Origin of the sequence: Klebsiella sp. HMSC16C06 (genome assembly GCF_001808325.1) — a bacterium.
Taxonomy (GTDB): domain Bacteria; phylum Pseudomonadota; class Gammaproteobacteria; order Enterobacterales; family Enterobacteriaceae; genus Klebsiella; species Klebsiella variicola.
Window position 1 is genome coordinate 81583 of sequence record NZ_KV793011.1, and the last position, 56199, is coordinate 137781.

54 protein-coding genes, 3 pseudogenes and 1 riboswitch (2 of these 58 cut by a window edge) are annotated in these 56199 nt (G+C 57.0%); of the genes and pseudogenes, 26 read left to right on the plus strand and 31 right to left on the minus strand.

Going from position 1 to position 56199, the window contains the following annotated elements:
- From rnd to HMPREF3142_RS17750, 5 genes are all read right to left on the minus strand, one after another.
- Positions 1 to 7: the beginning of a ribonuclease D gene (rnd, locus tag HMPREF3142_RS17730; RefSeq protein ID WP_176747620.1), read on the minus strand. 1109 nt of this gene lie to the left of the window's left edge; the window shows 7 of its 1116 coding nt (coding positions 1-7); the start codon lies at positions 5 to 7; its stop codon lies beyond the left edge, outside the window.
- A gap of 81 nt (positions 8 to 88) precedes the next feature.
- The gene (gene fadD, locus HMPREF3142_RS17735) at positions 89 to 1774 is read right to left on the minus strand and encodes a long-chain-fatty-acid--CoA ligase FadD (RefSeq protein WP_032701002.1); all 1686 of its coding nucleotides are present in this window, start codon (positions 1772 to 1774) and stop codon (positions 89 to 91) included.
- A 205-nt stretch (positions 1775 to 1979) separates the two neighbouring features.
- On the minus strand, positions 1980 to 2561 hold the full coding sequence (locus tag HMPREF3142_RS17740) for a Slp family lipoprotein (protein WP_070612263.1): 582 nt from the start codon (positions 2559 to 2561) through the stop codon (positions 1980 to 1982).
- A 38-nt stretch (positions 2562 to 2599) separates the two neighbouring features.
- Entirely contained in the window at positions 2600 to 3295 is a 696-nt protein-coding gene (gene tsaB / locus HMPREF3142_RS17745) for a tRNA (adenosine(37)-N6)-threonylcarbamoyltransferase complex dimerization subunit type 1 TsaB (RefSeq protein WP_023340395.1), read from the minus strand.
- 145 nt (positions 3296 to 3440) lie between these two features.
- Positions 3441 to 5351, minus strand: coding sequence for an ATP-dependent DNA helicase (locus HMPREF3142_RS17750; RefSeq protein WP_008804295.1), 1911 nt, complete (start codon positions 5349 to 5351; stop codon positions 3441 to 3443).
- 131 nt (positions 5352 to 5482) lie between these two features.
- Here HMPREF3142_RS17750 and HMPREF3142_RS17755 point away from each other — a divergent pair, with 131 nt between their 5' ends.
- On the plus strand, positions 5483 to 5827 hold the full coding sequence (locus HMPREF3142_RS17755) for a RidA family protein (protein WP_002910910.1): 345 nt from the start codon (positions 5483 to 5485) through the stop codon (positions 5825 to 5827).
- Here HMPREF3142_RS17755 and HMPREF3142_RS17760 read toward each other — a convergent pair whose 3' ends face one another.
- Positions 5828 to 6031: a YoaH family protein gene (locus HMPREF3142_RS17760; RefSeq protein ID WP_008804294.1), complete on the minus strand. Its 204-nt coding sequence runs from the start codon at positions 6029 to 6031 to the stop codon at positions 5828 to 5830. It lies immediately after the preceding gene.
- Positions 6032 to 6119: 88 nt separating this feature from the next.
- Between HMPREF3142_RS17760 and pabB the strand changes: the two are divergent.
- The 4 genes and pseudogenes from pabB (at position 6120) to HMPREF3142_RS17780 (ending at position 11338) form a co-directional block, all read left to right on the plus strand.
- Positions 6120 to 7475: pseudogene (pabB, locus tag HMPREF3142_RS17765) on the plus strand (aminodeoxychorismate synthase component 1).
- A 3-nt stretch (positions 7476 to 7478) separates the two neighbouring features.
- Complete coding sequence (locus tag HMPREF3142_RS17770; protein WP_008804292.1) at positions 7479 to 8057, plus strand: CoA pyrophosphatase; 579 nt, start codon at positions 7479 to 7481, stop codon at positions 8055 to 8057.
- 162 nt (positions 8058 to 8219) lie between these two features.
- A complete protein-coding gene (gene sdaA / locus HMPREF3142_RS17775; RefSeq protein ID WP_004151445.1) occupies positions 8220 to 9584 on the plus strand; it encodes an L-serine ammonia-lyase in 1365 nt (454 codons plus the stop codon).
- Between the two features lie 182 nt (positions 9585 to 9766).
- On the plus strand, positions 9767 to 11338 hold the full coding sequence (locus HMPREF3142_RS17780) for an EAL domain-containing protein (RefSeq protein ID WP_044613568.1): 1572 nt from the start codon (positions 9767 to 9769) through the stop codon (positions 11336 to 11338).
- A 33-nt stretch (positions 11339 to 11371) separates the two neighbouring features.
- Here HMPREF3142_RS17780 and yoaE read toward each other — a convergent pair whose 3' ends face one another.
- Positions 11372 to 12931, minus strand: a complete 1560-nt coding sequence (yoaE, locus tag HMPREF3142_RS17785; RefSeq protein ID WP_070612264.1) for a CNNM family cation transport protein YoaE — start codon at positions 12929 to 12931, stop codon at positions 11372 to 11374.
- A gap of 446 nt (positions 12932 to 13377) precedes the next feature.
- Here yoaE and manX point away from each other — a divergent pair, with 446 nt between their 5' ends.
- From manX to mntP, 5 genes are all read left to right on the plus strand, one after another.
- Positions 13378 to 14349, plus strand: a complete 972-nt coding sequence (gene manX, locus HMPREF3142_RS17790) for a PTS mannose transporter subunit IIAB (RefSeq protein WP_008804289.1) — start codon at positions 13378 to 13380, stop codon at positions 14347 to 14349.
- Positions 14350 to 14405: 56 nt separating this feature from the next.
- Positions 14406 to 15206, plus strand: coding sequence for a PTS mannose/fructose/sorbose transporter subunit IIC (locus HMPREF3142_RS17795; RefSeq protein ID WP_004203359.1), 801 nt, complete (start codon positions 14406 to 14408; stop codon positions 15204 to 15206).
- Positions 15207 to 15218: 12 nt separating this feature from the next.
- Positions 15219 to 16070 (plus strand): PTS mannose transporter subunit IID, encoded by an 852-nt coding sequence (locus tag HMPREF3142_RS17800; protein ID WP_004145526.1) that lies wholly within the window; start codon positions 15219 to 15221, stop codon positions 16068 to 16070.
- Between the two features lie 62 nt (positions 16071 to 16132).
- Positions 16133 to 16591, plus strand: coding sequence for a DUF986 family protein (locus HMPREF3142_RS17805; protein WP_008804288.1), 459 nt, complete (start codon positions 16133 to 16135; stop codon positions 16589 to 16591).
- A gap of 199 nt (positions 16592 to 16790) precedes the next feature.
- Positions 16791 to 16893, plus strand: a riboswitch (yybP-ykoY riboswitch).
- A gap of 117 nt (positions 16894 to 17010) precedes the next feature.
- Complete coding sequence (gene mntP / locus HMPREF3142_RS17810) at positions 17011 to 17577, plus strand: manganese efflux pump MntP (protein ID WP_008804287.1); 567 nt, start codon at positions 17011 to 17013, stop codon at positions 17575 to 17577.
- Positions 17578 to 17580: 3 nt separating this feature from the next.
- Here the strand turns inward: mntP and rlmA are convergent, their stop codons facing one another.
- The 7 genes and pseudogenes from rlmA to mgrB all read right to left on the minus strand — a co-directional run bounded on the left by rlmA (position 17581) and on the right by mgrB (position 21838).
- Positions 17581 to 18375, minus strand: coding sequence for a 23S rRNA (guanine(745)-N(1))-methyltransferase (rlmA, locus tag HMPREF3142_RS17815; RefSeq protein WP_016161382.1), 795 nt, complete (start codon positions 18373 to 18375; stop codon positions 17581 to 17583).
- Between the two features lie 60 nt (positions 18376 to 18435).
- Positions 18436 to 20184: a peptidoglycan glycosyltransferase FtsI gene (ftsI, locus tag HMPREF3142_RS17820; RefSeq protein WP_008804285.1), complete on the minus strand. Its 1749-nt coding sequence runs from the start codon at positions 20182 to 20184 to the stop codon at positions 18436 to 18438.
- 187 nt (positions 20185 to 20371) lie between these two features.
- A complete protein-coding gene (cspE, locus tag HMPREF3142_RS17825; RefSeq protein ID WP_001062678.1) occupies positions 20372 to 20581 on the minus strand; it encodes a transcription antiterminator/RNA stability regulator CspE in 210 nt (69 codons plus the stop codon).
- A gap of 85 nt (positions 20582 to 20666) precedes the next feature.
- Positions 20667 to 20738 (minus strand): annotated as a pseudogene (locus tag HMPREF3142_RS28195) (DUF2627 domain-containing protein); the annotation flags it as partial.
- A gap of 97 nt (positions 20739 to 20835) precedes the next feature.
- Entirely contained in the window at positions 20836 to 21045 is a 210-nt protein-coding gene (locus HMPREF3142_RS29505; RefSeq protein ID WP_153242727.1) for a hypothetical protein, read from the minus strand.
- A gap of 284 nt (positions 21046 to 21329) precedes the next feature.
- On the minus strand, positions 21330 to 21620 hold the full coding sequence (locus tag HMPREF3142_RS17830; protein ID WP_002911374.1) for a YebO family protein: 291 nt from the start codon (positions 21618 to 21620) through the stop codon (positions 21330 to 21332).
- Positions 21621 to 21694: 74 nt separating this feature from the next.
- Entirely contained in the window at positions 21695 to 21838 is a 144-nt protein-coding gene (gene mgrB, locus HMPREF3142_RS17835) for a PhoP/PhoQ regulatory lipoprotein MgrB (protein WP_002911375.1), read from the minus strand.
- A gap of 159 nt (positions 21839 to 21997) precedes the next feature.
- Here mgrB and HMPREF3142_RS17840 point away from each other — a divergent pair, with 159 nt between their 5' ends.
- Positions 21998 to 22237 (plus strand): YobH family protein, encoded by a 240-nt coding sequence (locus HMPREF3142_RS17840; RefSeq protein WP_070612265.1) that lies wholly within the window; start codon positions 21998 to 22000, stop codon positions 22235 to 22237.
- Between the two features lie 58 nt (positions 22238 to 22295).
- On the opposite strand, the gene kdgR is transcribed toward HMPREF3142_RS17840, so the two are convergent.
- Positions 22296 to 23087, minus strand: coding sequence for a DNA-binding transcriptional regulator KdgR (gene kdgR / locus HMPREF3142_RS17845; RefSeq protein ID WP_008804282.1), 792 nt, complete (start codon positions 23085 to 23087; stop codon positions 22296 to 22298).
- 177 nt (positions 23088 to 23264) lie between these two features.
- Here kdgR and HMPREF3142_RS17850 point away from each other — a divergent pair, with 177 nt between their 5' ends.
- Positions 23265 to 24635, plus strand: a complete 1371-nt coding sequence (locus HMPREF3142_RS17850; protein ID WP_012967757.1) for an MFS transporter — start codon at positions 23265 to 23267, stop codon at positions 24633 to 24635.
- Between the two features lie 69 nt (positions 24636 to 24704).
- Here the strand turns inward: HMPREF3142_RS17850 and htpX are convergent, their stop codons facing one another.
- The 4 genes and pseudogenes from htpX to HMPREF3142_RS17870 all read right to left on the minus strand — a co-directional run bounded on the left by htpX (position 24705) and on the right by HMPREF3142_RS17870 (position 29165).
- A complete protein-coding gene (htpX, locus tag HMPREF3142_RS17855; RefSeq protein ID WP_008804280.1) occupies positions 24705 to 25589 on the minus strand; it encodes a protease HtpX in 885 nt (294 codons plus the stop codon).
- Positions 25590 to 25824: 235 nt separating this feature from the next.
- Entirely contained in the window at positions 25825 to 27873 is a 2049-nt protein-coding gene (gene prc / locus HMPREF3142_RS17860) for a carboxy terminal-processing peptidase (protein ID WP_008804279.1), read from the minus strand.
- Positions 27874 to 27892: 19 nt separating this feature from the next.
- Positions 27893 to 28570: an RNA chaperone ProQ gene (gene proQ, locus HMPREF3142_RS17865; RefSeq protein ID WP_008804278.1), complete on the minus strand. Its 678-nt coding sequence runs from the start codon at positions 28568 to 28570 to the stop codon at positions 27893 to 27895.
- Positions 28571 to 28651: 81 nt separating this feature from the next.
- Positions 28652 to 29165 (minus strand): annotated as a pseudogene (locus HMPREF3142_RS17870) (GAF domain-containing protein).
- Between the two features lie 132 nt (positions 29166 to 29297).
- On the opposite strand from HMPREF3142_RS17870, the gene yebS reads away from it, so the two are divergent.
- From yebS to HMPREF3142_RS17895, 5 genes are all read left to right on the plus strand, one after another.
- Positions 29298 to 30581, plus strand: a complete 1284-nt coding sequence (gene yebS / locus HMPREF3142_RS17875) for a membrane integrity lipid transport subunit YebS (protein WP_008804276.1) — start codon at positions 29298 to 29300, stop codon at positions 30579 to 30581.
- Positions 30550 to 33183, plus strand: coding sequence for a PqiB family protein (locus HMPREF3142_RS17880; RefSeq protein WP_070612267.1), 2634 nt, complete (start codon positions 30550 to 30552; stop codon positions 33181 to 33183). The genes yebS and HMPREF3142_RS17880 overlap by 32 nt, the downstream gene beginning before the upstream one ends.
- Before the next feature lie 129 nt (positions 33184 to 33312).
- The gene (rsmF, locus tag HMPREF3142_RS17885) at positions 33313 to 34746 is read left to right on the plus strand and encodes a 16S rRNA (cytosine(1407)-C(5))-methyltransferase RsmF (RefSeq protein ID WP_008804274.1); all 1434 of its coding nucleotides are present in this window, start codon (positions 33313 to 33315) and stop codon (positions 34744 to 34746) included.
- Between the two features lie 115 nt (positions 34747 to 34861).
- The gene (locus tag HMPREF3142_RS17890) at positions 34862 to 35101 is read left to right on the plus strand and encodes a YebV family protein (protein ID WP_002911393.1); all 240 of its coding nucleotides are present in this window, start codon (positions 34862 to 34864) and stop codon (positions 35099 to 35101) included.
- A gap of 97 nt (positions 35102 to 35198) precedes the next feature.
- Entirely contained in the window at positions 35199 to 35390 is a 192-nt protein-coding gene (locus tag HMPREF3142_RS17895; RefSeq protein WP_002911395.1) for a YdfD/YebW family protein, read from the plus strand.
- Here HMPREF3142_RS17895 and pphA read toward each other — a convergent pair.
- On the minus strand, positions 35387 to 36040 hold the full coding sequence (gene pphA / locus HMPREF3142_RS17900; protein ID WP_008804273.1) for a protein-serine/threonine phosphatase: 654 nt from the start codon (positions 36038 to 36040) through the stop codon (positions 35387 to 35389). The two genes, HMPREF3142_RS17895 and pphA, sit on opposite strands and share 4 nt — an antisense overlap.
- Positions 36041 to 36196: 156 nt before the next feature.
- On the opposite strand from pphA, the gene HMPREF3142_RS17905 reads away from it, so the two are divergent.
- Positions 36197 to 37165: a VirK/YbjX family protein gene (locus HMPREF3142_RS17905; protein WP_162493241.1), complete on the plus strand. Its 969-nt coding sequence runs from the start codon at positions 36197 to 36199 to the stop codon at positions 37163 to 37165.
- 103 nt (positions 37166 to 37268) lie between these two features.
- On the plus strand, positions 37269 to 37412 hold the full coding sequence (locus HMPREF3142_RS29510) for an Ecr family regulatory small membrane protein (RefSeq protein WP_046621074.1): 144 nt from the start codon (positions 37269 to 37271) through the stop codon (positions 37410 to 37412).
- Positions 37413 to 38056: 644 nt separating this feature from the next.
- Here HMPREF3142_RS29510 and HMPREF3142_RS17915 read toward each other — a convergent pair.
- Genes HMPREF3142_RS17915 through yobA form a run of 3 tightly spaced genes read right to left on the minus strand, consistent with a single transcriptional unit; the run spans position 38057 to position 39659 of the window.
- Positions 38057 to 38395, minus strand: a complete 339-nt coding sequence (locus HMPREF3142_RS17915) for a YebY family protein (protein WP_070612268.1) — start codon at positions 38393 to 38395, stop codon at positions 38057 to 38059.
- A 16-nt stretch (positions 38396 to 38411) separates the two neighbouring features.
- Entirely contained in the window at positions 38412 to 39281 is an 870-nt protein-coding gene (gene copD, locus HMPREF3142_RS17920) for a copper homeostasis membrane protein CopD (RefSeq protein WP_012541262.1), read from the minus strand.
- Between the two features lie 3 nt (positions 39282 to 39284).
- Positions 39285 to 39659, minus strand: a complete 375-nt coding sequence (gene yobA, locus HMPREF3142_RS17925; RefSeq protein WP_012541261.1) for a CopC domain-containing protein YobA — start codon at positions 39657 to 39659, stop codon at positions 39285 to 39287.
- 113 nt (positions 39660 to 39772) lie between these two features.
- On the opposite strand from yobA, the gene HMPREF3142_RS17930 reads away from it, so the two are divergent.
- Together HMPREF3142_RS17930 and exoX are read left to right on the plus strand one after the other, a co-directional pair.
- A complete protein-coding gene (locus HMPREF3142_RS17930) occupies positions 39773 to 40003 on the plus strand; it encodes a DNA polymerase III subunit theta (RefSeq protein WP_012541260.1) in 231 nt (76 codons plus the stop codon).
- Between the two features lie 78 nt (positions 40004 to 40081).
- Complete coding sequence (exoX, locus tag HMPREF3142_RS17935; RefSeq protein ID WP_070612269.1) at positions 40082 to 40741, plus strand: exodeoxyribonuclease X; 660 nt, start codon at positions 40082 to 40084, stop codon at positions 40739 to 40741.
- 3 nt (positions 40742 to 40744) lie between these two features.
- Here exoX and ptrB read toward each other — a convergent pair whose 3' ends face one another.
- The 3 genes from ptrB to HMPREF3142_RS17950 all read right to left on the minus strand — a co-directional run bounded on the left by ptrB (position 40745) and on the right by HMPREF3142_RS17950 (position 44077).
- Positions 40745 to 42805, minus strand: coding sequence for an oligopeptidase B (ptrB, locus tag HMPREF3142_RS17940; protein ID WP_070612270.1), 2061 nt, complete (start codon positions 42803 to 42805; stop codon positions 40745 to 40747).
- A 120-nt stretch (positions 42806 to 42925) separates the two neighbouring features.
- Positions 42926 to 43588: a tellurite resistance TerB family protein gene (locus HMPREF3142_RS17945; protein WP_070612271.1), complete on the minus strand. Its 663-nt coding sequence runs from the start codon at positions 43586 to 43588 to the stop codon at positions 42926 to 42928.
- Between the two features lie 141 nt (positions 43589 to 43729).
- On the minus strand, positions 43730 to 44077 hold the full coding sequence (locus tag HMPREF3142_RS17950) for a YebG family protein (protein WP_012967680.1): 348 nt from the start codon (positions 44075 to 44077) through the stop codon (positions 43730 to 43732).
- Between the two features lie 135 nt (positions 44078 to 44212).
- Between HMPREF3142_RS17950 and purT the strand changes: the two genes are divergently transcribed.
- Positions 44213 to 45391 (plus strand): formate-dependent phosphoribosylglycinamide formyltransferase, encoded by a 1179-nt coding sequence (gene purT / locus HMPREF3142_RS17955; RefSeq protein WP_012541255.1) that lies wholly within the window; start codon positions 44213 to 44215, stop codon positions 45389 to 45391.
- 57 nt (positions 45392 to 45448) lie between these two features.
- On the opposite strand, the gene HMPREF3142_RS17960 is transcribed toward purT, so the two are convergent.
- The 4 genes from HMPREF3142_RS17960 to HMPREF3142_RS28215 all read right to left on the minus strand — a co-directional run bounded on the left by HMPREF3142_RS17960 (position 45449) and on the right by HMPREF3142_RS28215 (position 49798).
- Positions 45449 to 46090: a bifunctional 4-hydroxy-2-oxoglutarate aldolase/2-dehydro-3-deoxy-phosphogluconate aldolase gene (locus HMPREF3142_RS17960; protein WP_002911423.1), complete on the minus strand. Its 642-nt coding sequence runs from the start codon at positions 46088 to 46090 to the stop codon at positions 45449 to 45451.
- Between the two features lie 38 nt (positions 46091 to 46128).
- Positions 46129 to 47940 carry a phosphogluconate dehydratase gene (edd, locus tag HMPREF3142_RS17965; protein ID WP_008804261.1) on the minus strand — a complete coding sequence of 604 codons (1812 nt, stop codon included), beginning with the start codon at positions 47938 to 47940 and terminating at the stop codon, positions 46129 to 46131.
- Positions 47941 to 48162: 222 nt separating this feature from the next.
- On the minus strand, positions 48163 to 49638 hold the full coding sequence (gene zwf / locus HMPREF3142_RS17970) for a glucose-6-phosphate dehydrogenase (protein ID WP_008804260.1): 1476 nt from the start codon (positions 49636 to 49638) through the stop codon (positions 48163 to 48165).
- Positions 49639 to 49648: 10 nt separating this feature from the next.
- Positions 49649 to 49798, minus strand: a complete 150-nt coding sequence (locus tag HMPREF3142_RS28215; protein WP_004145554.1) for a hypothetical protein — start codon at positions 49796 to 49798, stop codon at positions 49649 to 49651.
- Between the two features lie 159 nt (positions 49799 to 49957).
- On the opposite strand from HMPREF3142_RS28215, the gene HMPREF3142_RS17975 reads away from it, so the two are divergent.
- Both HMPREF3142_RS17975 and pyk read left to right on the plus strand, forming a co-directional pair.
- Entirely contained in the window at positions 49958 to 50863 is a 906-nt protein-coding gene (locus tag HMPREF3142_RS17975; RefSeq protein ID WP_162493240.1) for a MurR/RpiR family transcriptional regulator, read from the plus strand.
- A 125-nt stretch (positions 50864 to 50988) separates the two neighbouring features.
- Positions 50989 to 52431: a pyruvate kinase gene (gene pyk, locus HMPREF3142_RS17980; RefSeq protein ID WP_002911440.1), complete on the plus strand. Its 1443-nt coding sequence runs from the start codon at positions 50989 to 50991 to the stop codon at positions 52429 to 52431.
- A 62-nt stretch (positions 52432 to 52493) separates the two neighbouring features.
- Here pyk and HMPREF3142_RS17985 read toward each other — a convergent pair whose 3' ends face one another.
- Positions 52494 to 53828, minus strand: coding sequence for a 2-hydroxycarboxylate transporter family protein (locus tag HMPREF3142_RS17985; protein WP_064171060.1), 1335 nt, complete (start codon positions 53826 to 53828; stop codon positions 52494 to 52496).
- 419 nt (positions 53829 to 54247) lie between these two features.
- Here HMPREF3142_RS17985 and HMPREF3142_RS17990 point away from each other — a divergent pair, with 419 nt between their 5' ends.
- Positions 54248 to 55195 (plus strand): AEC family transporter, encoded by a 948-nt coding sequence (locus HMPREF3142_RS17990; protein WP_064171059.1) that lies wholly within the window; start codon positions 54248 to 54250, stop codon positions 55193 to 55195.
- A 62-nt stretch (positions 55196 to 55257) separates the two neighbouring features.
- A protein-coding gene (locus tag HMPREF3142_RS17995; RefSeq protein ID WP_008804255.1) for an NAD-dependent malic enzyme crosses the window boundary here: on the plus strand, positions 55258 to 56199 show its 5' portion. The gene runs 744 nt beyond the window's last position; the window shows 942 of its 1686 coding nt (coding positions 1-942); the start codon lies at positions 55258 to 55260; its stop codon lies off the right edge, out of view.

The window sequence follows — 56199 nt, forward strand, 5'->3', positions numbered from 1 at the left end:
TGATCATCTGATAGTTCAAAGCATACTCTCTTAACTTGCGCCCATAAAAAACGCCGGCGTAGCCGGCGTCAGGCGACTCATTCGTTACTTAGCCTTTATTGTCCACTTTAGCGCGCGCTTCGTCACGCAGTTCTCGCCGCAAAATTTTCCCGACGTTGGATTTCGGCAGTTCGTCACGGAATTCCACCAGCTTCGGCACTTTGTAGCCGGTGAGATGGCGGCGGCAGAACGTAATCAGCGCCTCTTCGGTTAATGCGGCCTCTTTCTTGACCACGAAAATCTTCACCGCTTCACCGCTGCTGCCGGACGGCACGCCGATGGCCGCCACTTCGAGGACGCCGCTGTGCTGCATAACCACATCTTCGATTTCATTCGGATAGACGTTAAACCCCGACACCAGGATCATATCTTTTTTCCGGTCAACGATGCGCAGGAATCCCTCTTCATCCATCACCGCGATATCCCCGGTGTGCAACCAGCCGTCTTTGATAATCTCATCCGTCGCGTCAGGACGCTGCCAGTAGCCCAGCATCACCTGCGGCCCCTTGATACAGAGCTCGCCCGGCTGACCCGGCGCCACTTCGTTATCGTCGTCGTCCACCAGTTTGGCTTCTGTGGAAGGCACCGGCAGGCCAATGCTGCCGCTGTGGTAGTCGATGTCGTGCGGGTTGACGCTGACCAGCGGCGAACACTCGGTCAGGCCGTAGCCCTCCAGCAGATATTGTCCGGTCAGTTTTACCCAGCGCTCGGCCACCGCCTGCTGCACCGGCATCCCACCGCCGGCGGAGAGGTGCAGCGAGGAGAAATCAAGCTGCTGAAACTCTTTGTTGTTCAGCAAGGCGTTGAACAGGGTATTGACCCCGGTCATGGCGGTGAAAGGATATTTCGCCAGCTCCTTGACCAGCCCGGGAATGTCGCGTGGGTTGGTGATCAGCAAATTTTGCCCGCCCAGTTCGATAAACAGCAGGCAGTTCATGGTCAGGGCGAAAATGTGATACAGCGGCAGCGCGGTCACCACGAACTCTTTGCCGCGATGCAGCAGCGGGCCGTAGGTGGCATTGACCTGCTCGAGGTTCGCCAGCATGTTGCGGTGGGTCAGCATCGCCCCTTTGGCCACGCCGGTGGTGCCCCCGGTGTACTGCAGAAACGCCAGATCTTCCGCAACGATCTCCGGCTTCACGTACTGCATGCGGTAGCCATGCTGCAGCGCGCTGCGAAACGAGATGGCATCCGGCAGGTGGTACTTCGGCACCAGGCGCTTGATGTACTTGACCACGAAGTTCACCAGCGTGCCTTTGGCGGTGGAGAGCTGATCGCCCATGCGCGTCAGGATCACGTGCTTAACCTGAGTTTTCGCCACCACTTTTTCCAGGGTATGGGCAAAGTTGGAGACGATGACGATCGCCGCCGCGCCGCTGTCGTTGAGCTGATGCTCCAGTTCACGCGGGGTATATAAGGGGTTGACGTTAACCACGATCATCCCGGCGCGCAGGATGCCAAACAGGGCCACCGGATACTGCAGCAGGTTAGGCATCATCAGGGCCACGCGATCGCCCTTCTGCAGCCCTAACCCCTCCTGAAGGTAAGCGGCGAAGGCCCGGCTGCGCTCCTCCAGCTTACGGTAGGTCATCACTTCACCCATATTGATAAACGCCGGTTGGTCAGCGTAGCGGGTGGTGGCATGTTCAAACAATTCAACCAGGGATTGATAGCGGTCAGGGTTTATCTCCGCAGGAACATCTGCGGGATAACGGTTTAGCCAAACCTTTTTCACTGCATCACCTCTGAAATAGTTATTCGTCGTCATCACAGCCCCTGGCAAATACATTTTGTTAACATTATATTAACTCAGCGTACCAGTTTATTAATTAGGCAATGAGCAGGTTGCGAAGCGCGTCACTATTTTTTTTCTTATTCGACTGAAAACAAAGAAACAGCGGACCGGCCGCTGTTTCTTTGAACTAACATAAACAACAAAATCATTCGGTTACGACGTTTCTCACCTCAGCAGGGCCGGGGTTGTACCAGCCCCAGCCGCCATAGCCGTAACCCCAGGGGCGCGGACCCAGCATCCACGGATCGATGGGCTGCGGGGGCATCACCACCTGCTGCACCACGTTCCAGCGTTTGTAACCGATGGCGTTCATCAGCATAAATTTATACGGCGTGCTGCCCACTTTGCCGTCGACCACGCCGGCAATCGGCCCGACCACGGTGACCAGCTGGCCGCGGTAGTCGACCGGATCGAGGAAGCCGTTAACGTCGGCATAGATGCGCCCACGAGACGGTTCGCCCAGCACAGGCCGTGCGCCGCTGTCCAGCGGTACGGTGGCGATTTCTAAGCGGGTTTTACCCTGCTGGTTCTGCCCATTGACCACTTTGCCGCCAAAGCGTGCTTCCTGGCCAACGTACAGCTGCGGCGCGTTCATCACCCGCACTAAATCCTGCTGCGGCGTAGGGCTGGTGCCTTTGATGGCATCCGGCACTGACACGCAGCCGCTTAGCGCAACGACAACCGCCGCGGCTAACAGCCAGCGAACGCCCTGTTTTTGACCCGCCATGATGCGACTCCTTTTCTCAGTCTTCTTGTTACTGAGATTCACTCGCGGCCTGGAAGTTTCTTCCACGCCACCTCGTTTCGCAAATAAACCGGCTCCGCTTTCTCCACGGCCACGGTTTTCCCCGCCGCCAGCAGGTAACAGGCTAACGGCAGCATATCCTCCGCCGCCGGCAATTCAATTTCGCCGCTGCTTAAGGTCAGTCCGCTCGCTTTCGCCAGATCCGGCCACGCCTGCCAGCCGGTGCCGACGGTGGCCCATTCGCCGGAAAGCTGTGCCAGCCGTTCGGCTACCGCTTCCGGTTTGAGCACCGCTTCCGTCTCTTCGCCATGCCAGATGCCCTGCTCGTCGCGCTGGTACTCGGCCCAGTAGACTTCGCCCATCCGCGCGTCAATAGCCGCCAGCACGCGGGTGGCGCCAGTTTTGCGCCAGGCGCCCTGCGCCATGGTGGCCAGCGTCGAAACGCCGATCATTGGCAGCTCAGCGCCCAGCGCCAGCCCCTGAGCGATACCGATGCCGATGCGCACGCCGGTAAAGCTACCCGGACCGCGGCCAAAGGCCAGCGCGTCCAGCTCGGTCAGCGTGGCGCCGCTCTCGGTGAGGACCTCCTGCACCAGCGGCAGGATACGTTGGGTATGTTCGCGGGGACAAATTTCGAAATGAGCACTAAGGGTGCCATCATTCCACAGCGCCGCGGAGCAGGCCTCTGTGGCGGTATCGATAGCCAAAATTCGCATGGGTGGTCACGCTCTCGTTACATAGTTCAGGCCTTCAGGCAGCCTGTTTTCCGGCAAACGGCCAACCCGCCGCCATACCGCCCGAAGTCTATTGGGAACCGCTAATTAACAAAATGGCGCGCAGCTTAACACATTTTAGTGCGGATTACCTTGCCGGCGGCACGGCGAGGAAGCGCACCGCCCGGCGGATATCGCGGGTCCGCGGCGCGGGCGGCAGGCTGGCCAGGAACACCGCGCCGTAGGGGCGCATCACCAGCCGGTTGTCGCAGATCACCAGCACCCCGCGATCGTCGATATCGCGGATCAGACGCCCCACCCCCTGTTTGAGGGTGATGACGGCTTCCGGGAGCTGTACTTCATCGAACGGATCGCCGCCGCGCAGCCGACAATCTTCCATGCGCGCTTTCAGCAGCGGGTCGTCCGGCGAAGTAAACGGCAGCTTATCGATAATCACCAGCGACAGCGCATCACCGCGCACGTCGACCCCTTCCCAGAAGCTGCTGGTGGCCACCAGCAGGGCGTTGCCGGCGCTGACGAATTGCTGCAGCAGTTGGCCTTTGCTGGTTTCCCCCTGCAGCAACACCGGTAGCGTCATGGTGGCGCGGAACTGCTCCGCCAGATCGCGCATCATGGCGTGCGAGGTACACAGCATAAAGCAGCGGCCGTCGTTGGCCTCGATCAGCGGCTTGAGCATCGCCGCCAGGTGGCGCGCCGCGCCAGGCTGGTTCGGCAGCGGCAGATTGCGCGGCACGCAGAGCAGCGCCTGATGTTGATAATCAAAGGGGCTCGGCAACAGCAGGGACTGCGCCTCGTCGATCCCCAGCCGGGCAGTGAAGTGATGCAGATCGTCGTTGACTGACAGCGTCGCCGAGGTAAAGATCCAGCTTCCCGACTTCTGCGCCATCACCTCTTTAAACTTCTCGGCCACGGTCAACGGCGTCAGGGCGAGAGTAAAGTGGCGCGAGGTGCACTCATACCAGTAGCTGTAGCCCGGCTGGTTAATCTCTTTCAGCCGCTTTAAGCGCCCGCGATAGAGGGTGGCGCGCTCAAAGGCGGCATCGAGCAGCGCCGAGCGGCCCAGCGAAAGTTTGGCGACGTCATAGCATAGCTCGAGCGCGTCATCGAGCAGCAGCAGCGCGCGCTGAATGTGGCTATCCGCCAGCAGTTCGCGCAGATTGCCGCGATAGCCGGGATCCCCCAGCTGCAGGCGAAAATCCTGAGCGCTTTGCGCCAGCCGGTCGGCGCATTTTTGCAACTGCTGGGTGTCTTTCAGTTCGGTGCGGTAGGCAATGGTGATGTCTTTCGCCAGATCCAGCAGCTGGCGGCTGGAGAGCGACTGACCAAAGTACTGACTGGCGATATCCGGCAACTGATGGGCTTCATCGAAGATCATCACTTCCGCCTCGGGGATCAGCTCGGCAAAGCCGCTCTCTTTGACCACCATATCGGCCAGGAACAGGTGATGGTTGACCACCACCACGTCGGCGTCCATCGCTTTTTTACGCGCCTTCACCACGAAGCAATCTTTATACAGTGGGCAGTCGCTACCGAGACAGTTATCGTTGGTGCTGGTGACCAGCGGCCAGGCCTGGGAGTCTTCCGCGACGCTGGCGCAAGTGCTGATATCGCCATCCTGGGTTTGATTCGACCAGGAGCGCAGGAGGATCACATCGCTGAGGGTTTGTACCGGCAGATCGCCGCCCGCCAGCGCCTGCTGCTCAAGACGTTCAAGGCACAGGTAGTTGGAGCGCCCTTTAAGCAGCGCCAGTTTACCGGTGAATTTGAGCGCCTTGGCGACGGTGGGCAGATCGCGGCTATAGAGCTGATCCTGCAGCGCTTTCGAGCCGGTGGAGATAATCACCTTTTTTTTCGCCCGCAGCGCAGGCGCCAGGTAAGCGTAGGTTTTACCGGTTCCGGTCCCCGCTTCCACCACCAGCGGTCGGGAGGCCTCAATCGCTTCGCTCACCGCTTTCGCCATCTGGCGCTGCGGCTCGCGCGGCTTAAATCCCGGTATGGCTTTGGCTAACTGGCCGTCTGCTGCAAAATCGTCGATCACATTGCCCCCTGGTTATTTGGACAGTGATTATGTCAGGGAGGACGGCGTTTCGCCAGTCCAGGTAGTGACGCGAGCGGAACATTATGGCAGTCTTGCCGCAGCCGAATGGAATGCTCAAAGAGGAAAAAGAAATGACAATTACGCGTATTGATGCCGAAGCCCGTTGGTCAGACGTGGTGATCCACAACCAGACCCTGTACTACACCGGCGTGCCGGCAAATCTTGATGCCGACGCCTTCGAGCAGACCGCCAATACCCTGGCGCAGATTGACGCGGTGCTGGAAAAACAGGGCAGCGACAAGTCGCGTATTCTTGACGCCACCATCTTCCTCGCCGATAAAAGCGACTTTGCGGCGATGAATAAAGCCTGGGACGCGTGGGTGGTGGCCGGTCACGCCCCGGTGCGCTGCACGGTGGAAGCGACGCTGATGAACCCGCAGTATAAAGTTGAGATCAAAATTATCGCCGCGGTGTAATTAGTCGTCCTCATCTTCGTCTTGATCTTCATCCTCATCTTCAAAGCGCGCGACGATCTGCTCGCCGGTATGCGTTGCGCGCAGCTCTTCCGCCACCAGGGCAATCGCCTGGCCGCTGCTCATCCCCTGGGCCATTAGCTCATGGATACGTTCGACCGCTTTTTGCTGTTGCTCGTGGCTCAGCGAAGGTAAACCTGCAAACATCTTTTACTCCTGCTACATTGTGGGGCGTAATTATTTCACGCCGTCCCCGCCTACGCCAGAGGGACGGCAACGTTCAGGATCGAGAAAGATGTTGTCCCCCGCGATTATTACCCTTCCCTGGCGCCCGGATGCGGCCGAACACTATTTTGCGCCGTTAAGCGCCCTTCCCTGGGCGATGCTGCTGCATTCCGGCTTTGCCGACCATCCGCATAACCGCTTTGATATTCTGGTAGCTGCCCCGCGCGCCACGCTGCTGACGCGCGGTGAACAGACGTGGGTCGATGACGGCGAAACCGCTTTTGTCTCCGCGGAAGATCCGCTGCAACTGCTTCAACAGCAGTTGGATCGTCAGCCGTTCACGCCGCAGCCCCGTGACGATCTGCCGTTTCTTGGCGGCGCGCTGGGACTATTCGGGTACGATCTGGGCCGTCGCTTTGAGCGTCTCCCTTCGCACGCCCAGGCCGATATCGCGCTGCCGGATATGGCGGTGGGGATCTATGACTGGGCGCTGATTGTCGACCATCAGCGCCAGCAAATTTCGCTGCTCAGCTATGACGATCCGCAGCAGCGCCTGCAGTGGCTGCAGGCGCAATCCCGTCCGGCGATGAAACCTTTCGCCCTGACCTCTGCCTGGCAGTCAAATATGAGCCGCCAGCAGTACGGCGAGAAATTTCGCCAGGTGCAGGCCTATCTGCACAGCGGCGACTGCTATCAGGTCAACCTCGCCCAGCGTTTTCAGGCCCGCTACGTCGGTGATGAATGGCAGGCCTTCCGCCAGCTGAATACCGCCAACCGCGCCCCCTTTAGCGCCTTTATTCGCCTCGAGGAAGGGGCGATTTTAAGCCTGTCGCCGGAGCGCTTTATTCAGTTGCGCCAGGGAGAGATCTAGACGCGCCCGATAAAAGGCACCCTGCCACGGCTCGATTCGCCGCAGGAAGATGCGCGGCAGGCTGAGAAGCTGGCGAACTCCCCGAAAGACCGCGCCGAGAATTTAATGATTGTCGACCTGATGCGCAACGACATCGGCCGCGTCGCCGTGCCGGGCAGCGTGCGGGTACCCGAGCTGTTCGTGGTGGAGCCGTTCCCGGCGGTCCATCATCTGGTCAGCACCATCACCGCCCGCTTACCGGCGATGCTGCACGCCAGCGATCTGCTGCGCGCCGCCTTCCCCGGGGGGTCTATCACTGGCGCCCCGAAGGTCCGGGCGATGGAGATTATCGATGAACTGGAACCTCAGCGACGTAACGCCTGGTGCGGGAGCATTGGCTACCTGAGCTATTGCGGCAATATGGATACCAGCATCACCATTCGCACCCTGACGGCCTGGCAGGGGCAACTGTATTGCTCCGCTGGAGGCGGTATCGTCGCGGACAGCGAGGAAGATGCGGAATATCAGGAAACTTTTGATAAAGTTAATCGTATCCTGCACCAACTGGAGAACTAGACCATGGCGGACCACGCCCTCAATCTGGATGATTTTCTGTCCCGCTTCCAGCTGCTGCGCCCCCAGCCTTCGCGCCATGCGCTCAATCAGCGGCAGGCGGCGGTGCTGGTGCCGATCGTGCGCCGGCCGCAGCCCGGCCTGCTGCTGACCCAGCGTTCGCCGTTGCTGCGCAAGCACGCCGGTCAGGTCGCCTTTCCCGGCGGCGCGGTAGATAATACCGATGCGACGCTTATCGCCGCCGCCCTGCGCGAAGCCCAGGAAGAAGTCGCGATCCCGCCGGAAGCCGTCGAGGTGATCGGCGTTCTGCCGCCAGTGGACAGCGTCACCGGTTTTCAGGTGACGCCGGTGGTGGGCATTATCCCCCCCAATCTGCACTATCATGCCAGCCAGGACGAAGTCTCCGCAGTATTTGAGATGCCCCTCGCCGAAGCCCTGCGTCTGGGGCGCTACCATCCGCTCGACATCCACCGTCGGGGCAACGATCACCGCGTCTGGCTCTCCTGGTACCAGCATTATTTTGTCTGGGGAATGACCGCCGGGATCATTCGCGAGCTGGCGTTGCAGATAGGCGCTCGACCTTAGCTATACTGATTATGAGAGGGCGCTCTCACTATTAGTAAAATCGCGGTTATCCATTAGTTTAATTCATGTGAATAGTTCAACTGGCAGCGCGCTTCCCTCTTACACTATGCGCAGTTATTACATCGTTACCGCACCCGCGGTAACCCTGTCAGGAGTATTATCGTGATTAGTCTATTCGACATGTTCAAGGTGGGGATTGGTCCCTCATCTTCCCACACTGTTGGCCCGATGAAGGCCGGTAAACAGTTCGTCGATGACCTGGTCGAAAAAGGATTGCTTAATGCGGTGACCCGTGTGGCGGTTGACGTCTACGGCTCGCTGTCATTAACCGGCAAAGGCCACCATACGGACATCGCCATTATCATGGGACTGGCGGGCAATCAGCCCGATACGGTCGATATTGACGCGATCCCGGCATTTATCCGTGACGTCGAGGCGCGCGGCCGACTGCTGCTGGCCAACGGCCAGCACGAGGTCGACTTCCCGGCGGATGACGGCATGCGTTTTCGCAGCGACAACCTGCCGCTGCACGAAAACGGCATGACCATTCATGCCTGGGCCGGCGAGAAAGAGATCTACTGCAAGACCTATTACTCGATTGGCGGCGGCTTTATCGTCGATGAAGAGCACTTCGGCAAAGAAAACGCCAACGAATTGCAGGTGCCCTACCCGTTTAAATCGGCGCAGGAAATGCTGGCGTATTGTAAAGAGACCGGCCTGTCGCTCTCCGGGATGGTGATGCAAAACGAGCTGGCGCTGCACAGCAAAAAAGAGATCGAGGACTATTTCGCCAACGTCTGGCAGACCATGCGCGCCTGTATCGACCGCGGGATGAACACCGAAGGCGTGCTGCCTGGTCCGCTGCGCGTGCCGCGTCGCGCCTCGGCGCTGCGTCGTCTGCTGGTGGCCAGCGATAAGCTCTCCAGCGATCCAATGAATGTCGTTGACTGGGTCAATATGTTCGCACTGGCGGTCAATGAAGAGAACGCCGCCGGCGGTCGCGTGGTGACCGCGCCGACCAACGGCGCCTGCGGCATCGTTCCGGCGGTACTCGCCTATTACGACCACTTTATCGAATCCGTCAGCCCGGAAATTTATATCCGCTACTTTATGGCCTGCGGGGCGATCGGCGCGCTGTACAAGATGAATGCCTCCATTTCCGGAGCGGAAGTCGGCTGTCAGGGTGAAGTAGGCGTTGCCTGCTCGATGGCGGCGGCGGGCCTGGCTGAACTGCTCGGCGCCAGCCCGGAACAGGTTTGCGTGGCGGCGGAGATCGGCATGGAACACAACCTCGGCCTGACCTGCGACCCGGTCGCCGGCCAGGTGCAAGTGCCATGCATTGAACGTAACGCCATCGCCTCCGTCAAGGCAATCAACGCCGCGCGAATGGCGATGCGCCGTACCAGCGAACCGCGCGTCTCGCTCGACAAAGTGATCGAGACCATGTACGAAACCGGTAAAGACATGAACGCCAAGTACCGCGAAACCTCCCGCGGCGGCCTGGCGATTAAAGTTCAGTGTGACTAAACTGTTCGTCACCCCCTGCGCCCGCAAAGCGCGCAGGGGGATAACCCTGGTGACTGAAATCTCCCTGATGCGCCTTCAACGGCGCATTTTCTTTTTTCTATACCTGGCGATATTCTGCCACTACAATTGCTCTATTAAATAAGCCACGCTTAACCACTCGTCCTGTCGACAGGGTGTCGCACATGCAGACTGCACAAAAAGTCATTACGGCCTATCGTCGCAAACGCATTATTGTCTGCCTGCTGGTAGCCCTGCTAACCCTGGGTACCACCTTAGCTATCCGATTTATTTCACAGCGTAGCGTAAATGAAGAGTACATTCGCACTGCCGCCAGCCAGCGGGTCACGGCGCTGGATAACATCCTACGTCCGCTGAGCGCAGAGCGGGCGACGCTACTCTCCCTGGTCGACAAACCCTGCATGGATATTCATCTTACGCTACGCAAAATGGCGGCCTCGCTGCAGACGGTCCGCTCCGTCGCGCTGGTGGCGTCAGGGATGATCTACTGTTCCAGTATCTTTGGGCAACGACAGGCGGATCTGCACCAACTGCAGCCCGCGCTTCCGGCACGCCACCCCTTACTGCTCTTTTCTACCGACAATTCGCTGCTCAAAGGCACACCGGTGCTGATCCAGTGGTATCCGGCCTCGGAAAGCGGCTTCGACGGCGTGATGTTAATTGTCAATATCGAACTGCTGGGAACCTTAATTCTTAAAGAAAAATCGCCCCTGATCAGCGACGTCAGCCTGCAGGTCGGCGACCATTATTTTATCAGCGGACTCGGCCTGATTGACAAAGCGCACGCCCCGCAAGCGTCGGTGATTTATCGCCAGCGCTCCACAGAATTTCCCTTTACCATCAATATTAACGGTCCGGGCGCCGCGACTATCGCGCTGGAGGAGCTGCCCGGTGAGCTGCCGCTGGCCCTCATCTTCAGCCTGTTGATGACCGGCATCGCCTGGCTGGCCACCGCCGGCAGAATGAGTTTCTCGCGAGAGATAAGTCTCGGCATCACTGCCCGGGAATTTACCCTCTGGTGCCAGCCGCTGCAGGATGCGCGCAGCGGACGCTGCTGCGGGGTGGAGATCCTGCTGCGCTGGAACAACCCCCGCCGCGGCGAGATTTCGCCCGAGGTATTTATTCCCATCGCCGAAGGGGACAATCTGATTATTCCCCTCACCCGCTATGTGATCGCCGAAACCGCCCGCCGCCTGGACGCCTTCCCCAGCGAGCCGCATTTTCATATCGCGATTAATGTCGCTGCCCGTCACTTTGCACACGGTTTGCTGCTGCATGACCTGCACAATTACTGGTTTAGCGTCAATCCGGTACAACAGCTGGTGGTTGAACTCACCGAACGTGATGTCCTGCAGGATGGCGACCAGCACATGGCCGAACATTTGCATTTAAAAGGGGTCCAGCTGGCGATAGATGATTTTGGCACCGGTAACAGCTCGCTCTCGTGGCTGGAAAAACTGCGGCCGGACGTGCTGAAGATCGACCGCTCGTTTACCAGTTCCGTCGGAATAGACAGCGTCAATGCCACGGTGACGGATATTATTATAGCCCTCGCCGACCGTCTGAATATCGTTACCGTGGCCGAAGGGGTGGAGACGCTGGAGCAGGAAAGCTATCTCCGGGGCCACGGCGTCGATGTGCTGCAGGGATTTTATTATGCCCGGCCGATGCCGATAGAGGCGTTTCCGGCGTGGCTGGCAGACAGAGAGGGGCAGAAAAGCGAGGGGGGAGAATAGCTCGCCGGCCACAGGGGCCGACGAGCAGGGCAATTACTCTTCTTCGTCGCTCAGCGGACGGGTGACCACCGCGCGGACCAGGTCGACCCGGTAATCATTCGCTTCCACCACGGTAAACTGCAGCGGCGGTAGCGACACGGTGTCGCCAATGCGCGGGATATGGCCATTGACAGCGATCACCAACCCGGCCACCGTGGCAATATCCTCATCTTCATTGACCAGCGCATCCAGTCCAAGCGCCTGCTGCAGCGCATGCAGGTCGGTCGAGCCTTTGATCAGCCAGCCATCGCCGTCAATGACGATCTCCGGCGTCTCATCGGCATCCGGGAATTCACCGGCGATGGCTTCCAGGACGTCCAGCGGCGTCACCAGCCCCTGTACCATGCCAAACTCGTTGGTCACGATGACAAAGCTGCCGCGCGCGCGGCGCAGAACGCCGAGCAGATTGATCGGGTCCAGCGTTTCCGGGACGACAATCGCCGGGGAGGCAGAGGCCAGCGCCGCAACGTTTTCGCCCGCCTCAAGGGCCACCAGCAACTCTTTCGCCCGCACGATACCGATGATTTCATCCAGCTCTCCGCGGCAGACCGGGAACAGACTGTGCGGCGACGAGAGCAGCTGACGACGAATTTCGTCATCACTCTGTTCGGCGTCGACCCAGCTGATTTCACCGCGCGGGGTCATAATACCGCGCAGGGAGCGCTGGGCCAGCGTCAGCACGCCGTTAATCATGTAACGTTCTTCTTCGGCAAACGCCCCTTCCGGCACCGGTATGGCTGCCGGGCTGTCGGCGTCATGGCTGACGGAGGTCTGTTTCCGGCCGCCCATCAGGCGCAGGATCGCATCCGCGGTACGGGCACGCAGCGGCAGCGTCGACTGATGTCGGACAAAGTTGCGTCGCGCCACCTGGTTAAAGAACTCGATGATGATCGAGAAACCGATCGCCGCGTACAGATACCCTTTCGGAATATGGAAGCCAAACCCTTCCGCCACCAGGCTCAGGCCGATCATCAACAGGAAGCTCAGACAGAGCACCACCACCGTCGGGTGCTGGTTGACAAAGTGCGTCAATGGCTTCGACGCCAGCAGCATCATGATCATGGCGATCACCACCGCCGCCATCATCACCGGCAGATGGTTAACCATCCCGACCGCCGTGATCACCGCATCCAGAGAGAAGACGGCGTCCAGCACCACGATCTGCAGTACCACCACCCAGAAACTGGCATACCCTTTACCGTGACCGCTATCGTGCTGGCGGTTTTCCAGCCGCTCATGCAGTTCAGTCGTCGCCTTAAACAGCAAGAAGATCCCGCCGAGCAGCATGATAAGGTCGCGCCCGGAAAAGGATAAATCAGCGATAGTAATCAGCGGCTTCGTCAGGGTCACCATCCAGGAGATCACCGACAGCAGCCCCAGGCGCATCACCAGCGCCAGCGACAGGCCGATCAGTCGCGCTTTATCGCGCTGCTTCGGCGGCAGTTTGTCCGCCAGGATGGCAATAAACACCAGGTTGTCGATACCGAGCACAATCTCCAGAACGATAAGCGTCAACAGGCCAGCCCAGATTGAGGGATCCATTAACAATTCCATGTACGACTCCGGTTAGCGGCAAGCTGAGTCATCGCCATGTCATGCATGGGCGCGACAATAGGTGCTGAGAGAAAAGCGTGATGCGTGGAGGTGGCAACCAGGTGCCAGAAAGTGAAAAGACGTCGATGACGGTCCATACTGCGGGCTATGCCCTATACTCCTGAGTAATTAAACGGAAGTTAAACATAGCAAAATATAGATCGAAATTGGAAAAAATTTACCTGAATTTGCAATAACTAAGGCTATTTTTTGCGCTGCAAAATTATTACCAGGCGATGCCTGATTAACGGATCTTCATCACATTAATTATTTTTTCACTGTCTAAAATAATTCGCGGTAGTAACTATTTTCTATCTTACACCCTAACTGAATCGATTTTGTCCTCAAGAGTGATTCAGGATGTATCAAAGCAGATGATGCATTCACGATAATAAAGGAGGTAGCAAGTGACGATTGCTATTGTAATAGGCACACATGGTTGGGCTGCAGAACAGCTGCTGAAAACAGCAGAGATGCTGTTGGGCGAGCAGGAAAACGTTGGCTGGATCGATTTCGTTCCGGGTGAAAACGCCGAAACGCTGATCGAGAAATACAATGCCCAGTTGGCAAAACTGGATACCAGTAAAGGCGTGCTATTTCTCGTCGATACATGGGGAGGCAGCCCGTTCAACGCTGCGAGCCGCATTGTCGTCGATAAAGAGCATTACGAAGTTATCGCTGGCGTCAACATCCCGATGCTGGTGGAAACCTTCATGGCCCGCGATGATGACCCTTCGTTTGATGAACTGGTCGCCTTAGCGGTGGAGACCGGTAGCGAAGGCGTGAAAGCGCTGAAGGCCAAACCGGTGGAAAAAGCGGCTCCCGCGCCAGCCCCTGCCGCGGCGCCAAAAGCCGCCGCGCCGGCCAAACCGATGGGCCCGAACGACTACATGGTGATTGGCCTCGCGCGCATTGACGACCGCCTGATCCATGGTCAGGTCGCCACCCGCTGGACCAAAGAGACCAACGTCACCCGCATCATCGTCGTCAGCGACGAAGTGGCCGCGGATACGGTGCGCAAAACCCTGCTGACCCAGGTTGCACCACCGGGCGTCACCGCCCACGTGGTGGACGTCGCCAAAATGATCCGCGTTTACAACAACCCGATGTACGCCGGGCAGCGCGTCATGCTGCTGTTTACTAACCCGACCGACGTTGAGCGTATCGTCGAGGGCGGCGTGAAAATTACCAGCGTCAACATCGGTGGTATGGCGTTCCGCCAGGGCAAAACCCAGGTTAACAACGCGATTTCGGTCGATGCCAAAGATATTGAGGCGTTTAACAAGCTGAACGCACGCGGTATCGAGCTGGAGGCACGTAAAGTGTCCACCGACCCGAAACTGAAAATGATGGATCTGATCGCCAAGGTTGATAAATAACCCGGCCGATCGCGCCCCAGTTTTCACTTTAAGACTTAATCAACAGGAGAAGTACAATGGAGATTACCCTTCTTCAGATTGTGCTGGTGTTCATCGTCGCGTGTATTGCGGGTATGGAGTCGGTGCTTGATGAATTTCAGTTCCACCGTCCTCTGGTCGCTTGTACGCTGATCGGTGCCGTTCTCGGCGATATGAAAACCGGTATTATCATCGGCGGTACGCTGGAAATGATCGCTCTGGGTTGGATGAACATCGGTGCGGCGGTTGCACCTGATGCCGCGCTGGCGTCCATTATTTCCACCGTTCTGGTTATTGCCGGCCATCAGAGCATCGGTGCCGGTATCGCGCTGGCTATCCCGCTGGCGGCGGCAGGCCAGGTGCTGACCATTATCGTTCGTACCATCACCGTAGCCTTCCAGCACGCGGCAGATAAAGCGGCGGAGAATGGCAACCTGACCGCCCTGTCGTGGTTGCACGTCTCGTCCTTGTTCCTGCAGGCGATGCGTATCGCTATCCCGGCCGTCATCGTCGCCATTTCCGTCGGTACCAGCGAAGTCCAGGGCCTGCTGAACGCGATCCCTGAAGTGGTCACCAGCGGTCTGAACATCGCCGGCGGTATGATCGTGGTTGTCGGTTATGCGATGGTCATCAACATGATGCGCGCAGGCTACCTGATGCCGTTCTTCTACCTCGGCTTCGTCACCGCCGCCTTCACCAACTTCAACCTGGTAGCCCTGGGTGTGATTGGTGCGGTCATGGCTATCCTCTACATCCAGCTGAGCCCGAAATATAACCGCGTCGCCGGTGCGCCGGCTCAGGCGGCTGGTAACAACGATCTCGATAACGAACTGGACTAACAGGTGAGCGAAATGGTTGATATGACTAAAAATACCACCGAGAAAAAACTCACTCAGAGTGATATTCGTGGCGTGTTCATTCGTTCTAACCTGTTCCAGGGGTCATGGAACTTCGAACGTATGCAGGCGCTGGGCTTCTGCTTCTCTATGGTTCCGGCAATCCGTCGCCTGTACCCGGAGAACAATGATGCGCGTAAGCAGGCGATTAAACGTCACCTTGAGTTCTTCAACACCCATCCTTACGTTGCCGCTCCGGTACTGGGCGTAACCCTGGCGATGGAAGAGCAGCGCGCCAATGGCGCAGAGATTGACGATGGCGCCATCAACGGCATCAAAGTCGGTCTGATGGGGCCGCTGGCCGGCGTCGGCGACCCGATCTTCTGGGGTACCGTGCGTCCGGTGTTCGCGGCCTTAGGCGCTGGGATCGCGATGAGCGGTAGCCTGCTCGGTCCTCTGCTGTTCTTTATCCTGTTCAACGCAGTGCGTCTGCTGACCCGTTACTATGGCGTCGCCTATGGTTACCGCAAAGGCGTGGACATCGTTAAAGATATGGGCGGCGGTTTCCTGCAGAAACTGACTGAGGGGGCGTCAATCCTCGGCCTGTTTGTCATGGGGGCGCTGGTTAACAAGTGGACGCACGTGAATATTCCGATGGTGGTGTCAAAAATCACCGGTTCTGACGGACAGGTTCACGTCACCACGGTGCAAACCATCCTCGACCAGTTGATGCCGGGCCTGGTACCGCTGCTGTTGACCTTCGCCTGTATGTGGCTGCTGCGCAAGAAAGTTAACCCACTGTGGATCATCGTTGGCTTCTTCGTCATCGGTATCGCGGGCTACGCTGTCGGCCTGCTGGGTCTGTAATTTCCAGGTTGTACGCCGGGGGCTTGCCCCCGGCTTTTTTTTATCAGGAGGAACGCAAAGCAATGACATTCACGGACCTGGTGATCATCCTGTTTATCCTTGCGCTACTGGCCTACGCGGTGTATGACCAGTTCATTATGCCGAGGCGGAACGGCCCGGTGCTGCTGGCCATCCCCCTGCTTCGCCGCAGTCGCGTTGACGGTCTGATCTTTGTCGGCCTCACCGCCATTCTGATCTATAACAACATTACCCAGCACGGCACCCCGATCACCACCTGGCTATTATCTGCCCTGGCGCTGATGGGTCTCTATTTATTCTGGATCCGTACGCCGAAAATCATTTTTAAACCGCGCGGTTTTTTCTTCGCCAACGTGTGGATAGAATATCAGCGAATTAAAGAGATGAATTTATCCGAGGACGGCGTGCTGGTGATGCAATTAGAGCAACGGCGGCTGCTTATTCGCGTACGAAATATCGACGACCTGGAGAAAATCTACAAACTTCTCGTTTCAACTCAATGAGTTATAAATATAGCCAGCGCTATATTTTCCAGTTTTTCTCTGGAAAAACATATAGCCATGGCTATATTTCCCCTGCCTCCTCTTCCCTTTTTTATTAACTATTTATTTACTTATAAATTTAAATGAAAATCGTTATCATTTGGTTATTAAAATAGCCGTCTTCTGTTATTGTTTTATATTCTAAAAATATGTTAAGGTTGCGCCCGTCGTTGGGGAGTAGCCGATTTCCTGTTTGCCAGGAAATGTACGTGTCAACATACTCGTTGCAAAACGTGGCACGTACGGGTTGAAGTGATTCAATCAGGCGAGACCATAGATACATCACTGCTGTACGTATTGCTCAGCCATTGAGCGGCTCCGCGTATATTTACTGGGGGCAGCGATGTGTCATATGGATTATCCCCGGTCAGGACACGCACATGAATTTATCCGCTACCATTCTTCTCGCCTTCGGCATGTCTATGGACGCCTTTGCAGCCTCTATCGGCAAGGGTGCCACCCTGCACAAACCTAAATTCTCAGAAGCCGTCCGCACCGGGCTGATTTTTGGCGTGATTGAAACCCTGACCCCGCTGGTCGGCTGGGGACTCGGCATGTTGGCCAGCCAGTTTGTCCTCGAGTGGAACCACTGGATTGCCTTTATTCTGCTGGTGTTTCTCGGCGGGCGAATGATCGTGGAAGGTGTTCGCGGCGACAGCGACGAGGCGTGCGACGCGCCTCGCCGTCATGGTTTCTGGCTGCTGGTCACCACCGCCTTCGCCACCAGCCTTGACGCGATGGCCGTTGGTGTGGGTCTGGCCTTCCTGCAGGTCAGCATTGTGACCACCGCACTGGCGATCGGCTGCGCGACGTTTCTTATGTCGACGCTGGGGATCATGGTCGGTCGCTTTATTGGCCCGCTGTTGGGCAAACGGGCCGAAATCCTCGGCGGTATTGTGCTGATTGGCATCGGCAGCGAAATCCTCTGGAGCCATTTCGCCGGTTAAGCCTTACGCCTCGCGCTGCCAGCAATGGATCATGAAGTCGGTCTGGCAGCCAAACGTCGCCTGCTGACGCAGCGCGGCGTGCACCTCAGGCTTAGCCCGCCACGCGAACGGCGTCATCTGCAGCAGCGCCTGCGCTTCACTTCCCGTCAGGGTCATCGGATAGGCCAGCTGCTGCTGAGCGTCCAGGCGGAATCCCGGCATCGCTTCCGTCTTCAGCTCATGCAGGCGTACCTCATCGTAAATCAGCCCTTTTAGCTCCAGCAGATGGCGGGGTCCCGGCGTGGCGGTGATCACCCATCCGCCAGGCCGCACCACCCGCGCCAGCTCTTCGGCGTTGCAGGGGGCGTAAATGCGCACTACCGCATCGAAGCTGTTATCAGAGAACGGCAGACGCTGGCTGGAGGCGACGCAAAAACTGACCTGCGGGTAGCGTTTTGCCGCCGCGCGGATCGCTGGCTTCGACACGTCCAGCCCCCAGCTATGGCTGGCGATGGTGGCAAACGCGTGGGTGTAATACCCTTCGCCACAGCCGATATCCAGTAAATCCGCAGGGGCGTAGTGCCGCAGCCGTTCGGCGATCGCCTCCCGTAGCGGCTGATAATGACCCGCATCCAGAAACGCCCGCCGGGCCTGCATCATCTCAGCGCTATCGCCGGGATCGCGCGACCGCTTGAACTGCACCGGTAGCAGATTGACGTACCCCTCTTTCGCCAGATCGAACTGGTGCCGCTGCGGGCAGGAATAGTAGTTGTCGCCGCGGCTTAACGGCGCGTGGCAAAGGGGGCAACTGTATGACATGACGGCTCCGGTGTTGCTAAAGGGCGAAAGTGTAGCGCTATTCGCCCCTGCAGACCACTGTTACAGCGCCGGCGCCAGCGGATGGCTGTCGTGCATCACGATCAGATTCTCCGCCCCTTGCGGCATGCCGTCCGGCATGACGTTCTCCAGCCGCAGGACATCCCCCATGATCTGGCTGAAGACCGGCGCGGACACCGCCCCGCCGTAATAGGAGCCATTACTCGGATCGTTCATCACCACCACCAGCGCAAACTGTGGACGACTGGCGGGCGCCACGCCGGCGGTGTAGGCCACATATTTATCGATATATTTGCCGTCCGGACCGATTTTCTTCGCCGTCCCGGTTTTTACCGCCACCCGGTAGTCGCGCACTGCCGCTTTGGTACCGCCTCCCCCCGGGAGCGCCACGCTCTCCATCATATGCTCTACGCTGTGCACGATGTTCTCCGGCATCACCCGCGTACCTATCACCGGCGGATCGATGCGGGTTATCGACAACGGTCGTTCAATACCGAAACCGCCGATAGTCGCGTAGACGTGCGCCAGCTGGAGCGGCGTCACCATTAACCCATAGCCGAAAGCGAAGGTAGCGCGATCCAGCTGCCCCCAGTAGCGACGATGCGGCATCAGCCCGGCGCTTTCCCCGGTCAATCCCAATCCGGTCGGCTCGCCGAACCCAAATGCCTGATAGGTATCAAGCAGATGCTGCACCGGCATAGCGAGCGAGAGATGCGACACGCCGGTATCACTGGATTTTTGCAGGATCCCGGTCAGACTCAGCTCCGGATAATAGCCCACATCGCGGATGCGGTGGCCGTCGAGGACAAACGGATGGGTGTCCACCACGCTATCCGGCTGGACAATCCCCTGCTGGAGCGCGGTCATGATCACCAGCGGTTTGACGGTCGACCCGGGTTCGAAGGTGTCGCTGATGGCGCGGTTGCGGAAATCATCCAGCGTCGCGCTGTCGCGATTGTTCGGATTGAAGTCCGGGTAGCTGGCCATCGCCAGAATCTCACCGGTATCAATTTTGATCAATACCGCCGCCCCGGATTCCGCCTTATTCCAGCGAACGGCATTATCCAGCGCATCTTCGGTCACCGTCTGCAGACGTTCATCAATACTCAGCTGCAAATTATGCGCCGGGACTGGCGGCACTTCGGTAATATTTTCAATAACATTGCCATGTTTATCTTTGCGCACCAGGCGTCGTCCGGGTTTGCCGGTCAGCTGGGCATTAAAGCTTTTCTCCACCCCTTCGATGCCCTGATTATCGACGTTGGTAAAGCCCAGCAGATTGGCAGCCACATGACCAGCCGGATAGAAACGTCGCGATTCATCGCGCAGATAGACGCCCGGGAGATGCAGTTTATCAATCCACTCCGCCTGCTCCGGATTGATCTGACGCGCCAGATAGAGAAAACGGGCGTGAGGATGACTTTGTACCCGTTGGGCCAGCTCCCCGAGGTTGAGATGCAGTGCTTCGGCCATTGCCTGCCAGCGAGGACCATAACCAACCCCACCCTTCTCCATGGTGGTCTGCGGGTCGATCCAGATAGCGCTGACCGGTACGCTCACCGCCAGCGGTCGTCCTTCGCGGTCGCTAATCATGCCGCGCTCCACCGCCACAGGCTCTTCGCGCAGAGAACGCATGTCTTCTTGTTTTACCAGGTTATCGGGAGAGACAATTTGCAGCCAGCCCACGCGGGCCAACAGCAGTCCCAGACAACCAAGAATGGCCACACAGAGTAACCCGAAGCGAATCGGGGTAAAGCTGGCGGCGGACTTCATTTTTTTCTTTAGCACCATAGCTCCGGCATCATTTTGCAACCATCTGATTTAACAGAAAATTAGCAAAACAGACTGCTACACAATGCTAATAAAGTTGACTATTTGCAACAAGACGCGACGGAAGGGGGTAAAATGACATGCTTTGCAATAAAAACGCAAAAGCCCCGCGCAGGCGAGGCTTTTATACAAGAAGAGTGGTCTTGTATCAGATAGCAGTTACGTTAACTGCAGCCGGACCTTTCTGGCCGTCCTGAATTTCGAACTCAACGTTCTGGCCTTCAGCCAGAGTTTTGAAGCCGTTACCCTGGATAGCGGAGAAGTGTACGAACACGTCTTTGCTGCCATCAGCCGGAGTAATGAAACCAAAACCTTTAGACTCGTTGAACCACTTAACTTGACCTTTAATCTTTGCCATTTGCAAAATTCCTTAGACTGTTTTCTTCGCCTGCTGGCGTTTACATAGATAAAACTGACACATAACTGCATGAGGCACTAATTTAAGGTTCGGCAGAGAAGCGGTATTCAACGACAACGTGTTTACTCAGGACTTCTTTACTGAAAATGCCACACATAAACAGAACTGTACCTCGTTTAACCCGAAACGTGTTATCACATACTACGTAAATAATGGCAAGCCATTTTTAAACGTGTCACGATCGTTCGCACAAATTATAAGGTAATCATTTGATCGCCTGCACATTTATGCGTCTTTGCCGCTCCTGGCAAGGCGTTATAGCATTCGCTAATATCACCTGGTTGCTGCCTCATTACTGCAACTTTTTTACCATAGCTCAACAACTTCGCTTCGTCCAGGTATGTACGTATACGAACCGCCATGCTGACGGCGCTTCGCTGAAGGCGATGAATATTGATGCGCATAATTACTCATAACAGCAGACGAAAAATCGCTAAAGCCGTACCAGTGTAGTGATAATAAAACCTGTTAGTCGTCACGCTAAAAATAGAGCTAATTCTGCACCTTAATAATGAAAAAATGATGACAGTGTCACATTCCAGGGCAATAAACGCGGCGGGAATGACTTTATTTACAGCGTGTAAAAAAGGGAATAATGCACGGGGAAAGGAATAATGGAATAAGAATAAGCTATTACTGCCAGTTATCATGCAGGTGCGCATCTTATGATGCACACCTGTGGAGGTACTTAGCGCTCTGCCACCAGGCGGATAAACTCATCCTCTCCTTTCGCCTTGCCTGCGACGGTCGGCTCGGCCACGTCCTCTTTTTCCGGCGCATTAGCTTCGCAAAGGCGACGTAACAGCGCATTCTGCCGCTTTTGCTGATCCAGCAGCGCTTGCAGCAGTTCTATCTGCTCGTTCGCCCGCGAACTGGCGCGGTTGACGAAGAACCATAACAACAGACCGACAAGCAGCAACGCGACGGATACAGCCAGCGAAGCCAGATTTAAGATCCCAGGATTTAGTAACTCACTCATTTCACCACCTCAAAGAGAAGGCGTTCATTCTACCACCCACACCGCAGAAGGAAATCAGTCGTCAGAAAAATGTCTTACCACGGGATGAATTTATTGATAGTGCAAATGCCGCTGAAAAACTGAACATCCTGGTCGCACATTACGTTAAGCATCTGAGTCCACAGCAACAGGCAGCCTGCTATGATGACTATCAGTAAAACCCACCGTAATTTTTTCACTCCACTCTCCGCATTAGTACTTTATCTCACCAGGATAACACGGCCTTCTTAAACCGCGGCTAACTGTAATACGAACGGCAAGTTTAGGAATCATCGACTTGTTTCAAAACGTGTTCGTGTCAAAATCACGGCAAGGATCATACAAATAATGAGGCATCAATGCGATTAATCATTCGTACTATTGTCGTCGTGGCTATCTTATGGATTGGCGTATTATTAAGCGGCTATGGCGTATTATTCCACAGTGAAGAAAACGTCGGTGGTCTGTGTCTTAAGTGTCAGTATCTCACCGCCCGCGGGGTCAGTACCGCACTTTATGTGCATTCCAACAGCGGTGTGATCGGCGTCAGTAACTGTCCCATTCTGCGCAAAAGCGCAACCGTGGTTGATAACGGTTAAAATCACTCCGGCGAGCGCGACAATAGCACCGCGCTCGCCGGATGTTTCAGCTACCGCGTCAGAACGGGTAGTCGTTGTATCCCATTTGCTCAGAAATCTTGCGCGCCGCCTGATGCAGCATCGCCACATACTCATGCAAACGTTCTTCTGAGAAACGTAGCGTCGGGAAAGAGATGCTCAGTCCGGCGATAACCACGCCGAAACGATCGAACACCGGTACCCCGATGCAGCGTAGTCCCTCTTCCTGCTCTTCGTTATCTTCGCCATATCCCTGCTCGCGTACGCCATCCAGCACCTTCAGCAGCGCTTCCGTGCTGGTGATGGTCCGCTCGGTGCTGCGTTTATACTCCACGCCCTCGAGGATCTGCTCCACTTCGCTGCGATCGCGCCACGCCAGCAGTACCTTACCAATCGCGGTACTGTACAGCGGATTGCGACGGCCGATACGCGAGTACATCCGCAGATTGTACATCGAGTCAATCTTGTGGATGTAGACGATGCTGTCTTCATCCAGCGCCCCGAGGTGAATAGTCTCTTTCGTCAGCCGGGAGAGTTCGCGCATCTGAATATCGGCGCTGCGTACCAGGTCGACGTTCTGCAGCGCACGAGCGCCCAGCTCGAACAGCTTGAGCGTGAGGGAGTATTTCTCTGACTCGCCTTCCTGCGCCACATAGCCCAGTGATTTCATGGTCTGTAAAAAGCGATAAACGGTGCTTTTCGACATCATGACGCGCTGGGACAGTTCGGTAATGCCAATTTCACGCTCTTCACCCAGCGCCTGTAAGATGCCAAAAACCTTCAATACCGAAGAGACAGAATCTGGCTGTTTATCCAAATCTGCACCTGCCATTTATCACCTCGCCGTAACTGTTTTATAAAATTTAGAACCGGTTTTTATTATAAATTCGCCGCCTCTGCGCCGCAATCATTCTTCTGCCACTTCGTTACAAATCTGCGACATACTGCGGAATAATCAATGCTAAACTCATCATTCAAAAAACCGTTTCATTTAAGACTTATATTCACCATGGATAAAAATTCTTCCGATGGCGTGCCGCTGCCGCAACGCTATGGCGCCATTCTGACCATCGTGCTGGGGCTGACCATGGCCGTGCTCGACGGGGCTATCGCCAACGTCGCGCTCCCGACCATCGCCAGCGATCTTAACGCCTCGCCGGCGGCCTCAATCTGGATCGTTAACGCCTACCAAATCGCCATTGTCATCGCCCTGCTACCGCTCTCTTTCCTCGGCGATATGGTCGGCTATCGCCGCATCTATAAGATAGGCCTGGTGGTGTTTATCTTTACCTCGCTGGCCTGCGCCCTGTCGCGCAGTCTCGACATGCTGACCTTCGCCCGCGTCGCCCAGGGGCTGGGCGGCGCCGCGCTGATGAGCGTGAACACCGCGTTGATCCGCCTGATTTATCCGCAGCGCTTTCTCGGCCGCGGCATGGGCATCAACTCCTTTGTCGTCGCCGTCTCTTCGGCAGCAGGCCCGACGATCGCCGCGGCGATCCTCTCCCTTGCCTCATGGCAATGGCTGTTTTTAATTAACGTTCCCCTCGGGATCGTCGCTTTTGTTCTGGCCATGCGCTTTCTGCCACCCAACAGCGCGCGCAGCAAAATCATCCGCTTCGATCTGCCGAGCGCCATCATGAACGCCCTCACCTTCGGGCTGCTGATCACTGCGCTCAGCGGGTTCGCCCAGGGACAGTCTGTTCAGCTGGTGCTGGCGGAAGTGGCCGCCATGCTGGTGGTGGGCTTTTTCTTCGTTCGCCGCCAGCTCAGCATGCCCGTCCCCCTGCTGCCGGTCGACCTGCTGCGCATCCCGCTCTTCTCACTCTCTATCTGCACCTCCATCTGCTCCTTCTGTGCGCAGATGCTGGCGATGGTCTCCCTGCCCTTCTTCCTGCAGACGATGATGGGGCGCAGCGAAGTGGAGACCGGCCTGCTGCTGACGCCGTGGCCGCTGGCGACCATGGTGATGGCGCCGCTGGCCGGTTATTTGATTGAGAAATGCCATGCGGGACTGCTGGGGGCCATTGGGCTGCTGGTTATGGCCTGCGGCCTGTTCGGCCTGGCGCTGCTGCCCGCGTCGCCTTCCGATCTGGATATTATCTGGCGTATGGCGCTGTGCGGCGCCGGTTTCGGGCTGTTTCAGTCGCCGAATAACCACACTATTGTCGCCTCGGCTCCGAGCCATCGTAGCGGTGGCGCCAGCGGGATGCTGGGTACCGCTCGCCTGCTCGGTCAGAGCACTGGCGCGGCGCTGGTCGCCCTGCTGTTCAACCTGCTCGGCAACAGCGGCACCCATACCGCCCTGCTGCTGGCCGGCATTCTGGCGACCGTTGCCGCACTGATTAGCGGTCTGCGCGTCACCCAGCCGCGCGCGGCCTGATAAACGGCGGCAAAAAAAATCCGCAGCTTTCGGGCTGCGGATTTTTATTTTTAGCGTCGAACCGACGGATTACTTCAGATACTCACCGCTACGCAGGGCTTCAATACGTTTATCCAGCGGCGGGTGAGTCATAAACAGCTCGCTCATGGATTTCGCTTTACCATTGATGCAGAACGCCATCATGCTGCTGGCTTCCTGTGGCTCATAGCTGGTTTTCAGACGCTGCAGGGCAGCAATCATCTTCTCGCGGCCCACCAGTCGCGCCGAGCCGGCGTCAGCGTGGAACTCGCGATGACGAGAGAACCACATGGTAATAATGCTGGCCAGAATACCGAACACCAGCTCCAGCACCGTGGCGACAGCGAAGTAGATCAGCGGGTTACCATTGCTGCTCTCCCCTTCATCTTCCCGGTTGCCGCCGAGGAAACCGGCCGCAATCTGGGCAATCACGCGCGAGATAAAGATAACGAAGGTGTTCACCACCCCCTGAATCAGCGTCATGGTCACCATATCGCCATTAGCGATGTGGCTGATTTCATGGGCAATGACCGCTTCCGCTTCATCACGGCTCATGTTTTGTAGCAGCCCGGTGCTGACGGCGACCAGCGAGGCGTCGCGACGCGCGCCGGTAGCAAAAGCGTTAATATCAGGCGCGTGATAGATAGCCACCTGCGGCATGGCAATGCCCGCCTGCTGCGCCTGTTGGGCGACGGTGTGCATCAGCCAGCGTTCCGTTTCGTTGCGCGGCTGCTCGATCACTTCCCCACCCACAGACTTCAGGGCCATCCATTTCGACATCATCAGCGAAACGATAGAACCACCGAAGCCGAACAGCAGGGCCATAATCAACAGACCGGTCATGCTGCTGGATTGGATCCCCGTGAGGCTTAACACCAGCCCGAACACGACCATTACTGCCAGGTTCGTCAGCAGGAAAAGCGCGATTCGCATCATAATTTTCTTTTTACCTCAATTTAACAAAACGCACTATGCGATTACCCACATCGTATGGGTCAGGCTGCAATTTTCAACCATCAACCCCCGCTAAGTCACGATAAAAACACAACTTTACATTTTGTAGCATCTTGCTGACAGCGGCCGGGCAGGTTGACATTTTGTTAGTTGAGCTGAAAGGTGATGACAAAAGCACAAAATAAAACGGGCACCCTCTGAGGTGCCCGTTTGTTATTTATTTACTGGCTGGCGGTTCCACCGCCGGGCGCGCTTTTTCAAGATGCGCCAGGTCTACCGCGATATGGACCGTTTCATCAAGATACGGATCCGGCTCCTGGTAATCCTTCGGCAGGTCATCCAGTTTTTTCAGCAGCGGTTTGCCTTCGCGTTTCAGGCGATCGTTAATCCGCGCCAGACGAATCGCATCATCCTCTTCGTTCTCTTTCTCACGCTGGGCGTAGTTCAGAGAGACGATGTTACGCTTGTCCTTCATCGCGTTATAACGGGCAATATCCTTCATGATGTACTGGAACTCTGGATCCTGCGCGATACGCTCATCATGGCGCTTGAGCAGTTCCGGTCCAAACGGGGTCAGATCCCCGGACTTCACGTAGGTGGCTGCGTTGATGCTATCCCACGGCAGCGCGTTGTCTTCATACTGCTCGCCGGTCTCACGATCTTCATTACCGGTTGGCATCATGATATCCGGCGTCACGCCTTTACGCTGCGTACTGCCGCCGTTAATACGGTAGAACTTCTGGATGGTGTACTGGACGGAACCTAACGCCGGCCAGTCCGGACGCAGCATCTGATCGTAGATACGATTCAACGAGCGATACTGCTGTACCGTCCCTTTACCGAAGGTCGGCTCGCCAACGATCAGCGCGCGGCCATAATCCTGCATCGCCGCGGCGAAGATTTCAGACGCCGAGGCGCTAAAGCGGTCAACCAGCACCACCAGCGGCCCTTTGTAATAGACCACGCCATCGTTGTCGCTGTCTTCGCGGACCTTGCCATTGTTATCACGGACCTGCACTACCGGGCCGGACGGAATAAACAGACCCGAGAGCGATACCGCCTCGGTCAGCGCCCCGCCGCCGTTGCTGCGCAGATCAATGACGATGCTGCTGACGTTCTGTTTTTCCAGCTTCTGCAGTTGCACCTTCACATCATCGGTGAGACCAACGTAAAAGCCCGGAATATCCAGCACGCCGACTTTTTCTTTACCAACGGTTTTCACCGACATCTTCACCGCACGGTCTTCCAGACGGATCCGCTCGCGGGTCAGGGTCACGATACGCGTCTTGGCCCCTTTGCCTGCCGGCAGGATCTCAAGGCGCACTTTGCTGCCCTTCGGTCCTTTAATCAGCGCGACCACGTCATCCAGACGCCAGCCGATGACATCAACCATCGGCTTCCCGGTCTGGCCAACGCCAACGATACGGTCGCCGACGCTGATCGCTTTGCTCTTCGCGGCCGGGCCGCCCGCCACCAGCGAATTGATGACGGTGTAGTCATCATCCATTTGCAGGACAGCGCCAATCCCCTCAAGAGAGAGGCTCATCTCAGTGTTGAACTGCTCGGTATTACGTGGAGACAGGTAGTTGGTGTGCGGGTCGATTTCGCGAGCGAAGGCGGTCATCGCCAGCGAGAAGACATCTTCGCTGTTGGTTTGCGCCAGACGACGGATCGCGAACTTATAGCGACGCGTTAAGGTGTCGCGGATCTCTTTATCGTCTTTACCCGCCAGCTTCAGGCTTAACTGGTCAAACTTCACCTTGGCGTCCCACAGCGTGTTCAGCTCGGCCTCATCTTTTGGCCACGGCGCTTTGGAGCGATCAAGGTTAAAATTATCGTTGCCGGTAAAGTCCATCGGACGTTCCAGCACTTTGAGCGCATACTGATAGCGCTCAAAGCGACGCTGCTGCGCCAGGTTGTAAAGGTCGTAGAATACGTCCAGTTTCCCGGTGCGCAGTTCGTCGCCGATTTGGTCTTTTTTGGCCGCGAACTTCGCCACATCGCTGGCCAGCAGCACATTGTGGCTGTAGTCCAGCAGGTTCAGATAACGGTCAAAAATCTTTGCCGAGAAGGCGTTGTCGAGATCAAACTGACGGTAGTGAGAACGGGTAAAGCGCGACGTCACGCGCTCGCTCACCGTCGCGTGCTGCGGCTCTTCTTTCAGCACGGGTATTTGATCTGCACGGGTTATTTCATCAACAGCGAAAGCATGGCCTGCTATTGCCAGCAGGCCCGCAAGCGCGGTGATTTTAAAAAATGTGTTCATGCCTGGCCCGGCCTCCGTTTCAGAACACCAGGTGTTCTGCGCGTACAATCATTGACATACCAGAAGTCAGCTGTACACGAACGCCATCTTTGGTGATTTCCAGAACGGTGGCGTCCATTGCGTTATTGCCTGCTTTTACCTTCAGCGCCTGGCCGACGGTCAGAACGGAAACATCCGAAACCGGAGTATGACGCTCTTCACGCGGGGCTTTGGCCGCAACAGGACGCGGTTTACGCTGTTCAGCGCCTTCTTTACGACGCGGCTGCTGAGGACGTGGTTTACGCTCGCGGCGAACCCCTTCATCCTGCTGACCTGCGGCGGCGGCGGCTTCGCGTTTTTTCGCCTGCTGGGCAGCGCGCTGCGTCTGAACGCGAGCTTTCGCTTCTTCCAGCTGCTGGCGCGCATGGGCAATGTGCTGTTCTTCCAGTTCGCCGCACGGGTTGCCGTCCAGGTCAACGCGGATAGCGCCGGCTTTCACGCCGTACAGATAACGCCAGCTGGACGTGTAGAGACGTAATGCAGCGCGAAGCTGGGTTTTGCTGAGATTCATCTCACCACCCACTCGCTCAACGAGATCCTGAAAAATACCAATTTTCAGGGGGCGCGCTTCGCCTTCAGCGCTAAAGCACTGCGGGAAACGTTCGGCCAGAAAGGCGATAACTTCTTTACTGCTATTCAACTTAGGTTGATTTTCCATGAAATTTCCTGATTACAACGGACGTAGCCAACAAGCCGCAGGCATGAACAGGCGACATTATAATGACGTCCTCGCTAAATGCTACGTTATCCGTTGATTATCCCACGACACGGGTAAAGATTTTTTGATAATCAGTGGCCGCGATAAGTTTTTCCAGTTGCTCGACCAGCGTGCGCAACCCCTGCTCATCTTCAGCTGTGAAGCGGCCGTACGCCGTGCTGTCGATATCCAGCACGCCGATAATCTGGTCGTTCACGCGCAGGGGAAAGACAATTTCTGAATTACTGGCCGCATCGCAGGCAATGTGACCATCAAACGCATGCACGTCCTCTACGCGCTGGACCTGGGCTTGCGCCACCGCGGCGCCGCAGACACCGCGACCAACCGGAATGCGCACACAGGCCAGTTTGCCCTGGAACGGCCCCAGTACCAGGGTATCGCCTTCCAGAAGATAGAAACCGGCCCAGTTGACCTCGCTCAGCCGCTCGAACAGCAGCGCGCTGGTATTGGCGATCATCGCCAGAAAACTGGTTTCACCTGCCATTAATGCCTGGAAATCGCGGTTCAGAGCCGCGTAAAATTCTGTTTTGCTCATTATATCTTCACTTGGTTGTCTTACTGCCTGATACGTACAGCCTACTAAAATAAGCATTAAATGCGCTTAGGCTCAAGATGAATTCATTCATAGGTTAAGATAGTGGGATACATTCATTCCTGTACGTAATAAATGCCGATAAAAACACCAACGATTAAACCTGCGAAGAAGTTGGTCGTGCATGCCGTCAGCACACCGCTTCCCTATGCGCATTATCAGCGCTGTACGCAGTGTGACATGCTCTTTCGCTTACCGGTGCTTAAACGCAACCAAAGCGCCTGGTGTCCACGCTGCAACGCCAAGGTGCGCGATGGGCGCGACTGGTCGCTGACGCGTTTGGGCAGCATGGCCGTTGCGATGCTGCTGCTCATGCCTTTTGCCTGGTCGGAGCCTCTGCTGCGCCTGCACCTGCTGGGCGTGCGCATCGACGCCAACGTCCTGCAAGGGATCTGGCAGATGACCGCGCAGGGTGACCCGCTTACCGCCGCCATGGTGCTGTTTTGCGCGGTGGTCGCCCCGGTGCTGCTGGTGGTCTCGATTAGCTATCTCTGGCTGGGCAACGTGCTGGGGATGAACCTGCGCCCGGTGCTGCTGATGCTCGGCAAGCTCAAAGAGTGGGTGATGCTGGATATCTATCTGGTGGGTATTGGCGTCGCCTCCATCAAGGTGCAGGATTACGCCTTTCTGCAGCCCGGCATCGGCCTGGTGGCGTTTATCTCGCTGACGCTGCTGAGCATCCTGACGCTTATTCACATGAACGTCGAAGAGCTGTGGGAGCGTTTCTATCCTGAACGGCCAGCGACCCGCGCCGATAACAATTTACAGGTGTGCACCGGCTGCCACTACACCGGCTACCGCGACGCGCGTGGCCGCTGCCGACGCTGCCACTCCCCGCTGCATCATCGCCGGCCACAGAGCCTGCAGCGCAGCTGGGCGGCGCTGATTGCCTCGCTGATATTTCTCTTACCAGCCAACCTGCTGCCGATCTCGATCATCTATGTTAACGGTGCGCGCCAGGACGATACGATCCTTTCCGGGATCATCTCCCTTGCCAGCAGCAATATCGCCATCGCCGGAGTGGTATTTATCGCCAGTATTTTGGTGCCATTCACCAAAGTTATAGTGTTATTTACCCTATTGGTCAGCATACAATTCAAGTGCGAGCAAGGCTTGCGCACCCGCATCCTGCTGCTGCGGCTGATAACCTGGATTGGCCGCTGGTCGATGTTGGATCTGTTTGTTATTTCACTCACCATGTCGCTAATCAATCGCGATCAGCTCCTCGCTTTCACCATGGGGCCGGCGGCGGTTTACTTCGGCGGTGCGGTAATTTTAACTATTCTTGCAGTTGAATGGCTGGACAGCCGCTTACTTTGGGACGCACATGAGTCAGGAATCGCCCGCTTCGCAGACTGAAGCCAGAATAAAAACTAAACGCCGTATTTCGCCATTCTGGCTGTTGCCGGTTATCGCGCTGCTGATTGCCGCCTGGCTCATCTGGACCAGCTTTGACGACCGCGGATCGACGATTACCATCGATTTCCAGTCCGCTAACGGCATTGTGCCGGGGCGGACGCCTATCCGTTATCAGGGGGTCGAGGTCGGCACCGTCCAGGATATTAGCCTCAGTAAAGATCTGAGTAAGATTGAGGTTTCCGCCAGCATCAAACGCGATATGAAAGATGCGCTGCGCAAAGAGACCCAGTTCTGGCTGGTCACCCCAAAAGCCTCTCTGGCGGGGGTCTCCGGGCTGGATGCGCTGGTGGGCGGGAACTACATTGGCATGATGCCTGGCAAAGGTGAGCCCGAAGATCACTTCGTGGCCCTCGACACTCAGCCGAAATACCGCATCAACAACGGCGAGCTGATGATCCACCTGCAGGCGCCGGACCTTGGCTCCCTGAACAGCGGCTCGCTGGTCTATTTCCGCAAGATCCCGGTCGGGCGCGTGTATGATTTCACCCTGAATGCCAATAATCAGGGGGTCACCATCGATGTCCTGATCGAGCGCCGGTTTACCAACCTGGTGAAAAAAGGCAGCCGATTCTGGAACGTCTCCGGGATCAAAGCCGACGTCGGCCTGAGTGGGGCAAAAGTGCAGCTGGAGAACCTTTCTGCGCTGGTGAACGGCGCTATCGCCTTCGATTCACCTGCCGATTCGAAGGTTGCGGCGCAAAACGATGACTATCATCTGTACGAAGATCTGGCGCATAGCCAGCGCGGTGTGCTGGTCACCCTCGACCTGCCCGACGGCGATGGGCTGAAAGCAGGCTCGACGCCGCTGATGTATCAGGGGCTGGAAGTGGGTCAGTTAAGTAAGCTGAATCTTAACCCCGGCGGCAAAGTGACCGGCGAGATGACCGTCGACCCGAGCGTGGTGACGCTGCTGCGTGAGAAAACGCTGATTCAGATGAAGAAGCCGAAGATTTCCCTCGATAACCCCAGCGTCAGCGCCCTGCTCACCGGCAATACCTTTGAACTGGTACCCGGTGAAGGCGAGCCGCGCAACCACTTCTCCGTCATGCCAGCAGATAAAGCGCTGCTGGAGGAGCCCAACGTCGCCACCGTCACGCTCTCGGCGCCGGAAAGCTACGGGATTGACGGCGGCCAACCGCTGGTGCTGCACGGAGTAAAAGTCGGCCAGGTGCTGGAGCGCAAACTGACGGCCAAAGGGGTGACCTTCCAGGTCGCGATTGCCCCCGAATACCGCGATCTCATTCGCGGTGACAGTAAGTTTGTGGTTAACAGCCGTCTGGACGTCAAAGTGGGACTCGATGGCGTGCAGGTGCTGGGGGCCAGCGCCAGCGAATGGGTTAATGGCGGGATCCGGGTCATTCCGGGAGAAAAAGGCGAAATGCAGAGCAGCTACCCGCTGTACGCCAACCTCGAAAAGGCCCAGGAAAACAGCCTGAGCGAAGTGCCGACCACGACCTTAAGCCTCTCAGCCGAGACCCTGCCTGACGTTCAGGCCGGCTCGGTGGTGCTGTATCGTAAATTCGCCGTCGGCGAGATCATCGCCGTCAAACCGCGCAAAGACGCTTTCGATATCGATTTGCATATCAAGCCGGAGTACCGCTACCTGCTGAGCAACAACAGCGTCTTCTGGGCCGAAGGGGGGGCGAAGGTCAAACTTGACGGCAACGGACTCACCGTTCAGGCCTCGCCGCTGGCGCGCGCCATTAAAGGGGCGATCAGTTTCGATAACCTCAATGGCAGCAGCGCCAACGCGCGGCTGAATAACAAACGTATCCTTTACGCTTCGGAAACGGCGGCGCGCGCCGTGGGCGGCCAGATCACCCTGCACGCGTTTGACGCCGGGAAGATGGCGGCCGGGATGCCGATTCGTTATCTCGGCATCGATATCGGTCAGATCCAGTCCCTGGAGCTGATCACCGCCAAAAACGAAGTGCAGGCGAAAGCGGTGCTCTACCCGGAATACGTCGGTACCTTCGCCCGGGCCGGGACCCGCTTCTCGGTGATCACCCCGCAAATCTCCGCCGCGGGCGTCGAGCATCTCGACACCCTGTTCCAGTCCTATATTAACGTTGAGCCGGGACGCGGGCCGGCGCGCCGCGACTTTGAGATCCAGGATACGACGATCAGCGACTCACGTTATATCGACGGCCTGAACATCGTGGTGGAAGCGCCGGAGGCGGGGTCGCTTGGCATCGGTACGCCGGTCCTGTTCCGCGGCCTTGAGGTGGGGACGGTCACTGGCCTGTCGCTGGGGTCAATGTCCGATCGGGTGATGGTGAAACTGCGTATCAGCAAGCGCTACCAGTATCTGGTACGCAATAACTCGGTGTTCTGGCTGGCCTCAGGTTACAGCCTCGACTTCGGCCTGATTGGCGGCGTGGTGAAAACCGGGACCTTCAACCAGTTTATCCGCGGCGGGATCGCCTTTGCCACGCCACCGGGGACACCGCTGGCGCCGAAGGCCCAGGATGGCAAGCACTTCCTGCTGCAGGAGAGCGAGCCGAAAGAGTGGCGGGAATGGGGCACCGCCCTGCCGCAGTAACCCTCACAACGCCTTCTCCCGCACCGGCCAACGCCGGGGGCGGGAAGATGACTCACCGCACGCCCCGGTGTCCTGCACCGGGGCGTTTGTGCTAAACTGCGCACCCTTTTTTTCTGTGGTGCGCTGCCTGTGGCTGAAAATACTGTCTATTTCCCTGAAGCGTTTCTCGCTCAAATGCGTGCGGCAATGCCCGCGCATCTCTCTTTCGACGACTTTATCGCCGCCTGCCAGCGCCCGCTACGCCGCAGTATTCGCGTCAACACGCTGAAAATCAGTGTGGCCGATTTTCTGTCTCTGGTCGCCCCGTATGGCTGGCAGCTGACGCCGGTCCCCTGGTGTGAAGAGGGATTCTGGATCGAGCGGGACGGCGACGATGCCCTGCCGCTGGGCAGCACCGCCGAACATCTCAGCGGGCTGTTCTATATTCAGGAGGCAAGCTCGATGCTGCCGGTCGCCGCTCTGTTCGCCGATAACCCGCAGCCTGAACGGGTGATGGATGTTGCCGCCGCGCCGGGGTCGAAGACCACCCAGATTGCCGCCCGAATGGGTAACGCGGGCGGCATTCTGGCCAATGAGTTCTCCGCCAGCCGGGTGAAGGTGCTGCATGCCAACATTAGCCGCTGCGGCATCAGTAACGTCGCCCTGACTCACTTCGACGGCCGGGTTTTCGGCGCGGCGCTACCCGAAGCTTTCGATGCCATCCTGCTTGATGCCCCCTGTTCGGGCGAAGGCGTGGTGCGTAAAGATGCTGACGCACTGAAAAACTGGTCGCCGGAGAGCAACCTCGACATTGCCGCCACCCAGCGCGAACTTATCGACAGCGCCTTCCATGCCCTGCGTCCTGGCGGGACGTTGGTGTATTCGACCTGTACCCTGAATCGCGAGGAAAACCAGTCGGTTGTTCAGTGGCTGCTGTCCCGTTATCCGCAGGCGGTGGAGATCCTGCCGCTGGGAGATCTGTTTTCCGGCGCGGCCGATGCCTTAACCGCAGAAGGATTTTTGCACGTGTTCCCGCAGATCTACGATTGCGAAGGCTTCTTTGTCGCTCGCCTGCGCAAGACCGCGGCGATCGATCCGCTCCCGGCGCCAGGCTATAAGGTCGGCAAATTCCCGTTTACGCCGCTGAAGAGCCGGGAGGCCGCCGCGGTAACTGCCGCCGCCAGCGCTGTTGGCCTGGTGTGGGACGCAGGTCATACGCTGTGGCAGCGGGATAAAGAGCTGTGGCTGTTCCCGCAGGCTATGGAGCCCCTGTTTGGTCAGGTGCGTTTTTCACGCATCGGCGTACGCCTGGCAGAGGTGCACAATAAGGGGTACCGCTGGCAGCATGAGGCGGTTATCGCCTTTGCCGCGCCGCAGCGCGCCTTCGAGCTGACCCAGGAGGAAGCGGAGGAATGGTATCGCGGACGCGACGTCTATCCGCAGACCGCGCCGCAGCAGGATGAGGCCATCGTGACCTTCCAGGGTGTCCCGCTGGGTCTGGCCAAGCGCGTTGGCTCCCGTCTGAAGAATAGCTACCCGCGCGAACTGGTACGCGATGGGAAACTTTTTGCCGGCAAGGTGTGACGCCGCGCAAAAAATGCGCACTTTTTGACTGGCGGTTTTCACCCCATTGACTACGCTGAAAAATGACGGCCTCAACTGGTCGTACCACAACTCAGCTGAAAAATGGGGTGAAGCGATGAGTAAAACCAATGTCCGCATCGGCGCGTTTGAGATAGACGATGCCGAACTGCACGGTGAACATCAGGGAGAGCGAACGTTAAGTATTCCCTGCAAATCCGATCCAGATTTATGTATGCAGCTTGACGCCTGGGATGCCGATACCAGCGTGCCCGCTATTCTCAATGGCGAACATTCCGTGCTCTACCGTAAACATTACGACCGCCAGTCTGATGCCTGGGTCATGCGCCTTGCCTGACTCAAATGAACCCGTCGCCTGAGACGGGTTATTTATTTCCCCGTCCCGCCGTCATCCCCTACACTAAAGAGTATGTGAACCCGAGCATGAGGCCAGGATGTTTGCCTTGGTGTTGTTTATTTGCTATCTGGATGGCGGCTGCGAGGACATTGTGGTTGACGTCTACCGCGAGGAAACGCAGTGCTTAGTGGCGATGGAGGATCAGCGGATCCGCCACGGCGGCTGCTATCCGATAGAAGATTTTATTGATGGCTTCTGGCAACCCGCCAGCGAATACAGCGATTTTTAACCTGCCGATTGTAGCGCCACCAGCGTCAGCGTTCCGCCAAACACGGCGCCCGTATCAATATAGTGTTGATTATCGCGTTCATAAGGCGTGCGAAGCGGCGTATGGCCAAACCAGAAATGGTCTGCTCCGGCGATGGCGCCATGACGTCCCGCCAGATGTTCGCTCAGGCGATGACGGCTCCATAACACCCGCTGGGGATCCACCGGCTGCTGCCAGCGATAGACTGGCGCCGGATAATCGGCATGGGCGATCACATGCCGGGCATCTGCACACCCAACTTCAATAATCAACGGTAGCCGCTGACAACGCGCTAACAGCCGGTCGGCTTCGGCCCGCTGCTGCGCGGTGCCCCGGCCATACCAGTCGCCGCCATTCATCTGCCAGAGTGCCATATCCCCGCTCTCCAGCGCCTCCAGCGCCATCTGTTCATGATTCCCCCGAACGGCCCTGAACCAGCGGCAGCGCAGCAGGCCGAGGCAGTCAGCGCTCTGCGGTCCGCGATCGATCAGATCGCCCACGGAAATGAGCAGATCGGCCCAGGGATCAAAGCGCAGCTGACGCAGGCGGCCCATCAGTAGCGCAAAGCAACCATGCAGATCGCCCATCAGCCAGATATTACGCCAGTCGCTACCATTAATACGTTGATACATATAATTACCTCTCTGCTGTAATTATAGGTAATTGCGCCGAATCCCCCGTGATTTTTATTTACACCTCAATCGATTTTAAACAAACGGGAAATATAGTCGGCCAGAGGATTAAGCTTATCAGAAGCTCGCTTTAAAATAGGAGGAAATAACAACGAGGTGTTTATCGTGACAGACAATAGCCTGCATTCAACCAGCGTGCTTGCGCCGCGCTCGCATCTTATTGCCGATCTGGTGATGGGCAGACTAATACCTGCACCTATCTGGCGGCAGAAAAATTTTCGCCTTAAATTTCTGCTGCGTACGGCGTTATTTTATAGCCCCACCAAAGCAATGCTTGAGTCGCTTAGCGCCCGTGATGATTTTAATCAGCTTCTGACCGCGCAGGCGACCTTGCCGGGAAAAGTGCACCGTCAGTACCTGACGCGCGATCTTAACGCCTGGCAGCGGGCGATGGCGGTGATAAGTCATTATCGCTACATCGATACCCTGCAGGGGTCGCTGCTGGCGCATGCCATGACCGCGGTGAGCGAGGTCCCGCTGCTGACGCTGAACGGAAAAGACGACAGCCCGTTCACTCTCTCCGCCTCCTCAGCCGGGAAGGCTGAGCGCGAGGGCGAAACCACATTATGGCTACGCGACGGCGATCACACCCTGTTGGCCAGCGCAACCTTTAGCGTGACCTGGGACGGTGAAGCCTGGCAACTTGTCATCGGCGGCCTGCAGGGGCCACGGCGCCACGTTTCCCATGAGGTGATTAAGCAGGCCACTCGCGCCTGCTTCGGCCTGTTCCCGAAGCGCCTGCTGCTGGAGTTCATTTGGCTGCTGGCCGCTCGCAGCGCTATCGAGTCGATTTATGGCGTCAGCGATAACGGCCATGTGTTCCGTGCCCTGCGCTATCGTCTGAGCAAGGGCCGCCATTTCCACGCCAGCTACGACGAGTTCTGGCAGTCCATCGATGGTAAGCCGGAAAGCGCGTGGCGCTGGCGGCTGCCGCAGCGTCTGGAACGAAAATCACTGGAGAGTATCGCCAGCAAAAAACGGGCCGAATACCGGCGTCGGTTCCAGCTGCTGGATCAGCTGGCTGAGCAGGTGGACATCCTGACGCAACCGCGCCATGGTGCGTAAATTTCGCTGCGGATAGCGCCGCGCTGACACGCGGCGTTTGCTTATTCGGTCGTTATTTCGCTACTATCATGGCCCCTGGCGCCATTGGATAGTGGTTGGCATGATGAGTAAAACCGAAATTTTCCTGCTGATTATTCTTGCGGTCATTCTGCTGGGCTGCGTATGGTTTGTTTTTAGTGATGAAATTTGGCTTTTGCTCTGCTATCTCGAAAGTAAAATATATCCCACCTTTAGCGTCCCTGAATAATTTTAGCCGCTGTAAATAGCGGCGCATTCGCTTATTATTTTTAGCGATACGGTCGTTCATTGATAGCTAATCGCATGAATTGCCAAACCTATTAGACTTTGCTTATTTTATTTGTCATACAAATGTGTATACTAGCAGCCTTCCGATGTTGGCCCGCCAGTTAACCTGCACGCCGGGCCTGGTTAGGTGCAGGTTTTTTCTTTTCTCTTTCCACCCCAACTTCAGATCTCTCCTTCCCGACGCAACCCTTCCTCAGGATGCGATTTGTGTGTAAATGGATTGTGTATGCTAAAAACGGTGTGCTATAACGGGACATCCAGAGGCCAGCCTGGGGTTTGACTGACATGATGTCGCTGGCTATTGCGAAAGCAGAAGGTTACCGATAAAAAGAGACCGAATACGATTCCTGTATTCGGTCCAGGGAAATGGCTCTTGGGAGAGAGCCGTGCGCTAAAAGTTGGCATTAATGCAGGCTAAGTCGCCTTGCACTATAAGAATAGTTTAACGCGTCAGCTTTTCCAGTCCGTGGCCAATGTGGTCGTATAATTCCTGGGAAACGGCTGTCAGCCAGTAAAAAACCGCCACTGCCGTTATCCGGCAAGGGCGGTTTTTTTTATGCTATTACAGTAAGATAACGCGGAACGCTAGCAGAGCTTCTGCGCTCGCTCGATAAATGGCGCAAGGCTCATTTTTTGTCCCGGGTGCTGCGGATCGTCGATCTGGATCACCGAGATCGGCTGCGCGGTCGTCTTGCCGGCTTTAACCTGCTGTTCCGCGACGTCATTGAGCGGATACTGGACCAGCGTACTCGGGTTGATGGCGTAAAGCGCGTTACCCGGACGGCAGGTCAACATCACCTCTTCACGGTTGAGCGCCCAGCTCTCCTTCCCCACTTCAAAGCGGCTCACGGTGATAATTTGCGGCGCCGCCAGAGCAGCCCCGGAGCTTGCCAGTAACAACATGGTCAGAACAATTTTTTTCATGATTTTGCCAGTTAATTCAATAAGGTTCCCAGGTGGCAAACAGACTGACGGCCAGCAGCGCCAGCGCGCCCAGCCCTATCTCAGCCTGCGTGGTTCGCAGGATCAGGCTTTCCGCCCGCGAACCGCTTGCCGACATGCGCGGTACCAGAACATACCTGTTCACTAAGGCAATTACCACCATCCCGGCGACCAGCGCACATTTGATCAACAGCATGCGTCCCCAGGGCGAGGTTCCGATCACCGCCCCCTGGATCAACAGCGCATTGACCACGCCGCTGGCAAGGGTGCCGGCCACCGCCAGATGTCCATAACGCGAAAAGCGCGCCATGGTATAGACCGCAGCCTGACGCCAGCGCCCCTGCGCCAGACGCAGGCAGTAGATGAAGGGCAACAGGCCGCCGAACCAGCTGGCGACGCAGAAGAGGTGGACGGCATGATTAGTCCGCTGCAGGGCGCCGAGTAAGCCATCGTGCATAGCAGCATGCCCAACCCCGGCGGAAAGCAGCAGCTGGGCCGCCAGCAGGGCCATCAGTTGCCTGGCGCCGTGATGGGGGCGGATCCACACCACGGCGAGAGCAGTCAACGCCAGCAGGATCTGCCAGATCCACACCCCGCCGAAGCGGGTACCCGCTACCGCCTGCCAAACGGCGGGCTGCCAGACATCCGCCCAGCCGTCGCCCATTATCCCCCCCTGCAGCAGATACAGCGCCACGGTTGAGAGCGCGCCAATCAACATCAGGGGGCGTAATAGCGGATAAAAGCGGTGCATCAGCACGCGCCTCAGCGGTACCGGCGCCCACCAGGCGCCATACAGCACGCAGCCAAAAGCCAACATCAGGGTGATAAAGTGCCCAAAACGCAGCGTGATATAGAGCCCGGTCAACATCGATCACTTCACGCTAAAAGTGTATTGCCCTTTGGTTTTATGGCCGTCAACCGAGACCACATGCCATGCTACGGTGTACTCCCCCGGAGACAACGTTTCCGCCAGGGGTAAGGTGACCTGAGCGGGGTTGTCAGCGCTGCGGGTCAGTTTACCGGCGGCTACCGCGTGCTGCTGCGGACCGGTGACGGTCACGCCGCTGAAGGCCGGTTCGATCCCTTCGGAGAAACTGAGCGTCAGCGTCTGAGGGGGCGCGGTCAGTTGGGCACCCGCGGCGGGGATCTGCTGTTGCAGGTGAGCATGGGCGAAGGCGCCTGCCGCGGTTAATATACCGGCAAACGCAACGGAGAGGCGCAACGCGCGTCCAGCGAGGAGTCGCATATTCGTCATTCCCTTTTGTTATGTCTGTAGGACAGAGAATAACCCTGTATAATGGCAGAGTCGAGCTAAGCGTCAGCGCCTCGACCGGGTTTACCAGCACACTGGAGTTAATAATGGAAAGAAATCTGGCCAAAATTTCGCAAGCTGAGATGGATAAGGTCAACGTCGATCTCGCCGCCGCCGGCGTCGCCTTTAAGGAGCGATACAACATGCCGGTGGTCGCTGATTTGGTCGAGCGTGAGCAGCCCGCCCATCTGCGCGACTGGTTCCGCGAACGACTGATCGCCCATCGGCTGGCCTCTGTCTCGCTTTCCCGACTGCCCTGGGAGCCGAAGCAGAAATAATGCGCGCCCGCCTGCTCCCCATCGGTTGGCAAGACCACCCAATTCCTTTACGCTTGTTGTTTTGCTCTGGAGCGAGCCATGCTGCGCGTCATTGATACCGAAACCTGCGGCCTGCAGGGGGGCATCGTCGAAATCGCCTCGGTCGATATTGTCGACGGGCGAATCACTAACCCGATGAGCCATCTGGTGCGTCCTGATCGGCCCATCACGCCGCAGGCGATGGCTATTCACCGTATAACGGAAGAGATGGTCGCCGATAAGCCGTGGATTGAAGAGATTATTCCGCATTATCTTGGCAGCCCCTGGTATGTCGCGCACAACGCCAGCTTTGACCGCCGGGTGCTACCGGAGATGAGCGGCGAGTGGATTTGTACCATGAAGCTGGCCCGCCGCCTGTGGCCGGGGATCAAATACAGCAATATGGGGTTATATAAATCACGTAAGCTGAATGTGGCGACCCCGCCGGGGCTGCATCACCACCGCGCGCTGTATGACTGCTATATCACCGCCGCGCTGCTGCTGGATATCATTAACGTTTCCGGCTGGACGCCTGACGAAATGGCCGATATCACCGGCCGCCCGGCGCTGCTCACCACCTTTACCTTCGGCAAATACCGGGGTAAAGCGGTGGCCGAAATTGCTGAAAACGACCCCGGCTACCTGCGCTGGTTATTCAACAATCTCGACCGGATGAGCCCCGAACTGCGTCTGACCCTCAAACACTACCTCGAGGAATAATCGTCACACAGCCGCTTTTCCCGGCAGTGTCCCCTGCGCCAGGGCAATGAAAAAGGCATACTCCAGGGCCACCCCTTCATAGCTTTTAAAGCGCCCGGATTTGCCGCCATGGCCGGAATCCATATCGGTACAGAGCAGCAGCAGGTTATCGTCGGTTTTCAGTTCCCGCAGTTTGGCCACCCATTTCGCCGGCTCCCAGTATTGCACCTGGGAATCGTGCAGTCCGGTGGTGACCAGCATATGCGGATAAGCCTGCGCCCGGACGCCGTCGTAGGGGCTGTAGCTTTTCATGTAGTGGTAATAGGTTTCATCCTGTGGATTCCCCCACTCTTCAAATTCCCCGGTGGTCAGTGGAATAGATTCATCCAGCATGGTGGTCACCACATCGACGAACGGCACCTGGGCTATCACGCCATGAAACAGCTCAGGACGTTCGTTAACGGCCACGCCCATCAGCATCCCGCCGGCGCTGCCCCCCATGCCATAGCAGAGCTGTGGATCGCCGTACCCCTGGGCCAGCAGCGCGTCACAGACGTCCAGATAGTCGTTGAAGGTATTTTTCTTACTCAGAAATTTGCCGTCCTCATACCACTGCTGCCCCAGCTCGCCCCCGCCGCGGACATGGGCGATGGCGTAGACAAAGCCGCGGTTGAGCAGACTCAGCCGGCTGGCGCTGAAATCGGCATCGATACTCTCGCCATATGAGCCGTAGCCATAGACCAGCAGCGGATTGCTCCCTTTGCGGAAATGTTCGCGATGATAGACCAGCGAGACCGGGACTTCGACGCCATCGCGGGCGGTCACCCACAGGTGTTCGCTCTGGTAGCAGCTCGTGTCCAACCCCTTCACCTCCTGCTGCTTGATAACCCGCCGCTCGCCGGTATCCATATCCAGTTCAAACAGGGTGTCCGGCGTGGTCATGGAGGAATACCCGTAGCGCAGTCGCGACGTTTCAGGTTCCGGATTATAGGCAAGCCAGGTGACATAGGCCGGATCGTCAAAGGCGATCCCTACCACCTCCCGGGTCTTGCGGTTAATTTGCCGCAGGCTGGTCAGGCCGCGCTGGCGCTCCTCGACGACCAGCCAGTCAGTAAACAGGGTAAATCCTTCGAGCATCACGTCGTGACGCGGCGGGATCAGCGAGGTCCACTGATCTTCATCGCGCAGCACAGTACGGTAGAGGCCAAAATTCTTCCCCTCGCGGTTGGATCGCAGATAGAACGCGTGCTGATAGTGATCGAGGCTGTATTCGTGATCTTTCCGCCGCGGCAGGAAGCAGACCGGCTCGGCGTCAGGGAGTTCGGCGTTGAGCAGTAATGCTTCACTGGTGGTGGCGCTGGAGAGATAAATCACCACGAACTGCTGGGAAGTGGTCTTATGTACGCTGACGTAGAAGGTCTCATCTTTTTCTTCATAGACCAGCACATCACTCTGCGCCGCGGTACCCACCGTGTGGCGCCAGACCTGATAAGGCAGCAGTGTGGTGGGATGTTTACGCACGTACCACACAAAGCGGGAATCATTGCTCCAGGCAAACCCGGAGGTAACATTTTCCAGGATCTCCGGGTACCATTCACCGCTGCTAAGGTTGCAGAAGCGCAGGCCATACTGGCGGCGGGAAAGATAATCCTCCGCCACCGCCATCAATTGGTTATTCGGCGCGACGCCCAGTCCGCCAAGGGTGTAGAACTCACGCTTCGCCGCCCGCTGGTTGCCGTCGAGCAGGATCTCCCACTCGTCCCACTCCTCTTTGAGCACCGACTGGCGCTGATAGATGGCGTATTCACAGCCCGGCTCGTAAACCTGACGGTAGCGAAAACCATTTTTACTGTAAGGGGCGGAGACTTCCCGTTGCGGAATGCGGTCGATAATTTCTTTCAGCAGACGTTCCTGCAGGCTGAGCTGCGAATCCATCACCCGCTTGCCATAGGCGTTCTCCGCGTGCAGGTACTCCAGCACGTCAGGTCGCGCGCGCTCATCGTCGCGCAGCCAGTAATAGTTATCGATGCGTGTATCGCCATGCAAGGTCATGGCGTGAGGGATCCGTTTGGCTTTAGGTGGCATGTTGTTCTTCTGCTGCTTTATCGTGACACAAGAGCATTCAGGTCACACGGCGGCGCCTGAATGATGACGTGTCTATAAGGGTGGCAAAAGACGCGGGCGATGCAAGCGAAACGTGATAATTTAGACGCTTAGCGCTTGTTTTTGTGACTGGATATCCTGTTCTATATCGGCCCGGACATCCTTTGGCAGTGACAAAGCGTCTCCCAGCGCGTTCAGATAGCTGCGTTCCATAAAGTGGTCGATATCAATGACCGCGCAGCTGACGTAGTAGATCTCCAGTGCCTCCTGCGGATCAACGATGCCCTCCACCAGACGCTGAGGATCCAGCGGTTGGGCCAGCGCCTGGTCGATCAGCACCCGGGCCTGAACGTCGATATTGGCCGCCCGCAGCTGGGCTTCAATATTAGCCCGTTCGTGGTCATCTATATGACCATCGCTCCTGGCGGCAAAAACCAGCGCGGTGATCAGTCGCACGCTGCGCGGATCAACGTCCGCCGGCACGGCAGCCGGCGTGTTCGCCCCGGGGACAGGCGCGTTTTGAGCGCGCATCTTCTGCTGATACTTGTTCCATAACACCGTACCCGCCACCGCCCCACCGCCAGCCAGCAGCGCGCTGGTGCCGTACTTCGCCAGCAGTTTGCGTGAGGATTTACTGGCCACCAGCAACCCGGCCAGCCCGCCAATCGCGCCGGGCAGCAGTGCGCTCCCTTTTGACGACTCGCCTGTCGATGACGCGCCCTGCTGCCCGAGCAGCGACTGCAGTTGATTAAGCCAGTTAGCCATGGTTTTCCTCTCAGGTGATAAAACACTGCTATCAGCCTAAACGACGCGATGTCAGGAAATGTTAGATCTGGCTAAAGATGCGCAAAGGTGGGCGCGGCAGACAAATCCCTGCCCAGCCAGGCCATAGCTGGCTGCCGCCAGTCAGGCCACTTTCGCCTTACGCGCTTTGGTCGCTGGCGCCGCGGCGTCTTCCGCTGGAGAAGCCTCTTCTGCCGCCGACGGCGCGGGTGAGTCGTGCGCGGACGCATCCTGCTCCGGCAATCGGCCGACGCGCAGGATATGCTGCAGCGCCTCTTTTCGCTCTGCCAGCCACATCGCCATGGTGTCACGCTGGGCGTCATCCATCTCCAGCGGCGATGCCACCAGCCAGTCATTCAGCACCTCTGCCAGATCGAGCATTTTGTCGTAAGCGTCGGCCTCTTTTTTGCTGGCAAAAGACATTTTTTCCTCACCTTCGCGGATCACAACATATTTAATTTCAACCGCCATGCTGCAGCCTCTCAATACTGTATTTTTATACAGTATAACAAATTTCCTCTCCGGACTCAACTCACGCGCGTAAAGACAGACGCAAACGTTTTCGTTTATAATCGGCAGCATCTTTTTTTACTGCGGAAGAGAGTTATGACTGTATTAGGCACCGCGCTGCGCCCGGCAGCCACCAAAGTAATGCTGTTAGGTTCCGGCGAGCTGGGCAAAGAAGTCGCTATTGAATGTCAGCGTCTGGGCATTGAAACTATCGCCGTCGACCGCTACCCCGATGCCCCGGCGATGCAGGTCGCCCACCGCGCCCATGTCATCAATATGCTGCATGGCGAGAGCCTGCGCGCTCTGATTGAACAGGAAAAACCCGATTACATCGTGCCGGAGATCGAAGCTATTGCTACCGATACCCTGGTTGAACTGGAACAGGCCGGGCAGAAAGTAGTCCCCACGGCGCGGGCGGCTAAGCTCACCATGAACCGCGAAGGCATTCGCCGCCTGGCGGCAGAAGAGCTGCAGCTCCCCACCTCCAGCTATCGCTTTGCCGACAGCGAAGAAGGCTTCCGCGCGGCGGTCACCGACATCGGTTTGCCGTGCATCGTCAAACCAGTGATGAGCTCCTCCGGCAAAGGTCAGAGCTTTATCCGCTCGGCTGACCAGCTCAGCGAAGCCTGGCGCTATGCGCAGCAAGGCGGCCGCGCCGGCGCCGGGCGGGTGATCGTCGAGGGGGTGGTGAATTTCGATTTCGAAATCACCCTGCTCACCGTCAGCGCCGTCGACGGCGTGCATTTCTGCGCCCCGGTTGGCCATCGCCAGGAAGACGGCGATTACCGTGAGTCCTGGCAACCGCAGCAGATGAGCGACCTGGCCCTCGAACGTGCCCAGGCCATCGCCCGCAAGGTAGTGCTGGCGCTGGGGGGTCATGGCCTGTTTGGCGTGGAACTGTTCGTATGCGGCGACGAGGTGATCTTCAGCGAAGTTTCCCCGCGCCCACACGACACCGGCATGGTAACGCTGATCTCGCAGGATCTCTCGGAATTCGCCCTGCACGTTCGAGCCTTTCTTGGACTGCCCGTCGGCGCTATCCGCCAGTATGGTCCGGCCGCTTCCGCAGTGATCCTTCCGCAGCTGACCAGTCAGAACGTCAGCTTTGGCCAGCTGCAATCGGCCGTCGGGGCTGGCCTGCAGCTGCGACTGTTCGGCAAGCCCGAGATTGACGGTACCCGCCGCCTGGGGGTGACCCTCGCCGTTGCCGATTCGGTTGAAGAGGCCGTAGCGCGGGCTAAAACCGCCGCCGCTGCGGTCATCGTCGAAGGCTAAAGACAAAAAAACCCGGTCGCGTTGCCGCTGACCGGGTTGTCGACCCTGAGGCGCGGTTTACTTCGCGCCTTCCACCGCTTCACGCGCCAGGGTGGTGATGCGATCGTAGTCGCCGGCCTCCAGCGCGTCGGCTGGCACCAGCCAGGAACCGCCGATGCACAGCACGCTATTCAGCGCCAGGTAGTCACGGTAGTTGGCCGGAGAAATACCGCCGGTAGGGCAGAAACGAATGTGGCCGAACGGACCCGCAATCGCCTGCAGGGCTTTCACGCCGCCGTTGGCTTCCGCCGGGAAGAATTTAAACTCTTTCAGACCATACTGCATACCCAGCATCAGCTCGGAAACCGTGCTGATCCCCGGGATCAGCGGAATGGTGCCGTCTTCGGTCGCCGCTTTCAGCAGGGATTCGGTCAGTCCCGGGCTGATAGCGAACTGCGCGCCAGCTTCCGTTACCGCTTTCAGTTGCTCGACGTTGGTGACCGTGCCCGCGCCGACAATCGCGTCCGGCACTTCTTTAGCAATCGCGCGGATCGCTTCCAGGGCGCACTCGGTGCGCAGGGTGACTTCCAGCACGCGCACGCCGCCCGCGACCAGCGCTTTCGCCATCGGTACCGCATGCTCCAGCTTTTTCACCACGATAACCGGGACAACCGGACCGGAGGTGAGGATTGCTTCTGCTGTTGTTTTCCAGTTTTTCATCAGGATTTTCTCTCGCCAGATCTAGAAATAAAATCGTCTTAAAAAGTGATGCAGGTTGCGCCCTGCTCCGCGCCAGAGAGCTTCTCACGCAGCGCCCCAAACATCTCCCTACCGGTTCCCACGCGCGACGCGCTGAGGTCAGGGATATGCGGCTGACGCGCCGCCAGTTCGGCATCGTCCACCAGCAGCGTCAGTTCTCCCGTCTGCCCGTTCACGCGAATCACATCGCCATCGCGCACTTTCGCCAGCAACCCACCATCATAGGCTTCAGGCGTGACATGGATAGCTGACGGGACTTTACCGGAGGCGCCAGAGAGTCGGCCATCGGTCACCAGCGCTATTTTGAAACGGCGGTCCAATAATACACCAAGTGGCGGCATAAGTTTATGTAATTCTGGCATCCCGTTCGCTTTTGGCCCCTGATGACGGACCACCACCACACAATCTTTATCCAGCAGGCCCGCTTCAAAGGCCGGCAATACGTCGTGTTGGCTCTCGAACACCACCGCCGGCGCTTCAATCACCTGATTCTCCACCGGGACCGCCGAGGTTTTCATTACCGCGCGCCCCAGGTTGCCGCTCAGCACCTTGGTGCCGCCGTGGCGGGAGAACGGTTTCTCGAAGGTCGCGATGACCTGATCGTCAAGCGGCGCTGTCGCCCCTTCACGCCAGTCCAGCTCGCCGTTGTTGAGCCACGGCTCCAGGGTATAACGCGACAGACCAAAGCCAGCGACGGTGTGAACATCCTCATGCAGCAGGCCGCCTTTCAGCAGCTCGCGCACCAGTACCGGAACGCCGCCCGCCGCCTGGAAGTGGTTGATATCCGCCGGGCCGTTGGGATAGAGGCGCGCCAGCAGCGGCACCACGTCTGACAGGTCGGAGAAATCGTCCCAGTTAATGATGATCCCCGCCGCGCGGGCCATCGCCACCAGGTGCATGGTATGGTTGGTAGAGCCACCGGTCGCCAGCAGCGCCACGATGCCGTTGACCACCACTTTTTCATCGAACATTTTCCCCAGCGGCATCCACTCGTTGCCATTGCCGGTCATGCGGGTGACCTGGCGTGCGGCAGCGGCGGTCAGCGCGTCCCGCAGCGGGGCATCCGGATGGACGAAGGACGAGCCTGGCAGTTGCATGCCCATAAACTCAACCACCATCTGGTTGGTGTTCGCCGTCCCGTAGAAAGTACAGGTGCCCGGCGCGTGATACGAGGCAGCTTCAGACTCCAGCAGCGCCATACGATCCACTTTACCTTCCGCGTACAGCTGGCGAATGCGGACCTTCTCTTTATTAGCCAGGCCGCTGGCCATTGGGCCGGAGGGAATAAAGACCGACGGCAGATGGCCGAAAGAGAGTGCCGCCATGGTCAGGCCAGGAACAATTTTATCGCACACGCCGAGGTATAGCGCGCCATCGAACATGTTATGCGACAGACCGATAGCGGCGGACATGGCGATCACTTCGCGGCTCAGCAATGAGAGCTCCATACCGTCCTGCCCCTGGGTTACGCCGTCGCACATTGCCGGCACGCCGCCGGCCACCTGGCCGACCGCATTGGCGCTATGCAGCGCTTTACGGATGATGTCCGGATAGTGTTCGTAGGGCTGGTGAGCGGACAACATATCGTTGTAGGAGGTAATGATGGCGATATTGTTGCGCAACATGCTTTTCAGAGAGGCTTTGTCGTCAGCCTGACAGGCCGCGAAACCGTGAGCCAGATTGCCGCAGGCCAGTTGCGCACGATGCACGGTGTCGGTTTTGGCCTGGTTAATCCTTGCGAGGTAAGCCGCGCGGGTGTCACGCGACCGTTCGATAATGCGATTTGTTACCCGTAACATTGTCGAATTCATAAAGGCTCCTCAAATTTGTATCTGTCCGGCCGCTGCGTGATGACGTATTTTTGTGCTAAAGGCCACCAACACCAGCGCTCAGGGGCAAAATGTCTGAAAGCAGTGTAATAAAAAAAGCCCCGTGGGTGAATCCTCATGGGGCTTAAAAGATTAAAAAGCGTGCGACTTTCTGCGTCAGATCATGTTACCGGTAAAATAACCCTGACGGATTAGGCGGCGAGCTTACTCGAACTCGTTCCATGAGCGGCCGTCACGGGTGATCATCGCCACCGACGCAACCGGTCCCCAGGTCCCTGCCTGATACGGTTTCGGCGCATCGCGGTCGGCAGCCCAGGCTTCGGTGATGGAATCCACCCATTTCCACGCCTCTTCCACTTCATCACGGCGCACGAACAGCGCCTGGATACCGCGCATGGTCTCCAGCAGCAGACGCTCATAAGCATCGGCCAGGTGCGTCTGGTTGAAGGTCTCGGAGTAGCTCAGATCCAGCTTGGTGATCTGCAGATTATGCTTATGGTCGAGGCCCGGCACTTTGTTCAGCACCTGGATATCCACCCCTTCGTCCGGCTGCAGACGAATGGTCAGCTTGTTCTGCGGCAGCTCCTGCCAGGTCTCTTTAAACAGGTTCAGCTCCGGAGTTTTGAAGTAAACCACTACCTCAGAGCATTTGGTCGGCAGACGTTTGCCGGTGCGCAGATAGAACGGTACGCCGGCCCAGCGCCAGTTATCGATATCGACGCGGATCGCCACGAAGGTTTCGGTGTTACTGGTTTTGTTGGCGCCCTCTTCTTCCAGGTAACCCGGGACTTTTTTGCCCTGGGCAAAGCCGGCGGTGTACTGGCCGCGAACGGTTTTCTCACGCACGTTGGAGCGATCAATGCGGCGCAGGGATTTCAGGACCTTGACCTTTTCATCACGGATGCTGTCGGCGCTGAGATCGGACGGCGGTGACATGGCAATCATGCAGAGGATCTGCAGCAGGTGGTTCTGGATCATGTCGCGCATCTGCCCGGCCTGGTCGAAGTAACCCCAGCGCCCTTCAATACCCACCTCTTCCGCGACGGTGATTTCGACATGATCGATAGTGCGGCAGTCCCAGTTATTGACGAACAGGGAGTTGGCAAAGCGCAGCGCCAGCAGGTTGAGGACCGTCTCTTTACCGAGGTAGTGGTCGATACGGTAGACCTGGCACTCTTCAAAAAACTCGCCGACCTGGTCGTTGATTTCACGCGAGGTTTCCAGCGAGGTACCCAGCGGTTTTTCCATCACCACGCGCGCAGGCTTGGCATTGAGCTTCGCTTCGCCCAGACCTTTGCAGATCGCGCCAAAGGTGCTCGGCGGCATGGCGAAATAGTTGATGGTGACACGGTTCTGTTGATCCAGCATCTCACCCAGACGCGTGAAGCCGCTGGTGTCATTGACGTCAAGATTACAGAACTCCAGGCGTCCGCTCAGGGAATCCCACAAACCCTCATCAATTTTTTCCTTCATGAAGGTTTCCAGCGCTTCGCGCACGACTTTGGTGTAAGCCGCTTTATCCCAATCGGCACGGCCGACGCCAATGATGCGGGTGTCGGCGTGGATCTGGCCCGCTTTTTCAAGCTGATACAGGGAAGGCAACAATTTACGTCGCGCCAGGTCGCCCTTCGCGCCGAAAATGACCAGGTCGCATGCCTGGGCCGTTTGCGTTACCGCCATGTCATTCTCCTCAGTTGATAGTCTGGTGCTTCTGCCAGGCTATATTTGTAATTTTCTTACACTGCACTGTACTGTGTTTACGTATTTCCCGAAAGCCTTCCCCTTCGTTTGCGGCGGTAAAACCGCACAGGGTGAAAACATTCGGCGATGATTTGGGCATCTGGCTGATATTGTTCGTTGTTTGTACCTGTTTCAGGTCAGTAAAATACGACTCTGATCATGTAATGAAAAAAAACAACATTATTTCACGTCATTCCTCACCGCTTGCGCTTGCGGAGGGGTATATTCTTGCTAAAACGCCCGATGATTTCACCCATTAATGAAATCGTTTCCATTGATGAGCGCCCTGTTACTAATGAACATGCTGGAAAAAATCCAGTCCCGACTGGAACACCTTAGCAAATCTGAACGCAAAGTGGCGGAAGTGATCCTCGCCACCCCCGCGCAGGCCATTCATTCGAGCATCGCCGCCCTCGCCCTTGAGGCCGGGGTGAGCGAACCGACCGTCAATCGCTTCTGCCGCAGTCTCGAAACCCGCGGGTTTCCTGATTTTAAACTGCACCTTGCCCAGAGCCTCGCGCACGGCACGCTCTATGTTAACCGGAATGTTGATGAAGACGACAGCGTTGAGTCATACACGGGAAAAATATTCGAATCGGCCATGGCGAGTTTAGATCAGGTCCACCATTCTCTCGACATGTCGGCGGTGAATCGCGCGGTGGATCTGCTGACTCAGGCCAAAAAAATCGCCTTTTTCGGCCTCGGTTCCTCGGCGGCGGTCGCCCATGATGCGATGAACAAATTTTTCCGCTTTAACGTGCCGGTCATCTATTCCGACGACATTGTCCTGCAACGCATGAGCTGTATGAATTGCGATGACGATGATGTGGTGGTGATTATCTCGCATACCGGAAGAACCAAGAGCCTGGTGGAGCTGGCGCAGCTGGCCCGTGAAAACGATGCCATGGTGATCGCCCTCACCTCCGCCGGTACCCCCCTGGCCCGGGAAGCCACGCTCGCCATCACCCTCGATGTGCCGGAAGATACCGACATCTATATGCCGATGGTCTCCCGTCTCGCCCAGCTGACCGTCATCGACGTATTGGCGACGGGGTTTACGCTGCGTCGGGGAGCAAAATTCAGAGATAACTTGAAGAGGGTCAAGGAAGCGCTGAAGGAATCGCGTTTTGATAAAGAACCGTTCGTACCCAGTGATAATCAATAAAAGTTGATAACAAGCAGTACCCCATTACACCTTCGATAACGATCCGGCTGTGCGACGTTGCAGGCTGGCGCTACCGAATCCATGTTCACGCAACACCAAAGTTGTATCAGTCAACGGAGTATTACATGTCCAGAAGGCTTCGCAGAACCAAAATCGTTACTACCTTAGGCCCGGCAACTGACCGCGATAACAACCTGGAAAAAGTTATCGCCGCGGGCGCAAACGTAGTGCGTATGAACTTCTCTCACGGCACCCCGGAAGATCATCAGCTCCGTGCCGACAAAGTGCGTGAGATTGCGGCAAAACTGGGCCGTCACGTGGCCATCCTCGGCGACCTCCAGGGACCAAAAATTCGCGTATCGACCTTCAAAGAAGGCAAAATTTTCCTCAACGTCGGCGATAAATTCCTGCTCGACGCTAACCTTGGTAAAGGTGAAGGCGACAAAGAGAAAGTCGGGATCGACTACAAAGGCCTGCCGGCGGATGTCGTGCCGGGCGATATCCTGCTGCTCGACGATGGTCGCGTGCAGCTGAAAGTCCTCGAAGTTCAGGGGATGAAAGTGTTCACTGAAGTGACCGTCGGCGGTCCGTTGTCTAACAACAAAGGGATCAACAAGCTGGGCGGCGGCCTGTCTGCCGAAGCGCTGACCGACAAAGACAAGGCCGATATCGTCACCGCCGCCAAAATCGGCGTCGACTACCTGGCGGTCTCTTTCCCGCGCTGCGGCGAAGACCTGAACTACGCCCGTCGCCTGGCGCGCGATGCCGGCTGCGATGCGAAAATCGTCGCCAAAGTTGAGCGTGCGGAAGCGGTCTGCGATCAGGATGCGATGGACGACGTGATCCTCGCCTCCGATGTGGTCATGGTTGCGCGCGGCGACCTCGGCGTCGAAATCGGCGATCCAGAGCTGGTGGGTATCCAGAAAGCGCTGATTCGTCGTGCCCGTCAGCTGAACCGTTCCGTCATTACCGCCACCCAGATGATGGAGTCGATGATCACCAACCCGATGCCGACTCGTGCGGAAGTGATGGACGTGGCCAACGCCGTGCTGGATGGCACCGATGCGGTGATGCTCTCTGCGGAAACCGCTGCCGGTCAGTATCCGTCGGAAACCGTGGCCGCGATGGCGCGCGTGTGTCTGGGCGCCGAAAAAATCCCGAGCCTCAACGTTTCCAAACACCGTCTGGACGTCCAGTTCGACAACGTGGAAGAAGCGATTGCCATGTCGGCGATGTATGCCGCCAACCACCTGAAAGGCATCACGGCCATCATCACCATGACCGAATCGGGCCGCACCGCGCTGATGACCTCGCGCATCAGCTCCGGTCTGCCGATTTTCGCCCTTTCCCGCCACGAGCGCACCCTGAACCTGACCGCACTCTACCGCGGGGTGACCCCGGTGTTCTTCGACAGCCAGAATGACGGGGTAGCCGCTGCGCACGATGCCGTCAATCTGCTGCGGGACAAAGGCTACCTGGTCTCTGGTGACCTTGTGGTCGTTACCCAGGGTGACGTGATGAGCACCATCGGCAGCACCAACACCACCCGTATCCTCACCGTCGAGTAAGCCTCGGTGTCGACCTGCCAGCGATGCGCTGGCAGGTTTTTTTTTGCCCACTATCTGGCAGATTACACCACCCAGCTCAACAACAGCGTCGCGGCGATCACCGTCGACGCCCCGCCGATCCGCGTCGCAATCTGGGCAAACGGCATCAACCCCATCCTGTTTGACGCCGAGAGGATGGCCACATCTCCGGTTCCTCCAAGGCCGCTATGGCAGCTGGTCACGATAGCGGCTTCCACCGGATACATATTCAGGCGAGTAGCGATAAAGAAACCGCTCAGCGCCATGGCAATAACGATGGAGCCGCAAACCACGACGTAGCCAATGGAGAAGACCGAGACCACGCTCTCCAGCGGCACATACAGCATGCCCAGGCCGATCATCAGCGGCCACACCAGCGCGGCGGAGACAAACTTGTAGCAGCTATGCGCCCCCAGCTCCATCGCCGCCGGGATAACGTTGGTATATTTGCAGAAGACGGCCGCCAGAATCATCAGCACCGGCCCGGGAATATGCACTACCTTCTCCAGCAGACCACCGACGATGAAAAATGCACAAATCATCAGCAACCCGGCGCCCATCAGCTGAAAATCGGTGGGTTGGGTACTCTGATGTTGCGCAAAGACGCTATTATCGTCATGGCTGCGGATCAGCATCCCATTGCCGGAGAGCGCCGGACGACGTGCGCCCATGCGCGCCAGAAAACCAGCGCAGATAATGGCGAAAATATTCCCAACCACCGCGGCCGGCGCCAGTTGGGCAACATAGACATCAGGCGTTTGCCCGAGAATGGCCGAATAAGCCAGCGACAAAGGCAGGATCCCTTCGCCGATGCCGCCGCCGATAATTGGCACGATGATAAAAAAGAAGGTGTGGTAAATACTGTAGCCAAATAAGCTGCCCACCAGCAGGCCGGTTAATATTGCCGCCCCGGTCCCCACCACCAACGGGACAAACATACGCACCATCCCCTGGATCAGAATAGTGCGGTTCATTCCCAGAATACTCCCGACGACCAGACAGGCGATGACGAAATAGAGGAGATTGGCCTCTTTCATCAGCAAGTGCACAGTATCGAGCGTATGAGCTTCAAACACGCCAAAGTAGACCAACACTGAGGGCATCATCAGGCACAAGATAGCCGGCCCGCCAATGTCTTTTAATACTGGCACCATGCGGCCAATCTTAGCCAGCGCGAATCCCAGGGTCATAATGACCGCCAGTCCGCCAATCATATTTTTCGGCAGCAGGCCCGCGCTCGCAGAGAGCGCGACGATCGCAGCGATACCGATAAAGAGTGTTAACGGCACGGCACCAACGTCGATATTGGATAAAAGTCGTGTCGATTGGCCGTTCGGTTGCGTTTTATCTATCGGGTGGTTGAGTGAATTATTTTCCATATTTTTACCTGACTGATAAGGAGGTAGCGTAGGGTAGTAACGCAATATTAAAAATTGCGTCACAGCATAAATGAAATAGCACTAAACACCGGCTCACCAAAATACACTCAAAACGGTAGCACAGGCGTTTAAAACAAAAAATGACAAACGGATTTCTTCTGTTGGCTTTGTGACTAAACTATAAAATTGATTTTAAGTAATTTAATTTATCGTCATAAAGCTAAAGTTTTCATCAATGGTGAAATTTAAATGCCATAGATACAACCCCATGATTTGACCCTGTTTTCTTTATTTGTAAGTAAAGTATCTGAGACGAAATTATTTAAAGGCAGGCGACTGTGATGACTATCACCTTTTAAATATTACGGGATCGCTAGATTGGCGACACAACAACCCGATAAAATATGTCAGGACATCTTATGCCTTCACTACTCTTACAATCTCTTTTCCCATTGGTATTTATCATGCTGCTGGGATGGCTTAGCGGTAAACTAGGCTATACCCGGCGCGAGGATGCCTCCGTTCTGGCCACGGTGGTGATCCGCTTTGCGCTTCCGTTCCATCTTTTTATCGGCGCGTTAAATACCCATCCCGATAAAATTAAAAACTTCACCTTTATGGCGGTGTTAGTCATTGGCCTGATGGGGTCCTATTTTCTCGCGCTGCTGATCTCACGCTATGTTTTCCGTCATGATATTAAAACCAGCGCGATTCAGTCGCTGGTTTGCGCCTTCCCCGATATGGCCTACTTTGGCGCGCCCGTTCTGGCGGTACTGATAGGTCCGGAGGGTTTTCTCGGCGTGCTTATCGGAAACCTGGTGACCAGCGTATTGATGATCCCCCTGACTATTATCCTGATTCGCATGGGAGACAAGCACCGGAGCGCGGATGAACCCCAGCTTCACGCCGGGCAGCTGATCCTGCAAAACCTACTGAAGGCCGTGAGAAACCCCATCGTCTGGATCCCAATTTCCGGCGTATTGCTCAGCCTGGCGGGAGTCCAGCTGCCACCTATGCTCAGTATGCCTATTGAAATGGTGGGTAAAATCGCCGGCGGTCTGTCACTGTTCGCCCTGGGACTGCTGTTTTACGGCGAACGCCCGACGGTCAATATTCAAACCTGTACCAATATCAGTATCAAAAATCTGATCCAACCGGCAATGATGGCCCTGGCCGGACTGGCCTTTGGGCTCAGTCATACCTTAATGCAACAGGTTATTATCATCGGCGCGACGCCTTCCGCCATCGCGGCAGGGATGTTTGCGCTGCGCAGCGATACCTATATTGAGCCGGCCTCATCCTCTATTTTGCTGGGTACCGCCATCGGCGTCGTCACCGAAGGCATCATGATTTATCTCATTTCGTAATCACGGAAATAAAACACCAAGACATCAGGCAATGTTTTAATTTGATATTCAGGAGTCATCCAATGTTAGCCACAGAAACCTTATACACTCCCTATAACGGTGCCGTCCTGCTGGAAAATCCGTTATTAAATAAAGGCCTTGCTTTTACCGAAAGTGAACGCACGGCATTTAATCTTCAGGGACTGTTACCCCATAATGTTGAAACCATTGAAGAACAAACCGAGCGCGCATGGGGCCAGTTTTGCCAGTTCAAAAAGAGTATTTCGCGCCATATCTATCTCAGGAATATTCAGGATACTAACGAGACATTATTCTATAACCTGCTGCGCAGTCATATGAAAGAAACGCTGCCGGTGATCTATACCCCGACGGTGGGTGAAGCGTGTGAACATTTCTCAGAAATATATCGCCGGGGACGCGGTTTGTTTATTTCCTGGCCCAACCGTCACCAGATTGACGAAATGCTGCAGGGATTTTCCCGCAATGATATCAAAGTCATTGTGGTGACCGATGGCGAGCGCATTCTGGGGCTGGGCGACCAGGGGATTGGTGGCATGGGGATCCCCATTGGCAAACTCTCGTTATATACCGCCTGCGGGGGTATTCACCCGGCATCCACGCTGCCTATCATGCTAGATGTCGGCACCAACAACCCGCAGCATCTGGAGGATCCGCTGTATATGGGCTGGCGCCATCCGCGCATCAGCGACGAGCAGTACCTGGAGTTTATGGACATGTTTGTCCATGCCATTCAGCAACGTTGGCCGAATGTATTACTTCAGTTTGAAGATTTTGCCCAAAAGAATGCCACGCGACTGCTCAACCGTTATCGTCACCAGCTGTGCTGTTTTAACGATGATATCCAGGGCACCGCCGCCGTGACCTCAGGGACGCTGATCGCCGCCGCGGCCGCGGCCGGGACGCCGATCCGCGACCAGCGGGTAGTTTTCCTTGGCGGCGGTTCGGCCGGATGCGGCATTGCGGAAAAAATCATTGCGCTGATG

What these genes read in the sequence shown, in the direction of transcription:
- HMPREF3142_RS29510 (WP_046621074.1), top strand. Translation starts at nt 37,269, where the DNA reads ATGAGTAAAACCGAAATTTTCCTGCTGATTATTCTTGCGGTCATTCTG.
- HMPREF3142_RS17960 (WP_002911423.1), bottom strand. Translation starts at nt 46,090, where the DNA reads ATGAAAAACTGGAAAACAACAGCAGAAGCAATCCTCACCTCCGGTCCG.
- HMPREF3142_RS17895 (WP_002911395.1), top strand. Translation starts at nt 35,199, where the DNA reads ATGTTTGCCTTGGTGTTGTTTATTTGCTATCTGGATGGCGGCTGCGAG.
- HMPREF3142_RS17795 (WP_004203359.1), top strand. Translation starts at nt 14,406, where the DNA reads ATGGAGATTACCCTTCTTCAGATTGTGCTGGTGTTCATCGTCGCGTGT.
- HMPREF3142_RS17755 (WP_002910910.1), top strand. Translation starts at nt 5,483, where the DNA reads ATGACAATTACGCGTATTGATGCCGAAGCCCGTTGGTCAGACGTGGTG.
- HMPREF3142_RS17740 (WP_070612263.1), bottom strand. Translation starts at nt 2,561, where the DNA reads ATGGCGGGTCAAAAACAGGGCGTTCGCTGGCTGTTAGCCGCGGCGGTT.
- proQ (WP_008804278.1), bottom strand. Translation starts at nt 28,570, where the DNA reads ATGGAAAATCAACCTAAGTTGAATAGCAGTAAAGAAGTTATCGCCTTT.
- HMPREF3142_RS17985 (WP_064171060.1), bottom strand. Translation starts at nt 53,828, where the DNA reads ATGGAAAATAATTCACTCAACCACCCGATAGATAAAACGCAACCGAAC.
- yobA (WP_012541261.1), bottom strand. Translation starts at nt 39,659, where the DNA reads ATGCGACTCCTCGCTGGACGCGCGTTGCGCCTCTCCGTTGCGTTTGCC.
- HMPREF3142_RS17890 (WP_002911393.1), top strand. Translation starts at nt 34,862, where the DNA reads ATGAGTAAAACCAATGTCCGCATCGGCGCGTTTGAGATAGACGATGCC.
- htpX (WP_008804280.1), bottom strand. Translation starts at nt 25,589, where the DNA reads ATGATGCGAATCGCGCTTTTCCTGCTGACGAACCTGGCAGTAATGGTC.
- HMPREF3142_RS17945 (WP_070612271.1), bottom strand. Translation starts at nt 43,588, where the DNA reads ATGGCTAACTGGCTTAATCAACTGCAGTCGCTGCTCGGGCAGCAGGGC.
- prc (WP_008804279.1), bottom strand. Translation starts at nt 27,873, where the DNA reads ATGAACACATTTTTTAAAATCACCGCGCTTGCGGGCCTGCTGGCAATA.
- yoaE (WP_070612264.1), bottom strand. Translation starts at nt 12,931, where the DNA reads ATGGAATTGTTAATGGATCCCTCAATCTGGGCTGGCCTGTTGACGCTT.
- kdgR (WP_008804282.1), bottom strand. Translation starts at nt 23,087, where the DNA reads ATGGCAGGTGCAGATTTGGATAAACAGCCAGATTCTGTCTCTTCGGTA.
- pyk (WP_002911440.1), top strand. Translation starts at nt 50,989, where the DNA reads ATGTCCAGAAGGCTTCGCAGAACCAAAATCGTTACTACCTTAGGCCCG.
- HMPREF3142_RS17800 (WP_004145526.1), top strand. Translation starts at nt 15,219, where the DNA reads ATGGTTGATATGACTAAAAATACCACCGAGAAAAAACTCACTCAGAGT.
- yebS (WP_008804276.1), top strand. Translation starts at nt 29,298, where the DNA reads ATGCCGATAAAAACACCAACGATTAAACCTGCGAAGAAGTTGGTCGTG.
- HMPREF3142_RS17760 (WP_008804294.1), bottom strand. Translation starts at nt 6,031, where the DNA reads ATGTTTGCAGGTTTACCTTCGCTGAGCCACGAGCAACAGCAAAAAGCG.
- HMPREF3142_RS17830 (WP_002911374.1), bottom strand. Translation starts at nt 21,620, where the DNA reads ATGAGTGAGTTACTAAATCCTGGGATCTTAAATCTGGCTTCGCTGGCT.
- HMPREF3142_RS17850 (WP_012967757.1), top strand. Translation starts at nt 23,265, where the DNA reads ATGGATAAAAATTCTTCCGATGGCGTGCCGCTGCCGCAACGCTATGGC.
- HMPREF3142_RS28215 (WP_004145554.1), bottom strand. Translation starts at nt 49,798, where the DNA reads ATGCCCAAATCATCGCCGAATGTTTTCACCCTGTGCGGTTTTACCGCC.
- mntP (WP_008804287.1), top strand. Translation starts at nt 17,011, where the DNA reads ATGAATTTATCCGCTACCATTCTTCTCGCCTTCGGCATGTCTATGGAC.
- HMPREF3142_RS17990 (WP_064171059.1), top strand. Translation starts at nt 54,248, where the DNA reads ATGCCTTCACTACTCTTACAATCTCTTTTCCCATTGGTATTTATCATG.
- copD (WP_012541262.1), bottom strand. Translation starts at nt 39,281, where the DNA reads ATGTTGACCGGGCTCTATATCACGCTGCGTTTTGGGCACTTTATCACC.
- zwf (WP_008804260.1), bottom strand. Translation starts at nt 49,638, where the DNA reads ATGGCGGTAACGCAAACGGCCCAGGCATGCGACCTGGTCATTTTCGGC.
- rlmA (WP_016161382.1), bottom strand. Translation starts at nt 18,375, where the DNA reads ATGTCATACAGTTGCCCCCTTTGCCACGCGCCGTTAAGCCGCGGCGAC.
- ptrB (WP_070612270.1), bottom strand. Translation starts at nt 42,805, where the DNA reads ATGCCACCTAAAGCCAAACGGATCCCTCACGCCATGACCTTGCATGGC.
- HMPREF3142_RS17840 (WP_070612265.1), top strand. Translation starts at nt 21,998, where the DNA reads ATGCGATTAATCATTCGTACTATTGTCGTCGTGGCTATCTTATGGATT.
- HMPREF3142_RS17950 (WP_012967680.1), bottom strand. Translation starts at nt 44,077, where the DNA reads ATGGCGGTTGAAATTAAATATGTTGTGATCCGCGAAGGTGAGGAAAAA.
- HMPREF3142_RS17975 (WP_162493240.1), top strand. Translation starts at nt 49,958, where the DNA reads ATGAAATCGTTTCCATTGATGAGCGCCCTGTTACTAATGAACATGCTG.
- HMPREF3142_RS17880 (WP_070612267.1), top strand. Translation starts at nt 30,550, where the DNA reads ATGAGTCAGGAATCGCCCGCTTCGCAGACTGAAGCCAGAATAAAAACT.
- pphA (WP_008804273.1), bottom strand. Translation starts at nt 36,040, where the DNA reads ATGTATCAACGTATTAATGGTAGCGACTGGCGTAATATCTGGCTGATG.
- tsaB (WP_023340395.1), bottom strand. Translation starts at nt 3,295, where the DNA reads ATGCGAATTTTGGCTATCGATACCGCCACAGAGGCCTGCTCCGCGGCG.
- HMPREF3142_RS17770 (WP_008804292.1), top strand. Translation starts at nt 7,479, where the DNA reads ATGGCGGACCACGCCCTCAATCTGGATGATTTTCTGTCCCGCTTCCAG.
- cspE (WP_001062678.1), bottom strand. Translation starts at nt 20,581, where the DNA reads ATGGCAAAGATTAAAGGTCAAGTTAAGTGGTTCAACGAGTCTAAAGGT.
- purT (WP_012541255.1), top strand. Translation starts at nt 44,213, where the DNA reads ATGACTGTATTAGGCACCGCGCTGCGCCCGGCAGCCACCAAAGTAATG.
- HMPREF3142_RS17780 (WP_044613568.1), top strand. Translation starts at nt 9,767, where the DNA reads ATGCAGACTGCACAAAAAGTCATTACGGCCTATCGTCGCAAACGCATT.
- HMPREF3142_RS17930 (WP_012541260.1), top strand. Translation starts at nt 39,773, where the DNA reads ATGGAAAGAAATCTGGCCAAAATTTCGCAAGCTGAGATGGATAAGGTC.
- HMPREF3142_RS17805 (WP_008804288.1), top strand. Translation starts at nt 16,133, where the DNA reads ATGACATTCACGGACCTGGTGATCATCCTGTTTATCCTTGCGCTACTG.
- HMPREF3142_RS17915 (WP_070612268.1), bottom strand. Translation starts at nt 38,395, where the DNA reads ATGAAAAAAATTGTTCTGACCATGTTGTTACTGGCAAGCTCCGGGGCT.
- exoX (WP_070612269.1), top strand. Translation starts at nt 40,082, where the DNA reads ATGCTGCGCGTCATTGATACCGAAACCTGCGGCCTGCAGGGGGGCATC.
- ftsI (WP_008804285.1), bottom strand. Translation starts at nt 20,184, where the DNA reads ATGGTGCTAAAGAAAAAAATGAAGTCCGCCGCCAGCTTTACCCCGATT.
- HMPREF3142_RS29505 (WP_153242727.1), bottom strand. Translation starts at nt 21,045, where the DNA reads ATGCGCATCAATATTCATCGCCTTCAGCGAAGCGCCGTCAGCATGGCG.
- edd (WP_008804261.1), bottom strand. Translation starts at nt 47,940, where the DNA reads ATGAATTCGACAATGTTACGGGTAACAAATCGCATTATCGAACGGTCG.